55 protein-coding genes (2 of these 55 cut by a window edge) are annotated in these 55231 nt (G+C 66.7%); 31 read left to right on the forward strand and 24 right to left on the reverse strand.

The genetic code is table 11. From position 1 onward, the window contains the following. From wecB to AC6I6X_RS05555, 4 genes are all read left to right on the forward strand, one after another. Nucleotides 1–883: the 3' portion of a non-hydrolyzing UDP-N-acetylglucosamine 2-epimerase gene (gene wecB, locus AC6I6X_RS05540; RefSeq protein ID WP_497929496.1), read on the forward strand. It extends 233 nt beyond the left edge of the window; only the last 883 of its 1116 coding nucleotides appear in the window; the start codon falls outside the window, past its left edge; it ends in the stop codon at nt 881–883. 189 nt (nt 884–1072) lie between these two features. Beyond that, a complete protein-coding gene (locus tag AC6I6X_RS05545; protein ID WP_497929497.1) occupies nt 1073–2044 on the forward strand; it encodes a phosphoadenosine phosphosulfate reductase family protein in 972 nt (323 codons plus the stop codon). A 165-nt stretch (nt 2045–2209) separates the two neighbouring features. Next, nucleotides 2210–3427 carry an AGE family epimerase/isomerase gene (locus AC6I6X_RS05550; protein WP_497929498.1) on the forward strand — a complete coding sequence of 406 codons (1218 nt, stop codon included), beginning with the start codon at nt 2210–2212 and terminating at the stop codon, nt 3425–3427. A 180-nt stretch (nt 3428–3607) separates the two neighbouring features. After that, nucleotides 3608–5557, forward strand: a complete 1950-nt coding sequence (locus AC6I6X_RS05555; protein WP_497929499.1) for an MEDS domain-containing protein — start codon at nt 3608–3610, stop codon at nt 5555–5557. A gap of 65 nt (nt 5558–5622) precedes the next feature. Here AC6I6X_RS05555 and AC6I6X_RS05560 read toward each other — a convergent pair whose 3' ends face one another. From AC6I6X_RS05560 to AC6I6X_RS05575, 4 genes are all read right to left on the reverse strand, one after another. Beyond that, the gene (locus tag AC6I6X_RS05560; RefSeq protein WP_497929500.1) at nt 5623–5814 is read right to left on the reverse strand and encodes a DUF7333 family protein; all 192 of its coding nucleotides are present in this window, start codon (nt 5812–5814) and stop codon (nt 5623–5625) included. A gap of 90 nt (nt 5815–5904) precedes the next feature. Next, a complete protein-coding gene (locus tag AC6I6X_RS05565; protein ID WP_497929501.1) occupies nt 5905–6675 on the reverse strand; it encodes a hypothetical protein in 771 nt (256 codons plus the stop codon). Between the two features lie 71 nt (nt 6676–6746). Further along, nucleotides 6747–7577, reverse strand: a complete 831-nt coding sequence (locus tag AC6I6X_RS05570) for an aldo/keto reductase (protein ID WP_497929502.1) — start codon at nt 7575–7577, stop codon at nt 6747–6749. A 68-nt stretch (nt 7578–7645) separates the two neighbouring features. Further along, nucleotides 7646–8386 carry a proteasome assembly chaperone family protein gene (locus AC6I6X_RS05575; protein ID WP_497929503.1) on the reverse strand — a complete coding sequence of 247 codons (741 nt, stop codon included), beginning with the start codon at nt 8384–8386 and terminating at the stop codon, nt 7646–7648. A gap of 122 nt (nt 8387–8508) precedes the next feature. On the opposite strand from AC6I6X_RS05575, the gene AC6I6X_RS05580 reads away from it, so the two are divergent. Continuing rightward, the gene (locus tag AC6I6X_RS05580; protein WP_497929504.1) at nt 8509–9417 is read left to right on the forward strand and encodes an RsmB/NOP family class I SAM-dependent RNA methyltransferase; all 909 of its coding nucleotides are present in this window, start codon (nt 8509–8511) and stop codon (nt 9415–9417) included. After that, entirely contained in the window at nt 9417–10052 is a 636-nt protein-coding gene (locus AC6I6X_RS05585) for a DUF7122 family protein (protein WP_497929505.1), read from the forward strand. The genes AC6I6X_RS05580 and AC6I6X_RS05585 overlap by 1 nt, the downstream gene beginning before the upstream one ends. 35 nt (nt 10053–10087) lie before the next feature. On the opposite strand, the gene AC6I6X_RS05590 is transcribed toward AC6I6X_RS05585, so the two are convergent. The 4 genes from AC6I6X_RS05590 to AC6I6X_RS05605 form a co-directional block, all read right to left on the reverse strand. Next, nucleotides 10088–10564 (reverse strand): hypothetical protein, encoded by a 477-nt coding sequence (locus tag AC6I6X_RS05590; protein ID WP_497929506.1) that lies wholly within the window; start codon nt 10562–10564, stop codon nt 10088–10090. A 202-nt stretch (nt 10565–10766) separates the two neighbouring features. Continuing rightward, on the reverse strand, nt 10767–11978 hold the full coding sequence (locus tag AC6I6X_RS05595; protein ID WP_497929507.1) for a hypothetical protein: 1212 nt from the start codon (nt 11976–11978) through the stop codon (nt 10767–10769). A 156-nt stretch (nt 11979–12134) separates the two neighbouring features. Beyond that, nucleotides 12135–13655 (reverse strand): DUF790 family protein, encoded by a 1521-nt coding sequence (locus AC6I6X_RS05600; RefSeq protein WP_497929508.1) that lies wholly within the window; start codon nt 13653–13655, stop codon nt 12135–12137. A gap of 89 nt (nt 13656–13744) precedes the next feature. Further along, nucleotides 13745–15256: a DEAD/DEAH box helicase gene (locus AC6I6X_RS05605; RefSeq protein ID WP_497929509.1), complete on the reverse strand. Its 1512-nt coding sequence runs from the start codon at nt 15254–15256 to the stop codon at nt 13745–13747. Nucleotides 15257–15421: 165 nt separating this feature from the next. Here AC6I6X_RS05605 and AC6I6X_RS05610 point away from each other — a divergent pair, with 165 nt between their 5' ends. Beyond that, nucleotides 15422–16543 carry a nucleotide exchange factor GrpE gene (locus AC6I6X_RS05610; RefSeq protein WP_497929510.1) on the forward strand — a complete coding sequence of 374 codons (1122 nt, stop codon included), beginning with the start codon at nt 15422–15424 and terminating at the stop codon, nt 16541–16543. A 140-nt stretch (nt 16544–16683) separates the two neighbouring features. Here AC6I6X_RS05610 and AC6I6X_RS05615 read toward each other — a convergent pair whose 3' ends face one another. Together AC6I6X_RS05615 and AC6I6X_RS05620 are read right to left on the reverse strand one after the other, a co-directional pair. Then, nucleotides 16684–17010 (reverse strand): AzlD family protein, encoded by a 327-nt coding sequence (locus AC6I6X_RS05615; protein WP_497929511.1) that lies wholly within the window; start codon nt 17008–17010, stop codon nt 16684–16686. Next, nucleotides 17003–17764 carry an AzlC family ABC transporter permease gene (locus tag AC6I6X_RS05620; RefSeq protein WP_497929512.1) on the reverse strand — a complete coding sequence of 254 codons (762 nt, stop codon included), beginning with the start codon at nt 17762–17764 and terminating at the stop codon, nt 17003–17005. The genes AC6I6X_RS05615 and AC6I6X_RS05620 overlap by 8 nt, the downstream gene beginning before the upstream one ends. A gap of 151 nt (nt 17765–17915) precedes the next feature. Between AC6I6X_RS05620 and dnaK the strand changes: the two genes are divergently transcribed. From dnaK to AC6I6X_RS05650, 6 genes are all read left to right on the forward strand, one after another. After that, nucleotides 17916–19853 (forward strand): molecular chaperone DnaK, encoded by a 1938-nt coding sequence (gene dnaK / locus AC6I6X_RS05625; RefSeq protein ID WP_497929649.1) that lies wholly within the window; start codon nt 17916–17918, stop codon nt 19851–19853. Between the two features lie 281 nt (nt 19854–20134). Continuing rightward, the gene (gene dnaJ, locus AC6I6X_RS05630; protein WP_497929513.1) at nt 20135–21292 is read left to right on the forward strand and encodes a molecular chaperone DnaJ; all 1158 of its coding nucleotides are present in this window, start codon (nt 20135–20137) and stop codon (nt 21290–21292) included. A gap of 152 nt (nt 21293–21444) precedes the next feature. Then, nucleotides 21445–22626 carry a sugar-transfer associated ATP-grasp domain-containing protein gene (locus tag AC6I6X_RS05635; RefSeq protein ID WP_497929514.1) on the forward strand — a complete coding sequence of 394 codons (1182 nt, stop codon included), beginning with the start codon at nt 21445–21447 and terminating at the stop codon, nt 22624–22626. An 81-nt stretch (nt 22627–22707) separates the two neighbouring features. Next, a complete protein-coding gene (locus tag AC6I6X_RS05640) occupies nt 22708–23439 on the forward strand; it encodes a hypothetical protein (protein WP_497929515.1) in 732 nt (243 codons plus the stop codon). A gap of 77 nt (nt 23440–23516) precedes the next feature. Continuing rightward, complete coding sequence (locus AC6I6X_RS05645) at nt 23517–24074, forward strand: NAD(P)/FAD-dependent oxidoreductase (protein WP_497929516.1); 558 nt, start codon at nt 23517–23519, stop codon at nt 24072–24074. 179 nt (nt 24075–24253) lie between these two features. Continuing rightward, nucleotides 24254–24763 carry a YciE/YciF ferroxidase family protein gene (locus tag AC6I6X_RS05650; RefSeq protein ID WP_497929517.1) on the forward strand — a complete coding sequence of 170 codons (510 nt, stop codon included), beginning with the start codon at nt 24254–24256 and terminating at the stop codon, nt 24761–24763. Between the two features lie 56 nt (nt 24764–24819). Here the strand turns inward: AC6I6X_RS05650 and AC6I6X_RS05655 are convergent, their stop codons facing one another. Further along, nucleotides 24820–26124 carry a S8 family peptidase gene (locus AC6I6X_RS05655; RefSeq protein ID WP_497929518.1) on the reverse strand — a complete coding sequence of 435 codons (1305 nt, stop codon included), beginning with the start codon at nt 26122–26124 and terminating at the stop codon, nt 24820–24822. Nucleotides 26125–26313: 189 nt separating this feature from the next. On the opposite strand from AC6I6X_RS05655, the gene AC6I6X_RS05660 reads away from it, so the two are divergent. From AC6I6X_RS05660 to AC6I6X_RS05670, 3 genes are all read left to right on the forward strand, one after another. Continuing rightward, nucleotides 26314–26595 carry a ubiquitin-like small modifier protein 1 gene (locus AC6I6X_RS05660; RefSeq protein ID WP_497929519.1) on the forward strand — a complete coding sequence of 94 codons (282 nt, stop codon included), beginning with the start codon at nt 26314–26316 and terminating at the stop codon, nt 26593–26595. A 69-nt stretch (nt 26596–26664) separates the two neighbouring features. After that, a complete protein-coding gene (locus AC6I6X_RS05665) occupies nt 26665–27324 on the forward strand; it encodes an HAD family hydrolase (protein ID WP_497929520.1) in 660 nt (219 codons plus the stop codon). 62 nt (nt 27325–27386) lie between these two features. After that, nucleotides 27387–28319 carry a DUF7983 family protein gene (locus AC6I6X_RS05670; RefSeq protein WP_497929521.1) on the forward strand — a complete coding sequence of 311 codons (933 nt, stop codon included), beginning with the start codon at nt 27387–27389 and terminating at the stop codon, nt 28317–28319. Between the two features lie 109 nt (nt 28320–28428). Here the strand turns inward: AC6I6X_RS05670 and AC6I6X_RS05675 are convergent, their stop codons facing one another. After that, a complete protein-coding gene (locus tag AC6I6X_RS05675; protein ID WP_497929522.1) occupies nt 28429–30093 on the reverse strand; it encodes an aldehyde ferredoxin oxidoreductase C-terminal domain-containing protein in 1665 nt (554 codons plus the stop codon). A gap of 131 nt (nt 30094–30224) precedes the next feature. Continuing rightward, nucleotides 30225–32120, reverse strand: a complete 1896-nt coding sequence (locus tag AC6I6X_RS05680; protein ID WP_497929523.1) for a S9 family peptidase — start codon at nt 32118–32120, stop codon at nt 30225–30227. Nucleotides 32121–32271: 151 nt separating this feature from the next. Between AC6I6X_RS05680 and AC6I6X_RS05685 the strand changes: the two genes are divergently transcribed. After that, the gene (locus AC6I6X_RS05685; RefSeq protein WP_497929524.1) at nt 32272–32886 is read left to right on the forward strand and encodes a GNAT family N-acetyltransferase; all 615 of its coding nucleotides are present in this window, start codon (nt 32272–32274) and stop codon (nt 32884–32886) included. Between the two features lie 43 nt (nt 32887–32929). Here AC6I6X_RS05685 and AC6I6X_RS05690 read toward each other — a convergent pair whose 3' ends face one another. Continuing rightward, nucleotides 32930–33169, reverse strand: a complete 240-nt coding sequence (locus tag AC6I6X_RS05690) for a DUF8142 family protein (RefSeq protein WP_497929525.1) — start codon at nt 33167–33169, stop codon at nt 32930–32932. A gap of 171 nt (nt 33170–33340) precedes the next feature. Between AC6I6X_RS05690 and AC6I6X_RS05695 the strand changes: the two genes are divergently transcribed. Next, a complete protein-coding gene (locus AC6I6X_RS05695) occupies nt 33341–35023 on the forward strand; it encodes an acyl-CoA mutase large subunit family protein (RefSeq protein WP_497929526.1) in 1683 nt (560 codons plus the stop codon). A 49-nt stretch (nt 35024–35072) separates the two neighbouring features. Here AC6I6X_RS05695 and AC6I6X_RS05700 read toward each other — a convergent pair whose 3' ends face one another. Both AC6I6X_RS05700 and AC6I6X_RS05705 read right to left on the reverse strand, forming a co-directional pair. Beyond that, a complete protein-coding gene (locus AC6I6X_RS05700; protein ID WP_497929527.1) occupies nt 35073–35519 on the reverse strand; it encodes an NUDIX hydrolase in 447 nt (148 codons plus the stop codon). 64 nt (nt 35520–35583) lie between these two features. Further along, complete coding sequence (locus AC6I6X_RS05705) at nt 35584–36666, reverse strand: Vms1/Ankzf1 family peptidyl-tRNA hydrolase (protein ID WP_497929528.1); 1083 nt, start codon at nt 36664–36666, stop codon at nt 35584–35586. Nucleotides 36667–36895: 229 nt separating this feature from the next. Here AC6I6X_RS05705 and AC6I6X_RS05710 point away from each other — a divergent pair, with 229 nt between their 5' ends. Then, nucleotides 36896–37732 carry an aldo/keto reductase gene (locus tag AC6I6X_RS05710; RefSeq protein WP_497929529.1) on the forward strand — a complete coding sequence of 279 codons (837 nt, stop codon included), beginning with the start codon at nt 36896–36898 and terminating at the stop codon, nt 37730–37732. 78 nt (nt 37733–37810) lie between these two features. After that, nucleotides 37811–38194 (forward strand): methylmalonyl-CoA epimerase, encoded by a 384-nt coding sequence (gene mce, locus AC6I6X_RS05715; RefSeq protein WP_497929530.1) that lies wholly within the window; start codon nt 37811–37813, stop codon nt 38192–38194. Nucleotides 38195–38223: 29 nt separating this feature from the next. Here mce and AC6I6X_RS05720 read toward each other — a convergent pair whose 3' ends face one another. Beyond that, nucleotides 38224–38607: a hypothetical protein gene (locus AC6I6X_RS05720; RefSeq protein ID WP_497929531.1), complete on the reverse strand. Its 384-nt coding sequence runs from the start codon at nt 38605–38607 to the stop codon at nt 38224–38226. A 166-nt stretch (nt 38608–38773) separates the two neighbouring features. Next, nucleotides 38774–39439, reverse strand: a complete 666-nt coding sequence (locus AC6I6X_RS05725; RefSeq protein ID WP_497929532.1) for an FAD-dependent oxidoreductase — start codon at nt 39437–39439, stop codon at nt 38774–38776. 151 nt (nt 39440–39590) lie between these two features. Here AC6I6X_RS05725 and AC6I6X_RS05730 point away from each other — a divergent pair, with 151 nt between their 5' ends. After that, nucleotides 39591–41345: a 2-oxoacid:acceptor oxidoreductase subunit alpha gene (locus tag AC6I6X_RS05730; protein WP_497929533.1), complete on the forward strand. Its 1755-nt coding sequence runs from the start codon at nt 39591–39593 to the stop codon at nt 41343–41345. Then, entirely contained in the window at nt 41345–42208 is an 864-nt protein-coding gene (locus AC6I6X_RS05735) for a 2-oxoacid:ferredoxin oxidoreductase subunit beta (protein ID WP_497929534.1), read from the forward strand. The genes AC6I6X_RS05730 and AC6I6X_RS05735 overlap by 1 nt, the downstream gene beginning before the upstream one ends. Nucleotides 42209–42338: 130 nt before the next feature. On the opposite strand, the gene AC6I6X_RS05740 is transcribed toward AC6I6X_RS05735, so the two are convergent. Continuing rightward, nucleotides 42339–42626, reverse strand: coding sequence for a hypothetical protein (locus AC6I6X_RS05740; protein WP_497929535.1), 288 nt, complete (start codon nt 42624–42626; stop codon nt 42339–42341). Between the two features lie 16 nt (nt 42627–42642). Beyond that, entirely contained in the window at nt 42643–43179 is a 537-nt protein-coding gene (locus tag AC6I6X_RS05745; protein WP_497929537.1) for a DoxX family protein, read from the reverse strand. A gap of 473 nt (nt 43180–43652) precedes the next feature. Between AC6I6X_RS05745 and AC6I6X_RS05750 the strand changes: the two genes are divergently transcribed. Continuing rightward, the gene (locus tag AC6I6X_RS05750) at nt 43653–44024 is read left to right on the forward strand and encodes a helix-turn-helix domain-containing protein (protein WP_497929538.1); all 372 of its coding nucleotides are present in this window, start codon (nt 43653–43655) and stop codon (nt 44022–44024) included. 27 nt (nt 44025–44051) lie between these two features. Here the strand turns inward: AC6I6X_RS05750 and AC6I6X_RS05755 are convergent, their stop codons facing one another. Next, entirely contained in the window at nt 44052–44675 is a 624-nt protein-coding gene (locus tag AC6I6X_RS05755) for a helix-turn-helix domain-containing protein (protein ID WP_497929539.1), read from the reverse strand. 167 nt (nt 44676–44842) lie between these two features. Between AC6I6X_RS05755 and AC6I6X_RS05760 the strand changes: the two genes are divergently transcribed. The 6 genes from AC6I6X_RS05760 to AC6I6X_RS05785 all read left to right on the forward strand — a co-directional run bounded on the left by AC6I6X_RS05760 (nt 44843) and on the right by AC6I6X_RS05785 (nt 49853). Continuing rightward, nucleotides 44843–45877 carry a P-loop NTPase gene (locus AC6I6X_RS05760; protein WP_497929540.1) on the forward strand — a complete coding sequence of 345 codons (1035 nt, stop codon included), beginning with the start codon at nt 44843–44845 and terminating at the stop codon, nt 45875–45877. A gap of 92 nt (nt 45878–45969) precedes the next feature. Continuing rightward, entirely contained in the window at nt 45970–46746 is a 777-nt protein-coding gene (locus AC6I6X_RS05765) for an electron transfer flavoprotein subunit beta/FixA family protein (RefSeq protein WP_497929541.1), read from the forward strand. Next, nucleotides 46743–47780: an electron transfer flavoprotein subunit alpha/FixB family protein gene (locus AC6I6X_RS05770; protein ID WP_497929542.1), complete on the forward strand. Its 1038-nt coding sequence runs from the start codon at nt 46743–46745 to the stop codon at nt 47778–47780. Before AC6I6X_RS05765 ends, AC6I6X_RS05770 begins: the two co-directional genes overlap by 4 nt. Beyond that, complete coding sequence (locus AC6I6X_RS05775; protein WP_497929543.1) at nt 47777–49132, forward strand: FAD-dependent oxidoreductase; 1356 nt, start codon at nt 47777–47779, stop codon at nt 49130–49132. Before AC6I6X_RS05770 ends, AC6I6X_RS05775 begins: the two co-directional genes overlap by 4 nt. 1 nt (nt 49133) lies before the next feature. Then, a complete protein-coding gene (locus AC6I6X_RS05780; RefSeq protein ID WP_497929544.1) occupies nt 49134–49445 on the forward strand; it encodes a ferredoxin family protein in 312 nt (103 codons plus the stop codon). Between the two features lie 174 nt (nt 49446–49619). After that, nucleotides 49620–49853, forward strand: a complete 234-nt coding sequence (locus AC6I6X_RS05785) for a hypothetical protein (RefSeq protein WP_497929545.1) — start codon at nt 49620–49622, stop codon at nt 49851–49853. A 120-nt stretch (nt 49854–49973) separates the two neighbouring features. Here AC6I6X_RS05785 and AC6I6X_RS05790 read toward each other — a convergent pair whose 3' ends face one another. Then, on the reverse strand, nt 49974–50636 hold the full coding sequence (locus AC6I6X_RS05790; RefSeq protein ID WP_497929546.1) for a DUF6517 family protein: 663 nt from the start codon (nt 50634–50636) through the stop codon (nt 49974–49976). Nucleotides 50637–50831: 195 nt separating this feature from the next. Here AC6I6X_RS05790 and AC6I6X_RS05795 point away from each other — a divergent pair, with 195 nt between their 5' ends. Next, complete coding sequence (locus AC6I6X_RS05795) at nt 50832–51953, forward strand: pyridoxal phosphate-dependent aminotransferase (RefSeq protein WP_497929547.1); 1122 nt, start codon at nt 50832–50834, stop codon at nt 51951–51953. Between the two features lie 141 nt (nt 51954–52094). On the opposite strand, the gene AC6I6X_RS05800 is transcribed toward AC6I6X_RS05795, so the two are convergent. Next, nucleotides 52095–53072 carry a DMT family transporter gene (locus tag AC6I6X_RS05800; RefSeq protein WP_497929548.1) on the reverse strand — a complete coding sequence of 326 codons (978 nt, stop codon included), beginning with the start codon at nt 53070–53072 and terminating at the stop codon, nt 52095–52097. Between the two features lie 244 nt (nt 53073–53316). Between AC6I6X_RS05800 and AC6I6X_RS05805 the strand changes: the two genes are divergently transcribed. Then, nucleotides 53317–54123 (forward strand): helix-turn-helix transcriptional regulator, encoded by an 807-nt coding sequence (locus AC6I6X_RS05805; RefSeq protein WP_497929549.1) that lies wholly within the window; start codon nt 53317–53319, stop codon nt 54121–54123. A gap of 538 nt (nt 54124–54661) precedes the next feature. Here the strand turns inward: AC6I6X_RS05805 and AC6I6X_RS05810 are convergent. Further along, nucleotides 54662–55231 carry the 3' portion of a TIGR04024 family LLM class F420-dependent oxidoreductase gene (locus tag AC6I6X_RS05810; protein WP_497929650.1) on the reverse strand. 438 nt of this gene lie beyond the right edge of the window, so 570 of the gene's 1008 nt are visible here — the last part of the coding sequence; the start codon falls outside the window, past its right edge; its stop codon occupies nt 54662–54664.

The raw sequence follows: 55231 nt of genomic DNA on the forward strand, positions 1-55231 counted from the left end.
ACCCGTCGTTGAGGACCACGACCCCGACGTCCTGTTGCTCTACGGCGATACGAACTCGACCCTCGCGGGGGCGATCGTCGGCTCGAAGTGCGACGTCACCGTGGCCCACGTCGAGGCCGGGCTTCGAAGCGACAACCGGGACATGCCCGAGGAGATCAACCGGATCCTCACCGATCACGCCGCCGATTGCTGTTTCGCGCCGAGCAAGCGCGCCGTCTCGAACCTCGCCGCCGAGGGGGTCACGGAGAACGTCTACTGGACCGGTGACGTGATGTACGACGCGATTCTCGAGGCCCGGGATCGCGCGATCGAGAACGCGACGATCCTCGAGGACCTCGGCCTCGAGGACCGCGAGTTCGTCCTCGCGACCGTCCACCGGCAGGGAAACACCGACGTTCGATCGAACCTCGCGGCGATCCTCGACGGCCTCGCCGACGCGCCACACCCGATCGTGTTCCCGGCGCACCCGCGAACGGTGGACCGTCTCGAGCAGTACGGACTCCGCGAGCGCGCCGAACGCGAGTTCGAACTGATCGAACCGCTCGGCTACCTCGATTTCGTTCGCCTGCTCGACGCGGCCGAGCGCGTCGCGACGGACTCCGGCGGCGTCCAGAAGGAAGCGTTCTTCGTCGAGACGCCCTGTGTCACCCTGCGGAACGAAACCGAGTGGACCGAGACTGTCGACAGCGGGTGGAACGTCCTCGTGGGGCCGAACACCGATCGGATTCGCACGGCGCTATCGGCCGATCGGGACCCCGACTCGAACGCCCAGCCCTACGGCGACGGACTGGCCAGTCGCCGCATCGTCAGCGCGCTCGCACAGCAACTCGACGACGTCGACACGGAGACGGACGTCGAACCGGAACTCTCCCCGGTGACGTGATGACCGGACGGCCGAACCGCGTCGGTCCGAAACGATCGGTCTCGGTTTCGGCCGGAAAGACCCCGGAGCGGCGGCGACAGCGGGCGATCCCCGGCCGCGGAGTCGTCGGTTCCGGTCGACCGCGACCCCCGCAGAGGTTTCCGCTCCCACAAACGGTTTAACCCAGGTAATTATATCTAATTACACTCCATGACAGCGAACTTCCCAGAGTACATCAACGTCGACTACGACGACGGCGACGGTGAGGACCCCGCGGACTACCCGCACATCCAGGACAAGATCGAGAAGGCGATCGAGGTCACGCGCGAGGGCTTAGAGGAGTACGAGAACCCCGCGGTCATGTGGACCGGCGGCAAGGACTCGACGCTCACGCTGTACTTCATCAAGGAGGTCGCCGATCGGTTCGACCTCGAGGTACCCCCCGCGGTCTTCATCGACCACTACCAGCACTTCGACGAGATCCACGACTTCGTCGACCACTGGGCGGACGAGTGGGACCTCGACGTCATCTACGCGCGCAACGAGGACGTCGGCGCGTACGTCGACGAACACGGCCTCGAACCGGGCGACGAGATCGACATCACGGAACTCTCCGAGCACAACCAGCACCACGTCCGAGAGATCCTCGAGTACGAAGAGGACACGTTCCCGTTCCTGCTCGACACCTACGTCGGCAACCACCTGCTGAAGACGGTCGCGCTCAACGACGCCCTCGAGGAGTACGACATCGACGGCGTCATCTCCGGCGTCCGCTGGGACGAGCAGGAGGCCCGCGCCGACGAGACGTTCTTCTCGCCGCGCCACGATCCGGACATCTACCCGCCACACGACCGCATCCAGCCCATCCTGCAGTTCGACGAGGCCGCAGTGTGGGAGGCGTTCTGGAACTTCGTCGTGCCGGACACCGTCGAGGAGTTCCCCGAGGAGGGCTACGTCCCCGAAAGCGACGACGACCTCCCGGAGGGCGTCGAGCAGGAGGACGTCCCGATCTCGCCGAAGTACTTCGCCGGCTTCCGATCGCTCGGCAGCGAAGTCAGCACCGAGAAGAGCGACCAGGAACCCGCCTGGCTGCAGGACCTCGAGGGAACCACCGAGCGCGCGGGCCGCGCCCAGGACAAGGAGGACCTGATGGAGCGCCTGCGCGACCTCGGCTACATGTAGACCAGCGACGAGGCGACCTCCCCGACCGAGTTCGAAGGTATCGGCGACGATCGATCGGCGTTCTAAACGGCTTTTTGTTCGTCCTCTCCCGGTGACGGCGAGGCGTCGGTCGATCCGATCGGTCCCGAACCACTACGTCGGTGCGAGTGAACGGTCGAGATACCCATGACCATCTATCGAACCCGGGCGGGACTCCGTCACCAGTTCAGGGACGTGCTGAACTTCTACTACCCGGACTGTCTCGACACGGCGATCGGCGGCTACGTCGCACAACTGGACGAGCGCGACGGCCACGTCTACGACACCCGGACCAGACACCTCGTCGCGACCGCTCGCGGCGTCCACAACTTCAGCCTCGGCGTCCTCGCCGACGGGCCGGACTGGTGTCGGTTCGCCGCCGAGCACGGCCTGGGATTTCTCTCGACCGTCCACTGGGACGACGAGGACGACGGCTACGACTGGCTCCTCGACGGCCGGACGGCGACCGATCGGACGCGGTACTGCTACGGCCACGCCTTCGTCCTCCTCGCGGGGGCGCGGGCGTACCAGTCCGATATTCCGGGCGCTCGGGCGGAACTCGAGCGGGCGTTCGACGTCCTCGAAGAGCGGTTCTGGGAGCCCGATCACGGCCTGTACGCCGATCGGGCGACCCCGGACTGGGGAACCGTCTCGTCGTACCGCGGGGCGAACGCGAACATGCACGCCTGCGAGGCGGTACTCGCGGCCTACGAGGCCACCGGCGACGACCGGTATCTCGACCGGGCGTACACCGTCGCCGATCGATTCACCCGCGACGTGACGGGCGCGACCGACGGCCTGCTGTGGGAACACTACACCGAGGAGTGGGACCCCGAACTCTCGTACAACGAGGACCAGCCGCGCCACCAGTTCCGCCCACCGGGGTACCAGCCCGGCCACCACGCCGAGTGGGCGAAACTGCTCGCCGTGCTCGCCGAGCACCGTCCGGAGGAGTGGCTTCGCGAGCGCGCTCGCGACCTCTTCGATACCGCCGTGGACCTCGGCTGGGACGACGAACACGGCGGCCTCTACTACACGGTCGAGGCCGATGGGACACCGATCGTGCCCGACAAGTACGGCTGGGTCCACACAGAGGCGATCGGCGCGAGCGCGCTTCTGAGTCGGGACGACGGCGCGTACGCCGACTGGTACGATCGACTCTGGGCGTACGCGCGCGAGCACCTCATCAATCCTCGGTTCGGGAACTGGTACGAACGGGTGACTCGCGAGCACGCTCGCGCCGACTCCGATCACGGGCCGGCCGTGGAACCGGGCTATCACCCCCTGACGAACTGCTGGCTCGCGATGCGAGCGCTCGAGGACGATCCCGATCTGTTCGAGACCGATCGGGAGGACGGCCACTGAACGGGTCGCACCCGGAGCGCGATCGTTCCCACAACCGTCACGGATGTCGAACGGTATCTAACCGGGCCCCTTTTCCCTGTTCGAAGTATATGCGGCGTACCCGATTGCTGACGGCCGGCGGGAAGTCGGCCGGTGATCGGAATCGCTCGCTCGATCCGCGGCGCTGACCCCCTCCACACCATGAGCCAGCCACTATCTACCCCGAGAGACGAGGTCCTCGGACTCGAAACCGGTCTCGAAGCGCTCCAGAACAGTTCGGCGTTCGACGGACCCGTCGAACCGGTCGCCGACCACGAGTCCTACGACCACCTCGCGTTTATTTACGAATCGCAGGCCGAGCAGTTCGCGACGGCCGTCCCGTACATCGAGCACGGACTCGAGCGCGGAGAGCGATGCGTCTACATCGCCGACGAGAACGACACCGCAGAGGTACGTGCGGCCCTCCGTGAGGGCGGCGTCGACGTCGACGCCGCGCTCGACGCGGGGGCGCTGGTCATGTACACCGCACAGGACTCGTACCTTCGGAACGGGTCGTTCGACCCCGACGAGATGATCGCGTTCATCTCGGAGACGATCGAGGAGGGAACCGAGGCGTTCGAGGGCGTCCGGATCACCGGCGAAATGACGTGGGTGTTCGGCGACGATCCGCCGCTCGAGGAACTCATCGAGTACGAGGGCAAACTCAACACCCTCCTGCCGGACGCGAACGGAATCGCGCTCTGTCAGTACAACCGCGAGCAGTTCTCCGCCGAAATCGTCCGCGACATCATCAAGACCCACCCGCATCTGATCTACGACAACACGGTCTGTCAGAACTTCTACTACACGCCGCCCGAGGAGTTCTTCGGTCCCGACCAGCCCGATCGCGAGATCGATCGAATGCTGGGGACGTTGCTGGATCGCACGAAGGCGCGCCTCGAACTGCGGGACCATCAACAGCACCTGGAACGGCAGATCGAACTGGCGGCCGATTCCGAGCAGTCGTTCGACGAAAAGCTCCAGGCGCTCTTCGAGTTGGGGCAGAACCGATTCGACCTCGACCTGGGCGGACTGGCGAGGGTCGACCCGGCGAGCAATGCCTTCGAGATCGAAGCGGTCAGCGACGACCACGAGCACCTGACGCCGGGAGCGGCGGTGCCGCTGTCCGAGACGTACTGTCGGATGACCGTCGCGACCGACGAGGCGGCCGCGGTTACCGACCCCGAGAACCGCGGCTTCGAAGACACGATCGCGTACGACGAATACGGCTTCGAGACGTACCTCGGAACGCGGATCGTCCTCGAGAACGCGCCGGATCGAACGTTCTTCTTCGTGTCCTCCGAGCCGCGTCGGCGGGAGTTCTCGGACGCCGATCGGACGTTCCAGCACCTGATGGGCCAGTGGCTGAAGTACGAACTCGAACAGAAGCGCCACGAGCGGGAACTCGAGGCGTCGAACGAGCGACTCGAGCAGTTCGCCTACGCCGCCAGCCACGACCTGCAGGAACCGCTCCGGATGGTGACGAGCTACCTCCAGTTGCTCGAAAATCGGTACGCCGATTCCTTCGACGACGAGGGCGAGGAGTTCCTCGCGTACGCCGTCGACGGCGCCGATCGCATGCGCAGGATGATCGACGCGCTGCTCGAGTACTCCCGGGTCGATACGAACGGCGATCCGTTCGAACCGGTGGAACTGGATTTGGCCCTCGGAAACGTGCTCAACGACCTGCAGATACAGATCGAAGAGACCGACGCGACGATCACGACCGAGCAACTCCCTCGCGTGGAGGGAGACGCCAGTCAACTCCGGCAGGTCCTCCAGAACCTGATCACCAACGCGATCACCTACAGCGGCGACGATCCGCCGCAGATTCACGTCGACGCCGAACGGCGGGGCGACGACTGGGTCGTCTCGGTCCACGACAGCGGGATCGGCATCGATCCGGACGATCAGGATCGCGTGTTCGACGTCTTCGATCGACTGCACAGCCGCGAGGAGTACGAGGGGACGGGCATCGGCCTCGCGCTCTGCCAGCGGATCGTCGAACGCCACGACGGCGAGATCTGGGTCGAGTCGAAGCCGGGTGAGGGATCGACGTTTTCGATGGCGCTTCCGGCGGTCGACGGGCGCGATGGGGAGTGTTCTCAATAGCGACTACCGACGGATTGGGTCGCGCCGTCGCCAGTACTGACCGCCGAGAATGCGATCGAAACCGATCAGTGTAGCGCGCGGTACTCGCCGTGTTTGACGCCGATGGCGAGCATGATCAGTCCGAAGGCGATCATCGACGGGGCGACCATCGTCAGGACGGTGCCCGTGGTCATCATGGGTGCGGCGATCAGTCCGCCGACCCCGAGGCCGATCACGACGAGGAACACGATCGCGGTCTTGGGAAGGTCGAATTCCATATGCGACGGTTGGGAAGCGGGGACCTAATGGTCACGGGAATCGGCAGTCCGCTCACGTCGGGCGATCGAGCGCGAAACGCAGGTGGGTGGCTACTCCGAGGGGCGAACCAGGTTCGCCAGCGCGACGACGATCCCAAGGAACCAGCCGAGCGGGACCGAGATGCCGAACCACATCGCCGCGTAGGCGGCCCCCTCGAGCTGGAAGTTCGCCCGGAGGTACTCGTTGAGGCCGCCGACGAACAGGACGTTGTCGAGCGCCCAGGCGGCGAACTCGTAGCTGGGATCGAGGACGTACGGATGCAGCGACGGTGTTACGAGCGCGGCGACGACGGGTGGGAGAAACAGCGACGTCATCGCGAACGGGTACGCGAGGGCGACCGTCACGCCGCGCCCGCCGACCTTCGAGAACGTCGCGGCGAGCGCGGTCGAAAGCGTCGCGACGCCGCTGGCCGCCGCGACCGCGAGGACCGCGTCCAGGGGGATGTCGACCTGTTCCATGTACGACATCGCTCCCCAGATGACCGTCAGCAGGCCCCAGCCGAGCAGGGCGATGCCCGTGACGCCGACGATCCCCAGTCGAGTCCGGGTCGAGTCGAGTTTCGCCGCGTAGTAGCGGGTCGCGAGACCGACGACAGTGAGCGGGTAGAGAAGCACCAGACCGATCGTCCCGAGGACGCTCCAGCCGTGATAGCCGATCTTCTGTGGGAGGGTTTCGGGCTTCCACTTCCCCATGACGGAGTGGCCGCGGCCACGCTGGCGTGGAAAGACGAGTTCCATCCAGGCACCGTGTAACCGCTGGAGGTCGGCCCTGATCGCGCCGACCACGCCACCACCGCCACCGCGTCGTGAACGGGTGGACATACGCGAGCCAAAAAGCCGACGTACCGTAAACGTTCCTGATTGTTCTTCGCGACCGATAGGTTACCGGACCGTCAGTTCCACGGCCCGAAGTCCGGGTCCACCTTCCGACTCCGCTCCTCGATCGAATCGATCGCGTCGACGTCCTCGGCATCTAGCTCGACGGCCAGTGACTCCCAGTTATCACGAATGTGGGCCTCGCCGGTGGCTTTCGGGATCGCGGTGACGCCCTTCTCGCGGAGCCAGGCGAGGCTGACCCGGGCTTCGCTGACGTCGTGTTTGTCCGCGACGTCCTGGATGGTTGGCTGGTCGAAGACCGCGCCGCGGGCCAGCGGCGAGTAGGCGACGACGTCGACGTCGTGACGGTCGCAGGCCTCGCGGAGGTCGTGCTGGGGGAGCATCGGGTGGAGTTCGACCTGGTTCGCCACGATCGGTGCGTCGCAGACGTCGATCGCCTCCTCGAGTTGCTCGGGCAGGAAGTTGCTGACCCCGACGTTCCGGATCAACCCCTCGTCGTACAGTTTCGAGAAGGCCGAGAGGGTTTCTTCGGGCTCGTACGTCCTGGCGGGCCAGTGGACGTACAGCAGGTCGAGGGAGTCGACGCCGAGTCGATCGAGGCTCTCCCGGGCCGTCTCGAGGACGTCGTCGTGGGCGAGGTTCGAGATCCAGATCTTCGTCGCGAGGAAGACGTCCTCTCGATCGACGTCCGCGCGTGCGATGCCCTCGCCGACGTCGACCTCGTTCTCGTAGGCCTGGGCGGTGTCGACGTGTCGATACCCCATCTCGAGGGCCGTCCGGACGCTCTCGGCGCACTGGTCGGGATCGGTGTTTTGCCACGTGCCGAGACCGAGCATCGGCATTCCATCGGAGGTCGGACAGGTTTCCGGAGAGAGGTCCTGGCTCATGTCCGGAGAGTGGGCCACGACGCGAAAAGGGGTTGCGAAAGCGGAAGGGCGCTTCCGACGCGTGCGGGCTACTGGTACATCCGGAGCGGCTGGGCCTGCGAACTCTCGTCCCGACCGATCTGTTGCATCTGGCGGGCGAGTTGCTCGCGTTTCCGTCTGATCTCCTCGGCCCGATCGATCAGGTCCTGGACGTCGATCGAGAGGTCGGCGATCGGGGCGATCCCGTCCTTGAGCAGGACGCTCGCGGCCTCCGGGTCGGGGAACTGCGGGTTCGACTGGACGACGAGCCCGAAACTATCGGTGCCGCGCTGTGCGGACCGGTTGATGAGCGCCCCCGTCGGCCCGGTGACGACGCCGTCTTCCGGCGGGACGTCGATGTCCAGCCGATCGAGCGTCTCGCCGGCGTCGCCGGTCGCGATGCCGTACACCTTGGGTCGATCATCCCGCTCCGCGGGCAGGCCGCTGAGGTAGACCGGCGTCGCATCCCGCGAGTCGATCCAGCCGGTCACGCAGTCCGCGACCGTCCGGATCGCCTGTGCACTGATCGGCGTGTCGCTCTGGAGCGCGAGCAGATCGTGGGCCTCGCTGGCGTAGATCCGGACGGGCGGCCGGACCGTTCGATCGCCGCCGCGGTAGACGCCGACCTCCGGTAACCCTTCGCAGTCGACGTTCGCGTAGTGGCGCATGTCGAGTTCGCCGACGAGGTGGTCGGTCGCGATCTTGCCGACGAGGCCGAGCCCCGGAAAGCCCTCGACGAGGATCGGATCGTCGAGGTCGACTTCCGGTCCCTGTAGCTGGATGCCTGTCATATCGACACGATCGGGTGTCAGTGTAATAAAGGCTGAGGCGGCGTATTCGTGATCGACGGTCGCGTTCGCCGGGCGACCGCGGTTCGAAACCCACAAACGCCGGCCGGTCGAAACCGACGGTAATGGAGCCACTCGAGCGGTATCGACCCATCGTCGACGATTTCGAGGCGTTTCTCGCAGCTTGCGAGCGGCCGCTGGGCAACGCCGTTCGCGTGAACACGATCAAGGCCCCGGTCGATCGCACGCTCGAAGTCCTCGACGAGGACGGCGTCGCCTACGAGCAGGCCGACTGGAACCCGCGCGTGTTGCGACTCGAGACCGACTCCCCTGGATCGACGTGGACCTCCTTCCACGGCTTTACCCACGGTCAGGAGGAGGTCTCGGCCGTGCCGCCGGTGGTCCTCGACCCCCAGCCCGGCGACCGCGTCTGGGACTGCTGTGCCGCGCCCGGCGGCAAGGCGACCCAGATCGCGGCCCTGATGGACGATCGCGGGACCGTCGTCGCCAACGACAACAACCTCGGCCGGATATCGGCCCTGCGGTTCAACGCGGAACGACTGGGGGCGACTAGCCTCGCCGTGACGAACGCGGACGCCCGGAACTACTCGCTCTCCCGGTTCGACTTCGACGCGTTCGATCGGGCGCTCGTGGACGCGCCCTGTTCCTGCGAGGGGACGATCCGGAAGAACCCCGACGCGCTCGACAACTGGTCTCCGGACCACATCGCCTCCGTCGCGGGGATCCAGAAGGGCATCCTCCGCCGAGCGATCCAGGCGACCCGCGAGGGCGGCACGGTCGTCTACTCGACCTGTACCTTCGCCCCCGAGGAGAACGAGGCCGTCGTCCAGCACGCCCTGGACGAGGAGGACTGCCGCGTCGTCGACTTCGATCCCGGACTCGAGCACTCCCCTGGCCTCACCGAGTGGAAGGACGAGACGTACGACGAGCGCCTCGAACGGGCCGCCCGGATCTACCCGCACCAGAACGACACCGGCGGCTTCTTCGTCGCGAAACTGGAGGTGACCGCTTGATGGGGGACGAGTCGACGACCGGCGACGAACTCGCGGGGAACGACGGCCAGCGGTTCGATCGCCTCCCCGCCACGGACGCGGACCGAACCGTCGAGGGCCGGGTCAGCCGCGAGGCCGTCCTCGACTACTTCGCCGATCGGTTCGGGATCCCGCCCGAAACGTTCGACGACCACACGTTCTGGGAGAAAGGCGCGGGCAAGATCTGGATCTACGCCGGGGACGCCCCGACGCCGATCGAGATCGAGGCGCTCGGAATGACCTGCCTCCGGACCCGGCAGGAACACTGGAAGCCGACGACGGACTTCGCCCAGCGGTTCGGCCGCAACGCGACCGAGTGCGTGATCGACCTCGATCGCGAGGCGGCCCGCCGATTCGCCGCCGGCGAGGACCAGGACCTCGAGTGGGACGGCGACTGGGGGTACCTGATCGCCGCCCACGAGGTGGGGGTTGGGCCGGAGGGTCAACCAGAGCGAGACGGCGACGGCGCGGAGGAATGCTCCGCGAACCGTTCGAGCGGGCGAAACCCGCGAGAAGAAGCCGTCGAGCGAGGCGAACGCGAACCGCTCGGAATCGGCCTGTTCGTTCACGGCGAACTCCGATCGATGGTGCCGAAGGGGAGACAGCGGGACCTGTAACCCGCCGGAACGACGAGTTCGGATCCGGCGGCGGACTACGCGTCCAGCAGTGAGCGCGTAACACGCCCAGCGGCGTGTACGAGCACGCTCCCGAGAAGCACCAGTCCGCTGAGAAGGAGGGCAGCGAGCAGGGCGTTCGGTGGAGCGTCGCCGATAACCCCGAACCGGGACAGCGAGACGCCCGCGAGGATGGGCCCGACGAACGCGAGTGCCGCGACGGTCTGGACGGCGCGAATCATCGCGTACGCGAGGTCGGCCCCGTCACCGACGTCGGAGTCGGAATCGGTCCCGAGTACCGACCACACTTCGACTGCGCCGTGGACGAGCACGAAGACGCCGAGACCGATCGCAAGCAGGAGTATTCCGTTGATCAGCAGGGTACCGAACCCGAGGACGTCGCCCGATCCGCCGGCCCCGGTCCCGCCCTCCTCTGGCGGTGGTCCGGTCGGGAGCGCGGTAATGGCTCCGACGAAAACGACGACGACCGTTACGGCCGCGAGGGCGAGGAGCACCAGCGTGAGGAGGGTTTCGACGTGGAGGCCGTACGACAGGAGCCATCGGCGGCCACGGGTTCACCAGTCGGAAGCGTCTTCCGGCGGCCCAGACCCGGACGAGGAGCGGGAACCAGATCCCATATGTTCGAGAGTGTCGACCGCGAAAAAGTGTTTCCGGTGTGAAATTCAACTCGAATTATAGAACGGAGGCCAGCGATCGCTACCCGCAGGTCGGCGCCGGCGCGGTCTCGGACGGTTCCTCGCCGCCCACGAACGCCGTCTCGTACGTCGGTTCGTGCACGACGAAGTAGTAGCCGTCCCGATCGATCGACGCCGTCGCGGTGTTCGTCGCCGGATCGACGTTTCCGATCGTCGTGAAACTGCCCGAGCGAGCGTCGTAGCGGGTGAGCGCGAGGCCATCCTCGTCGCCACCGGGAACGTGTTCGGCCGCGTACTCCAGGGTCAGTTCCGCGCGGTCGTACGACTCGGGGAGGGACACCTGGACGAGACAGGAGACCTGCGCGGCCGCGAGTTCGTCGGCCGAGAACGTGCCGGCCGGGTCGAACGTCGGAGAGGGCCCGTAGTCGCTGGCGACGTCGCCCGCTTCGCCGGTGACCGCGAGCGTCGCGTTCGACTCGGGAATCTCGAGCGTCTCCGTGACCGTCTCGTGCGGGAGCGGCTCCGTCTCGGCGAGGGCCTCCTCGTACCAGTCGGGCCGGGCCACGTCGGTCTCGCCCACGTTCGCGTACCGGACCGATCGTGACTGCTCGACCCGGGTGTCGCCGTCGACGGAGATGAACGACTCGGTCGCGCTGACGACGACGCCGTCGCTGCGGAGGACGAGCGTCGCGGACGCGTTCTCGATCGTCGCCGAATCGTCCTCGAACGCGTCTTCGAAGGCCGGTTCGATACCGGTCGCGCGGTATCGATAGCGGGTCTCGCCGTCGCGATCGACGTCCGCCGGCCCGTCGAACGCGAGGAGGTCGATCGTGTCCGGATCGAGCCCGTCGACGAGGTCGAACGAGCCTGTCGTCCGCGAGTAGCCGCCGACCGCCCGTTTCGTCAGGTTCCGTTCCGGGCCGAACCACCGTTCCGTACCGTCCCCGTCGACCACCAGCCGTCGCGGCGGCGACGTGGTGTAATCGAGTTCGACCGTCCGGTTCGTTCGCTCGATCCGCTCGTCGTCCGGGCCGACGACCCGGAACTGCGACTCGACGTCGATCGTCACCGATCCGGCCGACCGAAGCCGGTCCCGATGGCGCTCGACGACCGTCTCGCCGTCCGGGAACGCGTCGTACGGCGCAGTCGGATCGGCGGCGGTCGACCCGGTTTCGTTCCCGGGACTGTCCGCATCCGACGGGACGAACCCCGCACACCCCGCGAGGGCGAGGCACAGACAGAGCCCGATCGTTCTCCAGCGTCCCACGCGCATAGGTGCGCGTTCGAACAGGTCGTACTAATTATATTTGGTAGTGCACGCGGCCGGCCGATCGGAATCGATCGAAATCGAACGAGATGGGGCGATCGAAACCGGATGAGGTGGGGCGAGCGAGGGTCGATCGATCCACGGTTACGGATCGCACCGGATTCATCGCTCGACGACCGTCCCGCCGGTCAGACCTTCCCACTCGACGCGGTAGCCGAGTCGCGAGAGCACCGCGCTCGCGTCCTCGAGGCCGTGGTTCTGGAGGACGGTCTCCGCGTCGGAGAGGGACATTTCCGCTCGGATCTCGTTCCCGATCGCCTCGAGCACCGCGGGCCGAACGAGCGTTCGGCCGACCCGCTCGTGATCCGGAAACGCGACGTCCGCGAGCGCGTCCTCGCTGACGCCGTGGCTCGCGGCCAGCGATTCGATCGTGACGACGTCCTCGTCCGGGCGAAGTTCGGCCGGCAGGTCGGCGGCGCTCTCGGCGACCAGTTGGCGCTCGTACTCCCCAAGCACGTCGACCACGTCCTTCACCCGGACGGTGCCGGAGTAGGGAATCGCCCGGAAGTCGCGGGCGGCGATTTCCTCGCCGACGCCGAGGGATTCGTCGACGGCGACGAGCAGTTCGACGTCCTCCAGGTCCTCGAGCTGGGAAAGCTTCTTCGCCACGTACTCGGGCGTCCAGAACCCCATGATCTCGAGGTAGACCCGGAAGTCGGCGTGAGCGTACTCGAACGCGAAGTCGGGGATCATCACCCGCGTGCCCGTCGCGAGCGGTTCGGGTTCCCGGACCAGCGTCCAGTCGAGGTCCAGGTTCGAGATCCGGCCGGCGAAGTCGGCCTCGACGCTGCTGTCGAACGAGACGTCCGCCACGGGGTCGGCGTCGGGCACCCGGACGGGGTCCGCGTCGGAGAGTTCGAGCGTCCGCTCGGTCCCCCGATCGTCGATCGTCGCCTCGAGCCGCCACCGGTCCGCATTCGCGATCGTCCGCAGGAGACGCGCGAACCGGGTGCCGTACCGCCGCGTGGCCCGGAAGAGGTGGGTCGGCCCGGTGACGACGACCTCGCGTTCGGTCGGGCCGGCTCCCTCGACGGCCGGCCTGTGGATCTCGTACATCAGTCGCAGCCGCTTGATCGCCGAGACGAGCGCCTTCGGGTCGCTCGAACGGACTCGGAGTTCGGTCGCGTCGAACAGGGCCGTCTGTGCCAGCGAGAAATTGTACTGGGCGAGCAGGCCGTCCGGTTCCCACCGCGGTTCCACAGCCGTGAGGACCTGTCGCTCCTCGAGATCGGCGTACAGCGATCGCTCGACGGCCTCCGCATCGGACCCGAGTGCGTCGCCCGCCCGATCGAGCGCGGTCGATCGCTCGTCGGCGGCGACGACGCCGACCGCTTCCGCCGCCTCGAAGGCGGTCCGTCGAGCGCGCTCGGGATCGATCGGGGCGTCGGTCTCGAACGTCGCGTCGCGATCGACGAGCGCCGAGAACCCGCGGACGAGTTTGAAGTCGTCGGCATCCCGTTCGAGATCCGTGAGAGCCGCCTCGAGGTCCCCGCGCGTCTCGCCGACGTGCCCCTGATACGTGCCGATGACGCGGGCGGCGAGCGGGCGGTGCTCGCGCGTGGCGAACTGGGGGTGGTAGCCGCCCCCGGCCCGCGAGACGCGGAGCAAGTCCTTCGTCAGCATCTACGTCGACGTCGGGGCGGCGCCGTCAAAAGTCACCCGCCGCGCACTCGTCGATCGGAGAGCGAACGATCGACGGAGACGGTGATGGCTCACCGCCGCCGACTCGAGACGCGCTCCTCGGAGGTATCCGCGGCGACGACCTCGTACAGCAGCGCCCGTCGTCCGTCCGCCGTGGGCCGCAGAATCCGGCCGAGGCGCTGAGTAAACTCCCGCTCGCTGCCGCTCCCCGAGAGAACGACCGCGACCGACGCGTCGGGGACGTCGACCCCCTCGTCCAGCACGTTCGAGGTCGCGATCCGGGTGTAGGTCCCCTCGCGGAAGCGATCGAGGATCTCCCGCCGTTCCGCGGCCCCGGTCTGGTGGGTGATCGTCGGGATCAGGAACCGCTCGCTGACGTCGTACGCGAGGTCGTTGTGCGCCGTGAAGACGATCGTGCGATCGCCGCGGTGATCCGCGAGGATTCCTTCGAGGGCGTCGATCTTGGCCGCGCTGCCGTAGACGATCTCGCGGGCCCGCTGGCGGGCGAGCAGGGCCTCGCGCGCCGCGGGATCCGAGCCCGATCGCTTCACGAGTTCCTGGTAGTCGGACCCGCTTTGCATGTCGATGTTCGAGCGGGCGAGGTAGTTCGTGAACACCTCCTGCTTGCGCTCGTACTCCTCGCGCTCGTCGGGCGTGAGCGAGACCTCGAGGCGCTTGATGTCGTACGGCGCCAGGTGGGTCCCGGCCAGGTCGTCGGGATCAACCCGGTGGACGAGCGGGCCGACGACGTCCTCGATCACGTCGTGGGCACCGTCGGGCCGTTCGAACGTGGCGGTGAGCCCGAGTCGGGCGGGTGCGGCGAGCAGGCGGGCGATCTCGCGGTAGCCCTCGCCGCCGAGGTGGTGGACCTCGTCGAAAACGACCAGGCCGAACCGATCGCCGATCGAGTCGGCCTTGAGGTAAGCCGAGTCGTACGTCGAGACGGTGAGCGGCCCGAGTCGCTGCTCCCCGCCGCCGAAGCGGCCGATTTCGACGCCGTCGGACGACTCCCGACGAACGGCCGAATCGGCGTTCGAGTGGGGAACGCCGAACTCCCGCTCGAGTTCTCGCTCCCACTGCTCTACGAGGTCGATCGTCGGGACGACGACGAGCGTCGGGACTGAGAGTTTCTCGATCGCCGCGATCGCGATCACGGTCTTGCCGCTGCCCGTCGGCAACTCGAGGACGCCCGCAGGTGCGCGGGGCGGGTCGCGCCCGGAGGTCGCCGCGGTACCGTCGCGATCGGCTGTGGGCGGGCCGCCGGCCCACCGATCGGTCTCGAGCCACGCGGAAAGCGCCGTCTCCTGGTACGAGCGAAGTTCGTACGCCGACCGGAGGGACGGGACGGGAGCGAGATCGAGCACGCGATCGGCGACCGCGGCGTCGACCGCCTCCAGTGCCGATCGGAGGGCGGCGTAGCGGAACGCGGGCACCCGCCAGCCGTCCGTTCGCGGGTCCGTCTCGAGGGCCGGCACCCGCTCGCGGATCGCCGATTCGAGCGCCGGGTCCAGTCCCTCGACCCGGACCGTCCCGTGTTCGTACCGGAGTTCGATCGTCGGGTCGTCGTCTCGTCCCGTCGTCACGGCCGGGGGTTGGGGACCGGGCGCCCAAATAGTGTCGGTCCAGCGCCCGATCGGGGACCGACTTCGACGGCCCGGGCGATCGGTGCGAGCGGACGGTGTGATCGGTGGCGGGTCGCGAACCGGCGTACCTCAACCCTTTTATTACCGCTGTTCCTTGACAGGCACATGAGCGAAGACGAGGGCACGAACGCTTCCGCCCAGGGTGTCCCGTCCGAGGAGGAATCCGACGACGGCGAGACGCAGGTCGCCGACCGGGAGGAAGCACCGGAGGAATCGGCCACGGAGGTGGACGCCGAGACCGAGGGAACCGGGTCGAACGGCTCGACCGGAGACGCGACCCCGGAGTCGGATTCGGACCTGGGATCCGAATCGGCCGCTGAGCGTCCCCGTGCGCCCGAGACGAGCGAAGACGTCCAGCAGATCCTGAACCGCGTGACCGAGTACGACGACGAACTCGCCCACCGGGTCAACTCGATCGTCGAGGAAGCACGCGACCTGAACGGGACCGTCAAACACCAGCGCGCGGAACTCGACGACCTCACCGAGCGCGTCGAGGCGCAGGCCGAGACGATCGGCGAACTTCAGGACGAACTCGAGGCCCACAGAGAGGCCCTCGCGGAGCGGGACGAGCAACTCGAGGAGTACGAGGAGCAAGTCGAGGACCTGAAGAGCCGCCTGAAGCGCAAGCAGGCCGACTTCCAGAACTACAAGAAGCGCGCGAAAAAGCGCCAGCAACAGATCAAAGATCGCGCCACCGAGGACCTCGTCGAGCGACTCATCGGCGTCCGCGACAACCTGAAACGCGCCCTGGAAGAGGAAAGCGGCGACGTCGAGGGACTCCGGGACGGCATCGAGATGACCCTCCGGGAGTTCGACCGCATCCTCGAAGACGAGAACGTCTCCGAGATCGATCCCGACCCCGGGACGGACACGGATCCGCAGCGCCACGAAGTGATGATGCGCGTCGACAGCGCCGAACCGGAAGGGACGATCGCCGACGTCTACACGCCCGGCTACGAGATGGGCGAGAAGGTCATCCAGAACGCACAGGTGACGGTCTCTAACGGCGAACTCGACGAACCGGCGGAAACGGACGACGGCGAGGAGGCCGAAGGGGCCGACGACACCGGAGACGACGCCGCGACAGAAGTAGACGACGACACCGACGCCGAAGACGCTGATGGTACGGAGGCCGACGACGAATCCGACGACACGATCGAACTCGGCGGCGAGATCGCCGACGAGTCCGACGCATCGGACGACGGGTCGACCGACCAGGGACAGTAACGCTGTCGATCCCGGGCTCCGGCGAGCGACGGGACCGCCGCGTGGAGCGAGGATCCGCGGGATTCGATCGGGCGGGTCTGGGGTACATCGAGCGCGACGAAGCGACTCTTTTCGTTCGGAAGAAATCGGCCCGTGCCGATTCAGATCGGGAGGAGCGAACGAAGCACCACGAGCGTCGCGAGTCCGCCACAGAGGGCCGCCAGGATGCTTCCCGTCCGCCACATGATCAGCCCGGTCGCGCCCGCCGCGGTCCACTCTACGGGACCGCCAGCGGCGAGTTCGGGGCCGAGTATCGCGACGACGATCGCGCCCGGAAGCACCGCGATCCCCGCCTCGAGACGATCGCTCACCTCGATCTGGCTCAGTAGCCAGAGTCCGCCGACTTTCGCGACGACAGTCACGATCGCCATGCCGATGACGACGCCGACGACGAGCGGATCGAGCGAGAGGATCGAGACGTCACTCATACCGGAGCACCTCGCTGACGCCGGCGGCGACGCCGCCGAGGAGGATGTACCACTGTCCGGGGAGGAATCGTGCGGCGACCAGGGCGGTCACGAGAGCGACGCTCCAGGGGACGAGCGACGAGTCACCGTCCCACAGTTCCACCGCGAGCGCGACGAAGACCGCCGCGAGGACGAAGTCGATCCCGTACGCGGTCGGATCGGCGATCGCTCCACCGGCGAGCGTCCCGACGACGGTCGAGAGCACCCACGCCGACCAGACCGCGAGTCCGCTGCCGAGCAGAAACGCGCCCCGGCCGTTCCCCGCCTCGAGGTCCCGGAGCGTCAGCGCCCAGTTCTCGTCGGCCATGAAGAACAGGCTGCCGTAGGCCTGCGCCGGGGAGAGGTGTCGAAACCACGGCTGCAACGCCGCCCCCATCAACGAGTACCGGAGGTTGACCGCGAACGTCGTGAGGAGGATCGTCGACACCGGGATCGGGTTCGTCCACAGTTCGACGGCGACGATCTGCGAGGCGCCCGCGACGACGGTCGCACTCATCACGGTCGCTTCCGCGACGCTGAGACCGGCCTGGGTCGCCAGGATCCCGAACGCGATGCCGTAGCCCCCGACGCCGAGCGCGATCGGGAGCGCGACAACGAATCCGGCCCGAATTCCCTGGGATCCGAACGCGAGAGACGATTCGTCGGGAGGGGAGTCTCCGGACGACGGCCCGGGCCTTGCTCGATGCTTCGAGTCGGAGGGCGAGGAGTTCGACATACTGCTGTCCGGTCCTCTCGAAGCCACCGACAGTGAAAACCGTCACGAAGCGCCCGTAACGGTGCCCGCACTCGGCCGAGATCTATAATACCAAGTGCTACCGAGTTTCGGTGGCAAGCTTTAAACCAAAGTGACCGCAAGGAATTTCATGATGGCGAGCAACAAGATTCTCGGAGTCGACCTGGGCACGACGAACAGTGCGTTCGCGGTGATGGAGGGTGGAGACCCGGAAATCATCGTCAACGCGGAAGGTGAGCGGACGACACCCTCCGTCGTCGCCTTCACCGACGACGAGGAGCGCCTCGTCGGCAAACCGGCGAAGAACCAGGCGGTTCAGAACCCCGAGAAGACGATCCAGTCGATCAAGCGCCACATCGGCGAAGAGGACTACACCGTCGAGATCGAGGACGAGGAGTACACCCCCGAGCAGATCTCGGCGATGATCCTCCAGAAGATCAAGCGCGACGCCGAGGACTACCTCGGCGACGAGGTCGAGAAGGCCGTCATCACGGTCCCGGCGTACTTCTCGGACCGACAGCGCCAGGCGACCAAAGACGCCGGCGAGATCGCCGGCTTCGAGGTCGAACGCATCATCAACGAGCCGACGGCCGCTTCCATGGCCTACGGCCTCGACGACGACGAGGACCAGACGGTGCTCGTCTACGACCTCGGTGGCGGGACGTTCGACGTTTCGATCCTCGATCTGGGCGGCGGCGTCTACGAGGTCGTCGCGACCAACGGTGACAACGACCTCGGCGGCGACGATTGGGACCAGGCGATCATCGACTGGCTCGCGGACGGATTCGAAGCGGAACACGACATCGACCTGCGCGACGATCGGCAGGCGCTCCAGCGGCTGAAAGACGCCGCCGAGGAGGCCAAGATCGAACTCTCCTCGCGCAAGGAGACCGAGATCAACCTCCCGTTCATCACGGCGACCGACGACGGCCCGATCCACCTCGAAGAGAGCCTGACCCGGGCGAAGTTCGAGTCGCTCACGTCGGACCTGATCGATCGCACCGTCGAACCGACCGAGCAGGCCCTCGAGGACGCCGGCTACGAGAAGGACGACATCGACGAAGTCCTGCTCGTCGGTGGCTCGACTCGGATGCCCCAGGTCGCCGAGAAAGTCGAGGAACTCACGGGCAAAGAGCCCCAGAAGAACGTCAACCCCGACGAGGCGGTCGCGCTCGGTGCCGCGATCCAGGGCGGCGTCCTCGGCGGCGAGGTCGACGACATCGTCCTACTGGACGTCACCCCGCTCTCGCTCGGGATCGAGGTCAAGGGCGGCCTCTTCGAGCGACTCATCGAGAAGAACACGACGATTCCGACCGAGGAGTCGAAGATCTTCACCACCGCGGCGGACAACCAGACCTCGGTGCAGGTGCGGGTCTTCCAGGGTGAGCGCGAACTGGCCGAAAAGAACGAACTGCTCGGCGAGTTCCACCTGACCGGCATCCCGCCGGCCCCCGCCGGCACGCCCCAGATCGAGGTCACCTTCTCGATCGACGAGAACGGCATCGTCAACGTCTCTGCCGAGGACAAGGGCACCGGCGAGAGCGAGGAGATCACGATCGAAGGCGGCGCCGGGCTCTCGGACTCCGAGATCGAGCGCATGCAGCGCGAGGCCGAGAAACACGCCGAGGAGGACAAGCAAAAGCGCGAACGGATCGAGGCACGCAATACCGCCGAGGCGACGATCCAGCGCGCCGAGACGCTCTTAGAGGAGAACGAGCAGGTCGACGACGACCTCCGGGCCGACATCGAGGCCGCGATCGAGGACGTCGAGGAGACGATCGACGACTCCGACGCCGAGGCCGAGGACATCGAGGCCGCGACCGAGGATCTGAGCCAGGAACTCCAGGAGATCGGCAAGCAGGTCTACCAGCAGGCCGGCGCCGCCGACGCCGGTGCCGCGGGCGGCGCCGGAGGCGCTGCAGGCGGCGCTGCCGGTGCCGGCATGGGCGGCGGCCCGAACCCCGGCCCGGGCAGCGCGGCCGGTGGTGCCGCGGGCGGCGCTGCCGCCGACGAGGGTGAAGAGTTCGTCGACGCCGACTTCGAAGACGTCGAAGAAGACGACGACGAGTAACGCGAGGCGCCGTCTTCTTCCGTAGTTTCGAAAAATCACGGTGTTCGTTTTCGAATTTGACGACGAGGACGAGCGTAGCGAGTCTATCAAAGGAGTATACTGCGGCCAGCATCCGCGAGCAAAGCGAACGGTTGACCGCCGACGCAGACTTCGTCTGCGGAGGCGGCCTTTTTCATCGAAGTTTTTGTACGAGCGGTTCGCCGCAGGCGAACCCGACGTAGAAAACGTTCGTTGGCGAACGTTCGTTTCAAGTGGTTCTACCGAGTACCGTGGGGCAACGAATGAGCGAGGATTTCTACGACGTTCTCGGCGTGAGTCCCGACGCCTCGACCGAGGACATCAAACAGGCCTATCGGAAGAAGGCCACGGAGTACCATCCGGACGTCAGCGACGATCCGGACGCAGAAGAGAAGTTCAAGAAGATCCAGAAGGCGAAACAGGTGTTGACGGACGAGGAGAAACGCCAGGCCTACGATCGGATGGGACACGATCGGTACGAGCAGGCCGAAAAACACGGGTTCGACGCCAGCGAGGGCGGTGCCGGCGGCATGGGCGGCGACCCGTTCGGCGGCATGGGCGGTGGCGGCATGGGCGGCGGCCTCGGCGACATCTTCGAGCAGGTGTTCGGCGGTGGCGGCGGTCGCGGCCGTCGTCGACCCCGCAAGGGTCGCGACCTCCGGACCGAACTCGAGATCGACCTCGAAGAGGCCTACGAGGGCGTCGAGAAGCAGTTTACCGTCGAGCGGCCGGAGGCCTGCAACGTCTGCGACGGCGAGGGCCACCCGCCGGACGCGGACGCCCGGACCTGTCCCGAGTGCCAGGGTCGCGGGCAGGTGACCCAGGTCCAGCAGACGCCGCTCGGGCGCGTCCAGCAGACGACGACCTGTCCCCGCTGTGAGGGCGAGGGAACGCTTTACTCCGAGACCTGCGGCGAGTGCCGCGGCGAGGGCTACGTCCGCAACGAAGCTACGCTGACGGTCGAGGTGCCGGCGGGTATCCAGGACGGCCAGACGCTCCGGATGGAGCGCGAAGGTGCGCCGAGTCCCGAGGGCGGCCCGCACGGCGACCTCCTGATCGACGTGACGATCACCGAACACGAGGAGTTCGAGCGCGAGGGCGACGACCTCCGCTACCGCCTGCCGATCTCGTTCCCGCAGGCGACGTTCGGCGACACCGTCGAGGTGCCGACGGTGTCCGGGACCGTCGAGTTCGAAATTCCACAGGGCACCCAGAGCGGCGAAACCTTCCGCCTGGAGGGGAAGGGGATGCCCCGGCTTCGGGGTCGCGGACACGGGGACCTCTACGTCAAGGTGCAGGTCGTCACGCCGGAGTCGCTCAACGAGGACCAGCGGGAGGCCCTCGAGGCGTTCGCCGAGGCCGGCGGCGACGAGATCGAGGTGAACGAAGGCTTCTTCGAGAAGATCAAGCGCGCGTTCTGACTGCGGGTTTTCGAGCCCACTGGAGATTCCATACGCGACGAAAAACGGGTCCCGGGGGCGGCTGCAGCGATCGGCGACGGGACCGTTGTACGCTCGCGGACGATCGTTACATCGAGTATAAGTATCGGGCTCACGGCCGCCAGTCGTGATCGATGGACGTCAAACGAGCGTACCAGACGGTCGCGCAAGCACGAAAACTCGTTCGGACAGAGCGACGGTCCGGTTCGTCGTTCGACCTGTCGCTTCGCCAGCGGTGCTGGTGTTATCGCTGCGGCTTCCTGAGCAAGTCCCACGCGATCTGCGACTTCGAAGCTCACGATTCCGGGGCGTACCTCTCCGATTACCAGCGGTTTCTCGGAACGAAACGAATCAACGGTCACTGGAACGCCCTGATAGACAACAAACTCGCCTTTCACCGGGTTCTCGGCGAGTTCCCCGCACACAGACCGACCGTGTACGGGATGCTCGTCGACGGCCGGTTCCACGCGTTCGATCCCGACGGGGAGGCGCCCGGTGACGAGGGGACTGCCGACGGGGCGCCTGTCGAGGGGGCCGACGGCCACGGGCCAGTGTTGAACGACGGCGGGGTCGAACTCGAGCACCCGTCCCCGTCGTCGAAGCCGACTGCCGACCCTCTCGACTGGGTTGACGACCACCTCTCGAACGGGGACCGGCTCGTCCTGAAGTGGTTCAGCGGTGGCGGCGGGAACAACGTCCACTTCCTCGAGCGACGGGACGACGAATACTACTACGACGGCAGCCCGACGATCGAGGCCGACCTCGACGAAACGCTCGCCTCCCTCGAGGACTACCTCGTTTGCGAGTTCGTCGAGCAGGCCGACTACGCGAACGACCTGTTTCCCGGTACGACGAACACGATCCGCGTGCTCACGATGTTCGACGAACGCAACCAGGAGGCGTTCGTTCCGATCGCGATCCATCGGCTGGGAACGCGAGAGTCCGTCCCCGTGGACAACTTCTCGAACGGCGGACTGAGCGCCGAGATCGATCGCGAGACCGGTCGCCTCGGGAGAGCGGCCGCGTATCCGGACGACGGCACCGTCGAGTGGCACGAGACCCATCCCGACACAGGCACCCGAATCGAGGGGGCCGAAGTGCCCGGCTGGCCGGCCGTGCGCGATCGACTGCTCGAGATCGCGGAGACGCTCTCGCACGTGCCGTACGTCGGCTGGGATCTCGTCGTCACCGGCGAGGGAGAGTTCTCGATCATCGAAGCCAACAGCTACCCCGGCGTGGCGTCGCTGCAGGTTCATGGACCGTTGCTCGCCGAGGGACGAACCCGACGGTTCTACCGGAATCACGGGGTCATCTGAGAAGGGTGGCTGTGGGCGAGCACGGCCGCGAGGTGACGCCGAACACGGCGGACTTTTCATGCAGTGCCCGAAATATCGTGTATGGAAACCGTCGACGCCTTGCTCACGCGTGACCGGCGCGACGATCGGCCGGCGCTCGTCGACGCGACCGGGCGCGAGTTCGACGTCCACTGGCTGTGTACGACCGCCTGGAAGTCGGGCAACTTCCTGCGACACGCGGGGATTCGCGAGGGGGTCACCGTCGGCGTCGTCGGCGACGGTCCGCTCGCGCTCGAGGCGTTCTTCGGCACGACGCTGCTCGAGGGCCGAACGCAGTTCGAGCCCCCGACGGACCTCGCTGGCGCGGACGACGTCCGGGCGCTGGTCGCCCCGGTCGACGCGCTCGATCGGTACGAACTCCCGCGGGGTGCCCAGCGGGTCGGCTACGGCGACAAGCCCGACCAGCCCGACGTCCACCACTTCGACGCGGGCATCTGGAGCGAGAACCCGTCGTTCCCGCCGCTTTCCGTCGCTCCGGAGACCGACATCCTGACCGACGGAGACCGGACCTACACCCACGAGGACGTCCTCGCGACGGCGCGTGACGTGATCGACGAGCACGGCTTCGAATCCGGCGATCGCGTCGTCGTCCGGGCCCCGCTGTCGGATCCGCGGACGGTCGTCGCGGGCGTGATCGCGCCGTTGCTCGCCGAGGCCGTGATCGTTCTCACCGGCGACGAGGACGCGGCGACCGATCGGGGCGACTACGCCGTCTCGACCGACGAGGGGCCGGAGCCGCGGCGGGTCGATCCCGCATCGGTGACGCTCCCCTGAGCGGGCCCGTCTGGAGGAGGGCACTGTTCGAATAGCTGATAAAATCGTTTATTCCCCCGTTCGTGGTCACACCGGGTATGCCAGACGTTGCCATCGTCGGCGGCGGCCCCGCCGGGCTGAGTGCAGCCCTGTTCACCGCGAAGAACGGCCTCGAGACGATCGTCTTCGACACCGACGAGACGTGGATGCACAAGGCTCACCTGTTCAACTATCCGGGTATCAGGAGTATCGGCGGCGACGAGTTCATGACGCTCACTCGCGGCCAGGTCCGGGACCGCGGTGCCGACGTGCGCGTCGGCGAAGCGGTGACGGACGTCGAGCGGGCGGACGACGGGTTCCGGGTCGAGACCGACGACGACGCGTACGAGGCCGACTACGTCGTGCTCGCGACGGGTGCGGACCGATCGATCGCCGAGAACGTCGGCTGCGACTTCGACGACGAGGATACCGTCGACGTCACCCTGAGCATGGAGACCAGCATCGACGGCCTGTACGCGACGGGTGCGATGGTCAGGGCCGAGGAGTGGCAGGCCGTGATCGCCGCCGGCGACGGCGCTGCCGCGGCGCTTCACATTCTCAGTGCAGAGAAGGGAGAACACTACCACGACTTCGACGTTCCCGACGACGTCGCCTGATTCGAGTTCGAAGAGGCGATCGGCGGCGTCTCTCGGGGCGTCGGTACGGCCTCGATACAGCCGCCGTCCGTCTCGTTACACGTCTCGCACAGGCCCAGGATCGGCCCTCTTCGTCAGCGCCCGCCGACCCTGCGCACTCGGGCCTGGCGACTATTCGATCGAGTGACATCGTGTCTCACATGGCGATCGAGACCATCTATCAGTTGTTCGTGCACAAACTCGGCCAGCAGTACTACGTCGAACAGGAACTCGTCGACGCGCTCGACGAGATGGCGCTCAACGCGAGCAACGATCGGCTGAGCAGGGGCTTTGCCGACCACCGCGACGAGACCCGAACGCAGGTCGAACGCATCGAGGACGCCTTCGACGCGCTCGGGGAACCGCCGGAAGCCCGTGAGGATCCGGTGCTCGACGCCCTCGATAGCGAGCGGCGGTCGCTCGAGGACGAGATCAGCGACGGCGACCTGCTCGATATGGTTTACCTCAATGCGGGGATGATGACCGAACGGGTCGAAATGACGGCCTACGAGGGGCTGTCGATGCTGGCGACCGAACTCGAACTCGGCGACGACGTGCAGGCGCCGCTCGAATCGAACTACGACGAGGAGCAGTCGGCCTACCGGGAACTCGACACGCTCTCGACGGCTTCCGAGATGAAGTCGCTGTGGGATCGGTTGACGCCGTCCTGAGACGTCCGAGAAACGTTCGACGCGACGGTGCGATCGGTTCTCGATCGTCCGAGTCGCTATTCGACGTCCAGTGCGTCTTTCGCGTTGAGACGGCCGGCACCCAAGTCGGGATCGCTGTCGCCGCTTACGAGATCGGCACCCCGTTTGATGTACTTCTCGACCTGGTTTGCGTTCGTCTCCGGATACAGTTCGCGGACGAGACCCACGGTTCCGGTGACCTGTGGGGCGGCCATCGACGTCCCGGCCAACCAGTCGTATCCGTCTCCGGGGACCGTCGAGAGCACGAGGTTCGTCGGATAGGGCCACTCCACTTCGTTCTCGTCCTCAGAGAGGGTCTTTTCGAGCGTCTCGTACCCGCCGCCGGGGGCACCCACGTCGATCTCGTTGGTGCCGTAGTTGGAGTAGAACGTCCGCTCGTCGTTCGGACCGGTCGCGCTGATGCTCGTCACGCCCGAGAGGCTATTCGGGAGCGTGAAGAAGCCGCCCTGCTGGAGGTTCGCGTCGCTGTTGCCGGCGCTGCCGACGAGCAGGGTACCCCGCGAGGTGACAGCCTGCGCGACGGGTTCCATCACGCGCCGGTACTGCTCGGCGTTGCCCTGCGGCGGGATCGGCGGCGTTCCGATGCTCATGTTCGCCGCGTCCGCGCCGACGTCGGCGGCGTACTCCATCGCGAGGAGGATATCGGTAAAGGTGGCGCCGCCTTCTTCTTCGAACACGCGCACGGAGACGAGTTCGGCGTCCGGTGCCGTGCCGATTACGCCGACCGCACCGGTCGCCGCCGTGATTCCGGCGACGTGGGTCCCGTGGTAGCCCGCGTCCCCGGTGTGGTCGCCGATCTCGCCCCCGATGATGGAGACGCTCGCGTCGGTGTTCACGTTCCCGAGGTCCTGGTGGGTGTGGTCGATACCGGTGTCGATGATCGCCAGCCGGCGGCCGTCTCCGCTCGCCCACTCCTGGGCCTCGTCGGCAGCCGTGACGCGTTTGTCCCACTGCTGGTCGAACAGCGCCGGCCAGTCGTCCTCGTCCGTGTCGTCGTCACCCCCGTCGACGTCGGCCGACGCGGACAGTTCCGGTTCCTCGAGCTCGAACGCGAAGTCCGGAACTGCAGTCGAAACGTCGTCGATCCCTTCGAGGTCGTCGCTGGCCTCCGGTTCACCGTCGACGACGAGCACCGTCCCGTCGGCGAGGCTGTGTTCGACGGAATACCCGCGACGGCGAACCTGCCGCGCGATACCGGTACTTCCCCGGACGAGATACCGCTGCTCGCCGTCCGCGGATACGAGGCCCGCAAACGTGAGCGTGAGTCCGCCTGCACCGATCGCTTTCAGTACCGTCCGTCGAGTCCGCGTGTTGTTCAGCATGAATTACACGCCGAGTGATGTTATAGGAGGTAATAACTGTTTTTGTGATTTGTACCGGATATGCGAGAAAAAGACGGACACCGATCCGCGCGATTCGTGAACGGAACAACAGTCTGCGTTGGGTTCGAGTACCCGGATGAGTGTGAGTAAACCGTCGGTTACAAGACGTATTGCGCGCTATTTCGACGTGTGCAAGTCGAATGTGTCTTTTTCGGTCCGTTCCGCGAGGCCGTCGGTGAGAAGACGGTCCAGTTCGAGACGGAGGCCGAGACCGTCGGCGACCTGCTGTCCGATCTCGAGACGGCGTACCCGTCGCTCGCCGGGCGACTCGTCGCACCCGACGGCGAAGGACTGGTCGGCGAGACCGTCGTGACCAGGGACAAGAAGAACGTCACCCACCTGGACGGACTCGAGACGCCCATCGAGAGCGAGTCCGTCATTCGGCTGGTTCCGTCGGTGTACGGCGGTTAGCCGGCCACCGTAGCCGCCGAGAGCAAATCGCCTATTGTTAAGACTGTTGGCCGACGAGGACGAGCCACCATGCAGTACGACGCGGTCCTGTTCGACTTCGATGGGGTCGTCGTCGAGACCCCCTCGCGAGAGCGACTCTCCGACGCGGTCGGACGCACCTACGACGCACTCGGCGCGTCGGGGCCGTCGCGCGAGACCCTGCTGGCGCTCGTCGCCGGCGACTTCGACTCGCTCACCGAACGGTGTCGCAGCCTCGGGATCGACACCGACGCGTTCTGTTCGCGGGCCGCGCGGGAACTCGTCCGAACGCAGCGGGAGGCGATCGAGCGCGGCCTGCGATCGGTGTACGACGACGTCGCGGCCGTGCGATCGCTCGACCACCCGCTCGGGATCGTCAGCGACAACCACCCCAGCGTCGTCTCGACGGTCCTCGATCGGTTCGGGCTCCGATCGCTGTTCGAGACCGTCTACGGCTGTCCCCTGACGCCGGACGGCCTCGCTCGCCGCAAACCCGATCCCCGGAACATCCACGCCGCGATGGACTCGCTGGAGGCCGACGACGCACTGTACGTCGGCGATCGAGCGGTCGACGTGCGGGCGGCCCACAACGCGGGGATCGATTCGGCACTGCTCGTACGAGCGGAGGAGACCGCCCCGGACGGCACGGAGGCGACGTATCGACTGGACTCGCTCGCCGAGTTGCCGCCGATCGTCGCGGCGGGCGAGTAGCGTCACGTCGGCGTGGCAGGTTCGGGGGACCGCTTTTTGACGGCGCTCGGCGAACGACCGGTATGGACGAGACGCGCTGGACCGATCTGCGATCGGCCGTCGAGGATCTCGATACGGAGGCGGAACTGGTCACGCCGATCTCCGAACGCCGGTTCGAGGTCGACGCGGTCGACGCGGACCGGATGACCGTTCGATTCACCGACAGCGGCGAACGACAGCCCCTCTGGCGGGAGCAGTTCGGCGTCCTGGTCGATCGCCTCCCCGACGAGGCGATTCCCGTGGCCGACCTGCCGCCGCGGGTCGAGCCGTACGCGGCCGTCCTGACGCTGTCGGCGGCGTACACCGTCGCGGACGACGCGATCGTCCGCGATCCGGAGCGGGCCGTCGCCGGCGAGAGCCCGTACCTGCTCTCGGCGATCGAGGCGCGAACTGCGCCCGAGCGGGTCCACGACGACGCGCTGTTGCTGGCCGACTTCGTCGACCGTCTCGAGGGTGACGTGGAGAAGCCGGAGACGCTCGATACCGACTCCCTGACCGACCTCTACGTGTTGCTCTCGGACGTCCAGCGCGGCGCGGACCGGGTGCGATCGACGGCGCGCGACGCCTTGCTCGATCGACTCGGGCCGGACCAGCGACTCGCGGGCCGGTTCGGTGCCGTTCGGCGGACCACCCGCGAACGCCGCCGCCCGAAGGACGAGGAGACCGTCCTCGACGCGCTCGACGAGCACGGCATTCCCCGCGAGTGGGTCCTCGGGATCGATCGCGACAAACTGGACGTCGTCCTGACCGTCACCGACCTCTCGACCGCCGACGTCTACGACGTTACGGAGGACGTCTACGTCCAGAAAGTCGAGAGCGACGAGACCGAGAAAGGGACCCGACTCGAGGGGCTCGCGACGCGGATCGACGACCTCCAGGACGAGGCGAGCGACGAACTGTACGCGGAACTGTCGGCGATCGAAGATCGGCTCGAGGAGGCGCTCTCTGCGGGCTAGCGTGCCGGACCGGCCGATTCGATCGCGTCATACGGATTGCTGCAACTATCTACCGCCGATCACCAGAACGGGGTCGGTGATCGGCGGTAATCGACTACAGCAGTCCGTATCAGTCGGCCGTCGGCACGGCCACGTCGACCGTTTCGTCGGGCACGATCCCGTCGTCCCAGCCCCGGGCGTCGTAGTACTCCTTGATCGCGTCCTCGAGGTCCGGAATCCCGTAGGGGAGTCGATCGTCGGCGCGATCGAAGCCGCGCTGGTTGTTGAAGTGGCGCTCGAGGCGGACGGTCGCCGCGCCGACAGCCATGAGGTCGTCGTAGTCGGCGTCGAAGAGCGTCTCGAGGCGCTCGTCGGTGACGTAGTCGCTCCCGAACGCGCAGACGATGCCGGTGTCCCGGAACGCCGACGCGTTCTCCTCCGCGACGAGGGTCTCGGCCTTCCCGAGGGTGCCCTCCGGATCGAGTTCGCCGCTGTACTCGAGGCTCAACATCCCGGCGTACATGTGATCTCCGCCGCGGTTCGCCACCGCGTAGGACAGCCCCTGGCCGTGGAGCACGCGGCCGTCGTGGGCCGCGAACTCCATCCCCTTGACGGTGTAGTTGTCGACGCCGAGGTCCTCGTGACACCGATCGACGCCCTCCGCGAGGGTGTCGCCGATCCCCTCTCGATAGGCGATCTTCTCGGTCACCTCCTGGGCGAGGGCCGCGTTGCCGAACTCGTCCTCGCTGTCGAGGTAGGCCGCGACGGTGACGCCGGCCGAGATGGTGTCCATCCCGAGCGTGTCACAGAGTTCGTTCCCTCTCATCACGTCGACGATGTCCCCCACACCCTGGCAGGAGCCGAACGAATAGACGGTCTCGAACTCGGGCCCTTCGGTCTCGACTCCGGTCTCCTCGTCCCGCGTCGGCAGTTTGCAGGCGTACGCGCAGGCCGAGCACGCCCCTTTCTTGTACTTCTTCTCCTCGACGGCGTCGCCGCCGATGTCCGCGACGTGCTCGAACTCGTACTCCCGGAAGTAGCGGGTGGGCAACGAGAAGTTGTCGTTGATGAACTCCGTGCCGCCCGTCGTCCCCTGCCGGCGCATCAGGTCGTCCGACTGGGCCGCTTCCCGGTGGATGTCCGACTCTGGCGGGTCCGGAATCTCGACCGGCGGTGCCGCGTCGCCCTCGAACGTGACGCACTTGACGTTCTTCGCGCCCAGCACCGCTCCCAGGCCGCCGCGGCCGAACGCGCGCGAGTCGAACGTCATCACCGAGGCGAAGCGGACGCGGTTCTCCCCCGCGGGCCCGATCGCGATGCAGTGTTCGGGTCCGAGGCCGTGCCGGTCGGCCATATAGTCGGACGTCTCGGGCACCGTCGCCCCCTCGAGTTCCGGCACGTCCTCGAAGCTCACGCCGTCGTCGCGAACGTGCACCGCGAGCAACTCGTCGCTCTCGCCGACCAGTTCGAGGACGCTGATCCCGGTGCCGACGAAGTTTCGCGAGAGGTAGCCCCCGGCGTTGGTCGAGACGAGGCCGTCGGTCAGCGGCGACAGCCCCGTCATGTTCATCCGGCCCGTGAAGGACATCTGCGATTGCTGGAGCGGCCCCGTCGACAGGTACGCGCGATTGTCTGGGCCGAACGGGTCGGCGTCGAACGGGATCCGCTCGTGTGCGAGCGCCGTCGCGGCCGCTCGCCCGCCCACGTACGTTTCGAGCAACTCGTCGATCGTCGTCTCGGTCGCCGTCCGCTCACCGACGTCGACGGTGAGCAGTGGTCCCTTCGCGTGACGCATTTCGTCCCACAGATGGGTCTCCCGTCTCTTAGCTCTGTGCGTCGGCGACGGTGGATCGTCCCGGACTCGTCCCACGGGACGCTCGCGGTCCGTCGAACGCGTGAACGGGACGGCCCCGACCGCGCTCGCGCTTACTCGCCCTCAGGACGGGCCGGCACGCGTCGATCGAGGAAGTCCTCGAGTTGCCGGAACATGCGGAGCTTCTGGTCCTGGTCGGTGGAGGCGTGGCCTTCCTCGCCGAGTTCCTGGTACTCGAAGTCGCCGTTCACGCCCGCCTCGTAGCCCGCGTCCTCGAGCGCGTCGCGAAAGAGTCGGGCCTGCGAGACCGGGACGCGGCGATCGGTGACGCCGTGAACGATCAGTAGCGGGGCCGAGAGGTTCTCGACGTGCGTGATCGGCGATCGGTCCGCGTAGAGATCGGGGTTCTCGTCGGGCGTCCCGAGGTACTTTTCCATGAGTTCGGTGCGGAAGTGCGGCATCGTGTTCTCGTACATGTCCTCGAGGTCGGTGACGCCGATCCAGGCGATGCCCGCGTCGTAGAGGTCCGGGTACTGCACGAGTTGCCAGTACGCCGAGTAGCCGCCGTAGGACCCGCCGAAGACGACCACGCGATCGTCGTCGAGCCAGTCGCGGGTCTCGAGGACGTGTTCGACGGCGGTCGCCACGTCGCCCTGTTCCGCACCGCCCCAGTCGTCGATCAGTCGTTCGACGAACTCGCGGCCGCGCCCCGTCGAACCGCGGTAGTTGACCTGCAGGACCGAGAAGCCCTGCGAGACGAGGACCTGCGTGTAGAGGTCGAACGACTTGTCGTCGCGAGCGCGGGGGCCGCCGTGGGGATTCACGACGAGCGGCGAGGGTCGCTCGCCCGAGTCGTACAGGAGCGCGCCGATCTCGAGTTCGTCCGCCGGGTCGTGGTCGACGGCCCTGGCCGGCGTCTCCGGGACGCCGTCGGACCGGAACCGGACGTACTCCGCGTCGGCGAAGTCCGCGGGTTCGAACGGGCCGTACTCCGCTTCGAGCAGCGTCTCGTACTCGTCCGTCTCGAGGTCGTAGAGGAGCAGTTCCGGTCGCCGCGTCGGCGTCGTGTGCTGCAGGAGCAGCCGATCGCCGGCGACGGCGTACTCGGACGGCCCCATCGGCGGAAACGACGTGACCCCTTCGGGGAGGTCCAGTTCGCGTTCCTCGCCGGTCGCCACGTCGTAGACGATCGGCACTGCGAGGGGGCCGCGGGTTCGGACCGCGAGAATCTCCTCGCCGCCCGAGAGAAACGAAACCGGCCGTTCCTCGTACTCGTCCCCGCCGTACCAGGTAATCGCCCCGGAATCCTCGGCTGCGGTGTCGTACACGCCGACTCGCCCGAGGTCCTCGGTGTTGTCCGCGACCAGCAATCGCGAGCCCTCGGAACCCCAGTCGACGGGGACTGCCTCGGCCCCGACCGCACCGATCTCGAGGTTCCGGGGGTCGGAACCGTCCGCGTTCGCGACGTAGACGTCGCGGTTGTCGAAGTCGTCGGTCTCGTTGGTGGCGTAGGCGATCCGATCGCCAGTCGGTGCCCCGATCGCCCCCCAGACGGCCCGATCGTAGTCGGTGAGTTTCGTCGTGTCGCCGCCGAAGGCGTGACGGTAGACGTTCATTTGGCCGTCGCGGGTCGAACCGAACAGGAGCGACTCGCCGTCGGGAGCGACGTCGTACACGACGTTCTGGCCGTCCATCTCGACGATCGGTTCGGCCGCACCGTCGCGGGAGAGCGCGTAGATGTCGTTCTGTTCGTCGCCGGCCTCGTCGCGGTGGAAGAACACGCGGTCCCCGTCGTGGTCCCACTGGACGAACCAGCGGGCGTTTCGCGGCACCTCGCCGTCGGACCACTGCGTCCGCTCGCCGGTCTCGACGTCTATCACGTGCAGTTCGTTGCGCCCGGTGACGTCGTAGTAGCAGGCGACTTCCTCGCCGGCCGGCGAGACGGTCGGGTGTGCGATCGTCGGGAGATTCGCCAGCGCCTCGAGCGGATCGTTGACCGATCTGGGCATAACGGCCACTCTGGCCATACACATGTAAACTTTTCTACCACAGAGTCGCAATCGGCGACGATTCCTGTCCCGGGGACTTTCCGCCCGATCGAAATAGCTCGATCGGTGGACCCCACAAATGCTTTTGGCCACACGTCCCCTACATCGAATCATGTACGTGCGGGACGCGAAAAACAGAGAAGAAGTGTGGCTTCTCGATCACATCGAGTCGATGGGGCTCGACGACACGGCGTTCCGCTCGCGAGACTACGTCATCGCCGTCGACGAAACCTCCGGCGAGAAGGCCGGGTTCGGCCGCATCCGCATCCACAAACTCGACGACTCGTCGGCGGAGCGCGATCGAGAGGACCGTCAAGACGCGGTCTGTGAACTGACCAGCATCGGCGTCCTCGAAGGCTGGCGAAACCAGGGCGTCGGCGCCCACGTCGTCGAACGTCTCCTCGAGTACGCGGGTGACGAGGGGTTCGAGCGGGTCTACGCGCTGACCGGCGAGAGCGCCTACCTCGCGCAGTTCGGTTTCCGGCGGATCGAGGAGTCGCAGTTGCCCGCCCCGCTCCGGGATCGCCTGTCGGCAAAACGCGATCGGACGGATCCCGAGGCGGTCCCGCTCGCGATCGAGATCGATCGGTTCCGGATGCCCGATCGACTGCGGGAGGCGTTCAAACGCGCCCCCGAGCAACGCGAGGAGGGATCGGACGAGGAGACCGCCGAAGACTTCGGGATCGATCCGGAGAGCGCGACGTACAAGTACGATACGGGTCGATAACTGACGAGACGGCCCCGGCACGGACGACGATCGGACCCCGGTATCAGGTGTTCGGCCCGGGTGGTCCCTCGTGGAAGCCGTGCCGAACGGCGACCCAGCCGATCGCCGTGATAGCCAGGATCGGGGGCAGGATCATGAACGCCCAGAGGGGATCGAGCCCCCACCACAGGAGCACCAGGACGTTCGCCAGTCCGAGCGCCAGGAACGGGGCGACGGAGGCGGCGGCCCGACGGCGGCTTCCCCCTCGCTCGCCGTCGCCGGGCCGCGGCACGGACGACTCCATGGGCGACCATCGACGGGTCGGGACAAAAACGCCAGTATCGATCGCGGTGAGTGTCCGGTGTGAGCGGAGTTCGGCCGCAGACGACGGTCGCCGATCGACGACGGACAACGGTGGGACCGACCCACACGAGTTCATGAAGCTTGAAGCCCCACCCGAACCACGTTATTCATAATGTTCGATTCCGACGAACTCGAGGAGATCCGTGCCAGCAAGGAGGAATGGCACGAGGAGGAGGTCAAGCCGGTGCTCGATCGGTTCGGCGAGCGCAAGGAGACGTTCACCACGGACACGGGGGGACAGGAGGTCGATCGGCTCTACACGCCGGCCGATATCGCCGACATCGACTACCGGCTGGACCTGGGTAATCCGGGCGAACCGCCGTACACGCGCGGGGTCTACTCGACCGGCTACCGCGGACGGCTCTGGACGATGCGACAGTACGCCGGGTTCTCGACCCCCGAGGACACCAACGAGCGCTACCACTACCTGCTCGACCAAGGCCAGACCGGGCTCTCGATGGCGTTCGACCTGCCGACCCAGATGGGGTACGACTCGGACGACGAGATGGCCGCCGGCGAGATCGGAAAGGCCGGCGTGGCGATCGACTCGCTCTCCGACATGGAGATCGTCTTCGACGGCATCCCGCTGGACGAGGTCTCGACCTCGATGACGATCAACGCACCCGCCTCCGTTCTGCTGGCGATGTACATCGCGGTGGGCGACCAGCAGGGCGTCGATCGCGAGGAACTTCGCGGCACGATCCAGAACGACCTCCTGAAGGAGTACATCGCTCGCAACACCTACATCTACCCGCCCGGGCCGTCGATGCGGATCATCACGGATATCTTCGAGTTCTGCGCCGAGGAGACGCCGAAGTTCAACACGATCTCGATCTCCGGCTACCACATCCGCGAGGCCGGGTCGACGGCCGCCCAGGAACTCGCGTTCACGCTCGGCAACGGCATCGAGTACGTCCAGGCGGCGATCGACGCCGGCCTCGACGTCGACGAGTTCGCGCCGCAGCTCTCCTTCTTCTTCAACGGCCACAACAACATCTTCGAGGAGGTCGCCAAGTTCCGCGCGGCCCGGCGGATGTGGCACGACATCATGGAGGAGCGCTTCGACGCCCAGAACCCGAAGTCGAAGCAACTCAAGTTCCACACCCAGACCGCGGGCTCGATGCTCACCGCCCAGCAGATCGAGAACAACGTCGTCCGCGTCGCCTACCAGGCGCTGGCGGCGGTGCTTGGCGGCACCCAGAGCCTCCACACCAACGGCAAGGACGAGGCCCTCGCCCTCCCGACCGAGGAGTCAGTCCGAACCGCGCTCCGCACCCAGCAGATTCTGGCTCACGAGTCCGGCGCGGCCGACACGATCGATCCCCTCGCCGGCAGTTACTACGTCGAGTCGCTCACCGACGAGGTCGAGGCCGAGGCCTACGACATTCTCGACGAGGTCGAGGAGCGCGGCGGGATGCTCGACGCCGTCGAACAGCAGTGGGTCCAGCGCCAGATCCAGGACACCGCCTTCGATCGCCAGCGAGAGATCGAGGCGAAAGAACGCATCATCGTCGGCGTCAACGAGTTCGAGGTCGACGAGGATCCCGAGATGGACGTCGAAGAAGTGACCGAGGAGGACCAACAGCGCCAGATCGACAGCCTCGAGTCGACCCGCGAGAGCCGGGACGACGAGGCCGTCGACGCGTCACTCGAGGCCCTGCGCGAGGCCGCACGGGGCGAGGAGAACCTGATGCCGTACATCATCGACGCGGTGAAGGTCTACGCCACCGTCGGCGAGATCTGTAACGTCCTGCGCGACGAGTTCGGGGAGTACCAGCCCGGCAGCGCAGTGTAGGCCGTCCGGTCCCGTCGGGGACGCTCTCGGCCGATCGATCACGAATCGCTCACGCGGGTGACGTCGATCGTTCGACGAGATGGAGATAGTCGTCGAGCGCCAGCGCGAACTCGTGGCTCGACCGCAGATCGATCCACGAGTACTCGAAGGTCGATCCTCGTTCCTCGCCGTCGCCGGTGACGAGATGGGTCCAGCCGTCCCGGTCGTCGTCCACCCTCGCGTGAAAGAAGTGCCGGTTGTATCTCTTCGGCGGCCGGTGCCGGCGCGTCCAGACGTCGCTCATCACGTGGCGAATCGATCGAAGCGTGCTGAGTCCGCTCTCCTCCTCGACCTCACGTTCCAGTGCCGCCCGCGGGACCTCGCCGGTCTCGATCGTCCCCTTCGGAACCTGCAGATCGTCGTGTCCGGGGCCGTCGAACACGAGCAACTCGCCCCGGCCACGGGTGATGTACGCACAGACTTTGTCGACGTACGTGACGTCGGATTCGCTTCTCATACTCACTAGCCGTCGTTCGGTTGGAAAACACTTGGCCCAAATCGGGAGGGGGAACCGATCGTCCTCACTCGATCGGGAACCGCAACAGTGCCCCGATCCCGTCGAACGCGTCTGTGAACCGGTCGCCGTCGGCGAAGTCGTCCGGAACGACCACCGTTTCGCCGCCCTGTTCGTCGGCGCGGTCGCCGAGTTCGCGAAGCAACTGCCCGTCCAGCGTGGTCGAGAGCAGGAGCGTCTCGACGGCGTCGTACTCGAGCGCGTCCTCGACCGCCTCGCGGCCGTAGGCGATCGGTTCCTCGGCGTCGCGAATCCCCGCGAAGAACCGATCGAGGTGCTCGCGCGGTTCGTCGCGTTCCCGATCGTCGAGGCGTTCTCGGCCCTTTTCGGCGAGTTCTCGCAGCCCCTGTTCGGTCGCGTACTCGATCGCGAATTCGGCGTCGACGAGTCGGTCTGCAAGACGATGATCGAGATCGGCTTCGTCGCGGAACGTCTGGATCGTGCCGGTGGTCCCGCCGAGCAGGACGCTGTCGACGGGATCGTCGCCGAGGAACGACTGCGCGGCGCGCTCGGCGACGGTGTCGAAGAAGTCGCGTTTCTGCCGTTCGCGATCGCGTTCGAACCGCTCGGCCGACTGGCCGCCCGCGCTCGATTTGCCGGGGACGTCGCTGTCGAAAGTGTCGATCACCTCGACGCCCTCGTCGTCCAGTCGACCGAGCGCCGCGCCGCCGCGCTCGACGACGAGCAGGCCGTGCGTCGAGGACGGCTCCGTCACCTCGGCCAGCGGGTCGAAGTCGAACTCGTTGGCGTGTTCGTAAGTTTCGGTGGCGATCGGTTCCGGGGGATCGTCGAAGACGGCCGTGACGAGGTCGTCGTCGTGGACGCCGGCGTAGATCGCGAGCCCGTTCTCGGGGAGTTCGTCGTACTCGTCGAGTTCGCTCCGGACGGTCTCGAGGGCGTCGACGAGCGGTCTGGGGACGGATCGTTCGTCAAGGTGGGTCGCCTCGGCGTAGTCGGTTTCGACCGGCCGGCGCGCCTCGCCGATCGACGCCTCGGGCGTGACGGCCCTGCTGACGAGGACGTCGCGGTCCGCCGTGACGTCGGCCAGTCGATCGATTCGATCGTGGAGTTCGTAGTCGTCGGTTGCCATTGTCTGAGAGATGCGCCGCGGGAATCGGGAACCCGCAAGAATGACGGTCAGAGGGGCCGAATCCCGCCAGTTCGATCGGACGGTGTGACTCGATCGTAGCGGCGTCGCGGTGGTGAGTCCCCTGTCGGCGCGAGCAGGGCAGCCGGCGACCGGACCGTCGGGACCGGATTCGGATCCGGCCTCAGAATGCGGGCCCGGTGTTGAATATCGCCTTCCACGAATGGTCGGTATGGAGTCCGATCGCGACGTCTCGACAGCCACGATCGACGCGGGAGGCGCGACGGTTCCGGCGCTCGGCTTCGGGACCGCACGGATGACCGGCGAGGAGTGCCAGCGAGCCGTCGAAATCGCGCTCGAGGTCGGCTATCGCCACGTCGACACCGCCCAGATGTACGACAACGAGGAAGCCGTTGGTCGCGCGGTCGCGGCGAGCGACATCGATTGGGACGACGTCTTCGTCACGACGAAGGTGGACACCGGCAACCTCGCGTTCGAGGACGTCCACCGGTCGACGCGGGCGAGCCGCGATCGGCTCGGATTCGAGACGATCGATCTCCTCCTGATTCACGCGCCGCGATCGCACGTGCCCCTGGGAGAGACGCTTCAGGCGATGAACGAACTCCAGGACGAGGGCGTCGTCGACCACATCGGAGTGAGCAACTTTTCCGTGGACCAACTCGAGGAGGCCCGACGGCTCTCGGAGACGCCGATCGTCACGAACCAGGTGAAGTACCACCCCTACCACCACCAGGACGACCTGCTCGAGTACTGCGTCGACCACGAGATCTGCCTGACGGCCTACAGCCCGCTCGCCCAGGGCGCGGTGCCGGGCGACGATCGGCTCGCGACGATCGGCGAGTCGTACGGCAAGTCCGCCGCGCAGGTCGCGTTGCGGTGGCTCGTCCAGCAGCCGTTCGTCGCGCCGATTCCGAAAGCCGCGAGCCGCGAGCACATCGCGGCGAACGCCGACGTCTTCGACTTCGAACTGACCGACGAGGAGATGCGGACCGTCGCGGAGATGGGCGGCGTCTGGGATCGGCTGGCCGCCGCGATCGGCCTGCGCTGAGCGCGCCTTCGACGCCGGATCCGTGTATCGCACGAAAAATCACAACAGTAACACGCGCCCCGCGTCGAGTACGACACGATGCGCTTCGATCACGCCGGTATCGCGACCGACGACGCACAGGCACTCGCCGGACTGTACGCCGACCTCTTCGGCCTCGAGGTCGCCTACGAGGAGGAGTTCGACGGCATGCGCGTCGTCTTCCTCGACTGCGACGACGGCTACCTCGAACTGCTCGAACCGATCGAGGACGGCACCATCTCGAGCTATCTCGAGACCAACGGCCCGGGGATTCACCACCTGGCGCTCGCGACGGACGACGTCGCGGGCGCGCTCGAGACCGCGCGCAAGCACGGCGTGCGACTGATCGACGAGGAACCCCGCCCCGGCGCGTGGGGCCACGAGGTCGCGTTCCTGCATCCCAAGGACACGGGCGGGATCCTGATCGAATTCGTCGAACACTGACTGCCGAGTCTCCGACTCGAGTCGACGGCTCAGCCCTCGTCGTCGCCCTCCCGTTCGACGTCGATCCGGTGCGGTTCGACGGGTTCGCGCTCGTCACTTCCGCCACCGACCGGAATCTTCGTCCCGAGTTCGCTGGCGAACGACTGGACCCGATCGATCAGCGTCTCGACTTCCTCTTCGAACTGTTCGACGGATCGTTCGACGTAGTGGACTCGCCGCGAGGGGATCCGTCGGACGATGTCGTGACCTTCCTCGTCCTCGTCGGTCTTGATGATCCAGTGGTCCTGGAAGTAGGCGATGTGTTCGTTCGGGACCGTCTTCCGGACGGTCCCCTCGTCCGGTTCCTCGTAGACGATCGTCGCTTCGCCCAGATCGCGCTGGATTTCGAGGTCGTCGTCGACGACGTCAGTCATGACTGGACCCACCACGCGAGGGGGCGTAGAGACTGTGCTTGCGACGGAACAGTGACACGTCTTGCGACAGGACAGTGACCGTGCGACAGGACAGTGACCGCGCCACAAGCCAGTGCCTGACGGCCGCCGCTCTCAGGCTGTATCGCGACGAGGGCGGTTTCGGAGCCTAGCCGAAGTTCTCGATCAGCGCGTCGTCCGAATCGCCGCCCGCATCGTCGATCGCGTCCGCGACGGCCTTGACGAAGTCCTCGAAGCCGAAGGCGTAGACCTGGCCCTCCTCGTGATACGTTGCGATCGCGTCCGCGAGTTCGTCGGCGGCGTCCTCGTCGACGAATCGGACGTCGACGCCCTCCGCTTCGATCGCCTCGAGTCGATCGACGTGGGCGGGTTCGTCGTCCTGATAGATGACGGCCGCGTCGTGGCCCGACTCGTGGGCCGCTTCGGCGATCGCGACCGCGGGACCCACGCCCGGGCCGCCCGCGATCGCGACGACGTCGCAGTCGCGCTCGTAGGTGATCGTCCCGAACGGGCCCTCGATGTGCACGGTTTCGCCGCCGTCCAGATCGGCGAGCCACGGTGAAAGATCGCCCTCCGGATCGATCCCGACGGTGATCTCGAACGTGTCCCCGACAGACGGCGACGAGAGCGTGTAGTGGCGCATGACGACGTCGTCCTCGTCGACGTCCTGCTGGTCGTGGCTCCCGGGGACCGCACGGAGCAACACGAACTGCCCGGGCACGGCGTCGAACTCGGCGGGCGTCTCGAGTTCGAGTGCGACGGTATCCGGGCCGACCTCGCGGACCGATTCGACGGAAACTGGCGTCCCCTTCATGTCGAACCAGTTCGCCAGGAGCGTCAAAAGGGATTCCGTTCGATCCGAGCGGAGTTTTTCGGCGGCGAGTGAACATATCCGCCGCTAATGCGGTCGTGAGGCTGGGGTTTCAGAAGCCTTTTCATAGGTGGCGGGCAAGTTTCGCCCTAACATGGCTGAGGATCTCAACTGGGCGATCGGAGGCGAAGCCGGGGATGGAATCGACTCCACCGGAAAAATCTTTGCCCAGGCACTTTCCAGAGCCGGACGGCACGTATTCACGTCGAAAGACTTCGCGTCGCGAATCCGTGGGGGGTACACGGCGTACAAGATCCGGACCGCGGTCGACGACGTCCAGAGCGTCGTCGATCGACTGGACATTCTCGTCGCGCTGACACAGCGAACGATCGACGAGAACCTGGACGAACTCCACGAGGGAAGCGCCATCATCTACGACGGCGAACGCTCGTGGGAGGCCGAGATTCCCGACGAGATGACGGCCGTCGACGTCCCCCTGAAGTCGCTCGCCGAGGAGGCCGGCGGGGCGATCATGCGCAACATCGTCGCGCTCGGCGCCGCGTGTGAGATCACCGGCTTCGACGTCGAATACCTCGACGAGTCCCTCGAGAAGCGCTTCGGCGGCAAGGGATCGAAGATCGTCGAGAACAACAAGGAAGCGGCGCGCCTCGGCCAGGAGCACGTCCAGGAGAACTACGACCTGGACCACCTCGGATACAGTCTCGAGACGACCGACGAGGACTACATCCTGCTGAACGGCAACGAAGCGATCGGCATGGGTGCGATCGCCGCCGGCTGTCGGTTCTACGCGGGCTACCCGATCACGCCCGCGACGTCGATCATGGAGTACCTGACGGGCCGGATCGAGGACTACGGCGGCCACGTCGTCCAGGCCGAGGACGAACTGTCGGCGATCAACATGGCGCTCGGGGCCGCCCGCGGCGGTGCCCGATCGATGACCGCGACGTCCGGGGCCGGGATCGACCTCATGACCGAGACCTTCGGCCTTGTCGCGACCAGCGAGACGCCGCTGGTCATCACCGACGTCCAGCGCTCCGGTCCCTCGACCGGGATGCCGACGAAACAGGAGCAGGGCGACCTCAACATGGCCCTGTACGGCGGCCACGGCGAGGTGCCGCGGTTCGTCGTCGCGCCGACGTCGATCACCGAGTGCTTCTGGAAGACGATCGAGGCGTTCAACCTCGCCGAGAAGTACCAGACGCCAGTGTTCCTCGTCTCCGACCTCGCGATGTCGGTCACCGAGCAGACGTTCCCGCCCGAGGCGTTCGACATGGACGAGGTCGAGATCGATCGCGGCAAACTCGTCGACGAGGACGAGGTCGACGAGTGGCTCGACGCCCAGGGCCGGTTCCGTGCCCACGCCGTCACCGACGACGGCGTCAGCCCGCGTGCCATCCCCGGCGCGACCGACGGCGCTCACATGAGCACGGGGCTCGAACACGACGAACTCGGTCGCCGGACCGAAGACGAGGACGAGCGCGTCCAGCAGGTCGACAAGCGCAGTCGGAAGGTCGAGACGGCCAAGGAACAGGAAGACTGGGACTACCGCGAGTTCGGCGACCCCGACGCCGACAACCTCGTCATCTCGTGGGGCTCGAACGAGGGCGCGCTCGTCGAGGCGCTCGAGTACCTCGAGGAGGACGGCATCGACGTCCGCGTGCTCTCGGTCCCCTACATCTTCCCGCGTCCCGACCTGAGCGACGAGATCGAGGCCGCCGACGAGACGATCGTCGTCGAGTGTAACGCGACCGGCCAGTTCGCCGACGTGATCGAACACGACGTGCTTACCCGCGTGAAGCGCATCAACAAGTACACGGGCGTTCGCTTCAAGGCGGACGAACTCGCCGAAGAGATTACCCAGAAACTCACCGAGGAGGTGCCCGCATAATGAGCTCCGACGTCAGATTCACCGACTTCAAGTCCGACAAACAGCCAACGTGGTGTCCCGGCTGCGGCGACTTCGGGACGATGAACGGCATGATGAAAGCACTCGCGAACACCGGCAACGATCCCGACAACACCTTCGTGGTGGCCGGGATCGGCTGTTCCGGCAAGATCGGGACCTACATGCACAGCTACGCCCTCCACGGGGTCCACGGCCGTGCGCTCCCGGTCGGCACCGGCGTCAAGATGGCCCGACCCGACATCGAGGTCATGGTCGCCGGCGGGGACGGCGACGGCTACTCGATCGGCGCCGGCCACTTCGTCCACGCCGTCCGCCGGAACGTCGACATGACCTACGTCGTCATGGACAACCGCATCTACGGGCTGACCAAGGGCCAGGCCTCGCCGACCTCGCGATCGGACTTCGAGACCTCGACGACCCCCGAGGGGCCGAAACAGCCCCCGGTCAACCCGCTCGCGCTCGCGCTCGCCTCCGGAGCCAGCTTCATCGCCCAGTCGTTCGCCTCCGACGCCCTCCGCCACCAGGAGATCGTTCAGGAAGCGATCGAGCACGACGGCTTCGGCTTCGTCAACGTCTTCAGCCCCTGCGTCACGTTCAACGACGTCGACACCTACGACTACTTCCGCGACACCCTCGTCGACCTCGAGGAGGAGGGCCACGACCCGACCGACTACGAGGCCGCGAAGGAAGTCATCCTCGACGGCGAGAAGGAGTTCCAGGGCGTGATGTACAAGGACGAGAGTTCGGTCCCGTACCACGAACAGCACGGCGTCACCGAGAACATGTCCGAGATTCCGGACGGCGCGCCCGACGACGCGATGGACCTCGTCCGCGAGTTCTACTGAAAGCGTCCGTCCACGATTTTTGCCGACGCCTCGCTTGTGAGATCGTGTCCGTTCTGCCTGCGTCCCCGTCGAGCGGCGCTACTGTGCGCGAGACCTGGGGCGGGCGATCCGGATGACCGACGTCCCGCGGTCAGTCGGCCACGGGAGTTCCCTGCGTGTCGGTGACGTTGACGGCGGGAGGGCGCGTCAGTTTGTATCCCGCGTAGCCCAGCCAGATCAGCAGCCCGAGCGCGATGAGGGCCGCCCGGAGATTCGGCGAGACGACGGGCGTCGCGACGATCGCGCCTTCCTCCTCGACGGGCACGTGCGGTGCGTTCGCGATGACGTTCACGAACCCGAGAACGATGGTCCCGAGCAGGACCAGGCCGCCCCCGAGCAGCATGGCGATGCGATCGGCCGTCGTGGTGGTGTCTGTCATTCGTGGTCACCTCGTGTTAGCCCAGCAGGTAGCGTAGCCATGGGCGATTCGTCACGGCGTCAGTTCGTTCGAGATAGGCGTCGATCCCCCAGACGCGGCCGGCGGCGAAGACGATGATCGTCAGGAACAACAGCAGCCCCATCAGGTCGCCGTTGACGAACCCGTGGCCCCAGTCAGCGTTCCCGAAGTAGAAAAAGCCCATCAGGAGCGCGCCGTTGGCGGCGGCCAGTCGGGTCAGACAGCCCAGGATGAGCCCGAGCCCGATCGCGAGTTCGCCCCACGGGACCAGGAGGTTCGGAACGATCACCGCGTTCGTCGCGAACCACGCGGTGATCGGGTGGACGATCGTTCCCTCGGTTCCGAACAGGAGCCACCCCTCGGCGTCGTAGAGAAGGCCGTGTTCGACGATTTTTCCGAGCCCGGACGACAGGAACCACCACCCCGTGATCAGCCGCAGGAAGACCAGCCAGTAGCTGGCCCAGGGGCCGTCGAGCCCGTACGATACCTCCCGCCCGAACAGCCGGGTGTCCATCCGTAGCGTGTTCGTAGACATGATCATCACCTCGCACGTGAAGCTGCGACCGGGAGCGAAAACGATCCATCGCTACATATTGCAGGCGTTCATACGGCGCGGATCGATCGCCGCAACGAGCGTCCCCCGGTCGATCGAGCGTGACGCGTACGCGGGGTCGAACCGGGGTCGGTTCGATTCGAGGGCGATCGCCGAGAACGAGAACGATCGTCGATGTCAGTCGACTCGCCCTGCGACCTCCCCGAGTGATATAAACGACTGTATTATTCAGCCGGAGGGCCACGACGAACGCGGACGAAGTGTTCGTATGAACGATTACGTGGCCATCACTCCGACGGCGCACCGTCCGGAGCGCTCTCGTGCGGCCCTCGGTCGATCGATCCCACGGGCGATCGGTGCGCGCCGCGAGAAGCGCACGCTTCCGTCCGGCGGGGTCCACGAGACGGGGAACCGGATCGACCCACGACCGTCGGCCACGAGGAGGTGCGATCGCCATGACTGACCGGGACGACGTCGACCGACTGCGCCTCTCGATACTCGCCACGGAAATCGAGCCGATCCAGCAGGTCCTGACCTGCATCGACGACGTCGGTCCGGCGGTCCGGTTAGAGTCGATGTCGATCGAGTCGCCGGGACAGTCGAGCGTCGAGATCGATACCGACGAAATCACGCCGAAGCAGTGGGAGGCGCTCGTCCTGGCGTTCGAGCGAGGGTATTACGATCGGCCGCGGACCGTCGAACTCGAAGCGCTCGCGGACGAGCTCTCGATATCGAAGTCGGCCGTCTCCCAGCGGCTCCGGGGTGCGGAAGCCACGCTCATCGAATCGATCGTGAGGGAGAGTCGGCCCGCGATGGCGGATCAGTGAGCCCGACAGCGGGGTCGACTGCGTCGGTCAGTCCGTCACGAACGACCGTATCAGCGTGAGTTCCACGGCGTTGAGTCGCTGGGAGACGGCCGACTTCGAGACGCCGAGGCGATCGGCCAGTTCGGAGAGCGTCGCCGTTCGCGGCCGATCGTAGTAGCCGAGTTCGACCGCGAGTTCGACGGCTTCGCGCTGTTTGGCCGTGACGTCCGTCGCGTCGATTTCGAGGGTGGCGTCCCCGTCGTCCGCTCCGTGTGCGAGTCGCTGGAGTCGAACGGTCGCACCGGTCTCCTCGAGCGCGGAGATGATCCGGCTGAGCAACGGCCGGTTCTCGACGACCAGCGAAATCACGAGTGAGCCGTCGGTCACCGCTTCGACGTCGAACACGCAGTCGAACTGGCTGATCGCGCCGCAGACGCAGTCGCCCGTCGTGGCTGAGGACACGTAGGATCGCTCACAGGATCCGTCGTCGATCACCGTGATCTCGCTGTGACAGCGGCCACCACCGGAGACGCTCCGGGTGACCGCCGCCGCGTTCGGGGCCGCCGAAACGACCGGGCAGTTGACGTTCGGGCCAGGGTCGACCTCGAGCCTCGCCCGGAGCATCGGCGTTTCCGGACCCCCAGTCGATGACTGGACGGACGTGGCGGGCATACGAAGTGCTGGTCTCGCCGGGGCCGTATAAGCGGCGGCCGGTTCTTGCCGAGTGGGGATGACCTGTACGTGTTTATCTACAGGATCAGTGTCCGGGAACTGGACCCGCGGTTTTGGGGCCAGCGTCTCCATCGCTCCCGTATGGGATAGCGGTCCCGGGTGAGACCATGATACCGGAAGATCAGCTATGGGATCGGCTCCGCGCGGTCGACGATCCGGAACTGGGCGTCGACATCGTTTCGCTTGGACTCGTGACGGATGTCCAGGTTGAGGAGGACGTCGCAGTCGTCTCCCTCGCGTTCAACGCGCCGCTGTCGCCGGCGGAGTGGACGATGTGCGACGAGATCCGTGCGCTCTGTCGCGGCGTCGGACTCGAGCCACGACTGTACGCCGATAGCGACGGCCAGCGAGACTCCCTCCCGAGCGTCAGGAACGCGATCGCGATCGGCACGACCGACCCCGACGCCGGAACGGGGCTCGTGACCGCGAACCTGACGATGGGCCTCGCGTCGCTCGGCGCTCGCGTCGGCGTGCTGGACTGCCGACTCGACGGGGACGGCGAGACGTGGGTCGAGACGGCCGATCCGCCGGACCTCTCGGCCGATCCGATCGTCCCCTCGATCGTCCGGGAGGTTCCGGTCGTCCGCCTCGGCCCGGCGATCCCGGCCGGCGACGACCCGCCGGCCGGGGCGACCGTCTTCGAACTCATCTTCCCGCCCGTCCTGGAGGCACTCGAGTGGGGGCCGCTGGATTACCTGCTGGTGGCGCTCCCGGCGGGGACCGGGCGGATTCCGCAGGTCGTCGTCGAAGCAATGGCGATCGACGGGACGATCGCCGTCGCGTCGGCCGACGCGGAGCGGGCGGCCGTTCGAACGACGATCGAGGCGTTCGAGACCCTCGAGACGTCTCTGCTGGGCGTACTGGAGACCGTCGCCGATCGATCGAGCGGACGCCGCGTCCGGACGGATGGACACGAGTGGGAGGGCTGTCGGTCCGGATCAGGGGTCCCGACGCTCGGACTCGTCCCGTGCGATCGGAGCACGCTCGCCAGACCGGCGGAACCGCCCAGGTTCGGTGACCACGACCCGGTGAGTGCGAGCGGGGCGGACGGCGCGCCGTTCCGTCGACTCGCCGTATCGGTCGCGGACCGCGTCGGGGCGGTCAACCGCCGAGCCGTCGCTCGTGGGCAACTCGCCATATAAGTACACGCACCCGTGAAGGGGGTTCCCACACGACTGGAACTGCCGTAGTAGACCTCACGATTCGGGGACCTACGTTCGCACGTGGTGATACAATGACATGGACGATCGTCGTCGGGATCAAACAGGTACCCGACGCGGACGAGGTCGGCATCGATCCCGACACGGGCCGGCTCGACAGGGCGAGCGCGCCCGCGGTCATGAACGGGCCCGATCGGCACGCGCTCGAGGCGGCCCTGCGGATCCGGGACGTGGCCGGCGGCGAGGTGATCGCGATGACGATGGGACCGCCGAACGCGACGAGCATCCTCGAGGAGGCCGTCGCGATGGGGTGTGACGACGCGGTCCTGATCTCCGATCGGGCGTTCGCGGGCAGCGACACGTGGCCGACGAGCCTCACGCTGGCGCGGGCGGCCGAGGAACTCGGGGCCGACGTGGTCGTCGCCGGCGAGGAGACCACGGACTCCTCGACCGGACAGGTCCCGCCGGGGATCGCGGCGCACAACGGCTGGGCGCAGTTGACCTACGCGGAGGCGGTCGATCCCCGGCCCGAGGACGACAGGCTCGTCGCCAGGCGCGACGTCGAGGGCGGGTACGAACTCGTCGCCGCCGAGTTGCCGGTCGTCGTCGCCGTCGCGTTCGGCGAGTTCGATCCCCGACCGGCCCCGCTGCATCGCAAGATCTACGGCGAGAACGACTTCGAGCCGACCGTCTGGGACGCCGAGGACCTCGGGATCAAAGACGAGGTCGGTCTCGACGTCTCCCCGACGTCCGTCGGTCGGATGGAGACGGTCGATCCGGTCGAGCGGAAGACCGAGGTGGTCGACGACGTCGACGACCTCGCCGCGGCCATCACGGAGGTGAGGGCATGACCGACGACGGTCCCGCGATCGATCCGGACGAGTACGAGGACGTCTGGGTGTTCGTCGAGGAACACGGCGGCGACGTGATGCCCGTCTCCTGGGAACTGCTCGCGGAGGCGAAGGCGCTCGCCGAGACGACCGGCGACGACCTGGTCGCGCTGACGATCGGCGAAGACCTCGACGACGTGGCCGAAGCGGCGCTGGCCCGTGGCGCCGATCGGGTCCTGGTCGCCGACGATCCGGTCTTCGAGCCGTATCGCGCCGATCCGTACGGCGAACAGTTCCGCGCGATGGTCGAAGCCCGCAAGCCCTCGATCGTCCTGATCGGCGGCACGCACACGGGTCGGGACTTCGCGGGTCGGGTCGCCGTCCCCGCTCACGCCGGCCTCACCGCCGACGTCACCGAGATCGACGTCGACGACGAGGGGGTCCTGCAGGCCCGTCGACCGGCGTTCGGCGGCGACATCCTGGCGACGATCCTCTGCGAAGAGCACCGGCCGCAGATGGCGACGATTCGGCCGGGGGTCTTCGAGGGGGCCGAACCGGATCCCGATCGGGTCGACAGCGACGCCGGCGAGATCGTCGCGGTCGAGGTCGTCGTCGACGAGGACGACGCTATCAGCGAGGTCCTCGAACGGGAGGTCGGCGAAACCGCCGACATCACGGAGGCCGATCGGATCGTGGCGGTCGGCCACGGCGTCGAGGGCGACCTCGACCCGGCGCGGGAACTGGCCGAGGCCATAGACGCCGAACTCGCGGCGAGTCGCGCCGCGGTCGACGAGGGCTGGATCGACGGCGCGCGACAGGTCGGCCAGACGGGCAAGACCGTTCGGCCCGACCTGTACGTCGCAGTCGGGATCAGCGGCGCGATCCAGCACGTCGAGGGGATGAACAAGAGCGACACCGTCGTCGCGATCAACGACGATCCGAACGCACCGATCTTCGACCACGCCGACTACGGCATCGTGGGCGATCTCTTCGAGGTCTGTCCCGCGCTGGTCGAGCGACTCGAATCCGAGTCGATCGGGGAGGTGGTACAATGAGTCCTGCACTCGAAACCGACACGCCGGACGAACCGAACTACGACGACGCCTTCGACGCGATCGTCGTCGGGGCCGGTCTCGCGGGCAGCGCCGCGGCCCTAACGATGGCCGATCGCGGCCTCGAGGTACTCGTGATCGAGCGCGGTTCGTCGCCGGGCGCGAAGAACGTCTTCGGCGGCGTCCTGTACACCCCGACGATCCGCGAACTGACCGACTTCGAGGACGCCCCGCTGGAGCGGTACGTCGCGGAACGGCGGTTCAGCATGTTGAGCGACGAGGACGAGACCGCCGTCTCCCTTCGCCCCGGCGAGTGGCACCGGGAACCCCACAACGACTCCTACACCGTCTTGCGCGGCGAGTTCGACGAGTGGTTCGCCGAACAGGCCGTCGACGCGGGAGCGACGCTGGTGACCGAAACGACCGTCACCGGCCTCGTCCGGGAACGGGGACGCGTCGTGGGCGTCGAGACCGATCGGCCCGACGGAACGATCAGGGCACCCTACGTCGTCCTCGCGGAGGGCGGTAACTCGCTGGTCAGCGAGGGGGCGAATCTCAAGGAAACCGAGCGCCGGGAGAACGTCGCCGTCGCGGCCAAGGAGGTGCTCGAGTTCCCCGAACGCGACGGAGTCATCGAGGACCGGTTCCGTCTGGTCGACGACGCGGGGGCCGCCTACCACTACTTCGGCGAGGGAGCGGTCGGCGACGCCTTCGGCGGCGGCTTCGTCTACACCAACGAGGACACGGTCAGCGTCGGCGTCGCCTACCGCATCGAGGACGCCGTCGTTGCCGACCAGTCGCCCGAGGAGACGCTGAACGCGTTCAAGAGCCACCCCGCCGTCGCGCCGCTGGTGCGAAACGCCCGGACCGTCGAGTACAGCGCCAAGACCATCCCCGAGGGCGGCGCGGAGCGCATCCCAGACCTCGTCCACGACGGCGCGGCGATCGTCGGCGACGCCGCCGGCCTGGTGCTCAACAACGGCGTCCACCTCGAGGGGACGAACATGGCCGTCGAGAGCGGCTACCACGCCGGCAACGCGATCGCTCGCGCGGCCGATCGGGATCGCACGGACGCCGACGCCCTGCGGGCCTATCCCGACGCGCTCGAAGAGTCGTTCGTCGTGACGAATCTGGAGCACTACGCCTGGATGATGAACGCGGTCGAAGAGGACCGCGACCTGCTGTTCGAGGACCTGCCGCGCGCGTTCGCCGACGCCGGCACGGAGTACTTCCGGATCGATCGCGACCCGAAGGAGGTCCACGCCGAGAACGCGAAACGGACCGTGCTCGACGCGCTCGGCGGCTGGTCCGGGGCCGCGAAACTGGCCTTCAGATATCGAAAGATGGTGACCTGAGATGAGTGTCCAACCCAAGACGCCCGACGTGACCAACGACTCGATGGAGGATCGCCTCTACACCGTCAAGTACGACGATCCCGGCGACTCCCATCTCGACGTGAAGGTGCCGGACATCTGCGCCGACTGCGAGACGAACGACTGCGTGAAGGTCTGCCCCGCGAACGTCTGGCGCGAGGGCGACGACGGCGTCCCCCACATCGCCTACGAGAACTGCCTCGAGTGCTCGAGCTGTCGGTTCGCCTGCCCGTACGACAACGTCGTCTGGGAGTATCCCGAGACCGGGAGCGGCGTGACGTTCAAACACGGGTGACGGATGCCTCGCGCCCGCGGCGGGCACGATCGGCGCGGAGCGGCAGGACGACCGGGCCCGTACCGAACCACCGCGGATATAAAGGTCCCTGTACCGGTCCACCCACGTCCCAACCCGCTGGGAACTGAATCGGCGTTTCTTGAGTGTGAACGACAACCGTACACGTGGAGGACCATGATCGATCCGCACACCGACCACGACGACACGACCGGAATCACGACCAGCGAAGAAGCCGCCGTACTCGCGTACGACACGTTGACCGACGCAGGCTGCGAGTCAGTCGTCACGTCGCTGCCCCACCGCACGCGATCGACATGGATCGTGCCCGCGACGAGCGAGTCCGGGGCGTGGCGAGTCCACATCGATCCCCGATCGGGAGCGACGCGCGTCGTCCGGAGCGAGGGGTAACTGTCGATCGGGTCGGTCGGTGTCGAGTGCGGTGCTCCCGGCGTGAGAGCGGCGAGTACCGCCGGGCAGATTATTCTACAGGGGTACGCCGACGATCGAACGAGTCGAAGCCGGTCTCCGTCAGTCCTCGGCCGGGTGTTCGACCGATTTCATCAGGTTGTCGATCGTCGATCCCTCGTCGTCGAACAGCGTGGGGTAGCTACCCAGCACCAGCAGGATGTCGCCCTCGTGATCGAACGTCGCCATCCTGAGTTCGACCTCGACGCGCTCACCGTGGAACTCGGTCTCGCCGCGGAAGACGTCGACGTCGCGCGTCCCGTCGAGTACCTCCAGCGTGTACGTCTCCTCGTGTTCGATCTCCTCGACCTGCCCGTGTTCGCCGTCCGTCTGGTCGAGAAACTCGTCGAGGAGTTCCTCGTTCGTCATGTCGTCGATCGGGTTGATCGATCGGCCGGCGACCTCCATAGCCGGGATCGAGATCGCCGCGAACAGGCTCGCCTCTCGCTCTACGTCCTGGTATGCCATCGCCTTCGTGTACGACGAGAGCCAGACTGTCGCGTGGACTTCCCGTTCGACGCCCGCCTCGACGCTCTCCTCGATGGTCTCTTTCTCGACCGCTCGTTCCTCGTACTCGGTGTCCTCGATCGCCGACGCGGTCGGTGCGGCCCGGTCCGCGTGAAATTCGAGCGGTTCGTTCCCCTGCACGAAGTCGAGGCACCCGGCAGTCGCTGCGAGGCCGAGAGCGCCCCCCGAAGCGAGAAACGTGCGTCGAGATGTCGTCATCAGATCGGGAATGCGCGACCCTAAATATAATAGTTGTGGCCTATCCGTCCACACGACGGACGGGACGGTCCTGCGAGAGCGTCGATCGGAATCGCCGGCGGAACGACGAACGGGATGGGCGGCGCGATCGACTCCGACGGACTGCCGGCCACCGGTACATCAAGAGTTATCGGGGTTCACGTCACCCGTCTAGGCATGACGGAATTTGCAGCCCGGGTCGAACAGGTGTCGATCAGCGGTATCCGGGAGGTCTTCGAGGCCGCAGGCGAGGACGCGATCAACCTCGGCATCGGCCAACCGGACTTTCCCACGCCCGAACACGCCCGCCGCGGGGCGATCGAGGCGATCGAAAACGAACTGACCGACGCCTACACCTCGAACAAGGGGACCCGATCGCTCCGGGAGGCGATCGCCGAGAAGTACGACCGCGACTACGACCTGGCGATCGATCCCGGGGACGTCATCGCCACCTCGGGCGGGAGCGAGGCGCTGCACCTCGTGCTCGAGGCCCACGTCGACGTGGGCCAGGAAGTGATCTTCCCCGACCCCGGGTTCGTCTCCTACGACGCCCTGACCCGGATCGCAGGCGGGACGCCCAGGCCGGTCGGTCTCCGCGAGGATCTCACCCTCGATCCGGCGACCGTCGAGGAAGCCATCACCGAGGACACCGCGGCGTTCGTCGTCAACAGCCCCGCCAACCCGACCGGAGCCGTCCAGAGCGAGGCCGACATGCGCGAGTTCGCGCGCATCGCCGACGAACACGACGTGCTCTGTCTCTCCGACGAGGTCTACGAGCACATCGTCTTCGAGGGCGAGCACCACTCGCCGTACGAGTTCGCCCGGACGGACAACGTCGTCGTCGTCAGCGCCTGCTCGAAGACCTACTCGATGACCGGGTGGCGACTCGGCTGGGTGCTCGGATCGAACCGGCGGATCGAACGCATGCTCCGGGTCCACCAGTACGCCCAGGCCTGTGCCTCCGCGCCGGCACAGTACGCCGCCGAGGCGGCGCTGACGGGACCACAGGACCCCGTCGAGGAGATGGTCGAGGCCTTCGAACGGCGACGCGACGTCGTCCTCGACGGACTCGAGGACGCCGGCCTCGAGGTGCCGAAACCGGAAGGGGCGTTCTACGTCATGCCGAAGGTGCCCGAGGGCTGGTGTGACGCGGTGCTCGATCGGGACGTCGTCGTCGTTCCCGGCGACGCCTTCGGCGCGAACGGCGAGGGGTACGCCCGCCTCTCGTACGCGACGGGGATGGAGGAACTGAAAGCGGCCCTCGAGATCATCGACGACGCGACGCGAGCGGTTCGGTAGGGTCGCGATCGCAGGGCTCACTCGATTCGGGTCGTCCTGGCGTCGCCGGTTCCCGCGATCGGGACGGCGGAATCGAGTGCTCTCCGGGCGGACGTCGATTGAGAGGGGCTGGCGTGCGTATCGATCCGATCCCCTCGACGTTCAGTCCGACCTGAATCCGCGCGGTTCCTCCTGCGGGGCCCCCTCTTTGATCGCGGCCGGCCCCGAAGCCACGTCCGGAAGCCGCGATCGGACGTCGATCGATTCGCTGCCGAGTACCGCGAATCCGGCGAAGATCGTCAGGAAGCCGACCACCGCGAGCGGGGCGATCGACTCGCCCAGCAGGGCCCAGCCACCGACCGTCGAGACGGCCGGGACGACGTAGAAGACGAGATTCGATCGGATCGCGCCGGCCGCGTCGAGGAGGGCGAAGTAAGCGATGTACGCGAGCACGCCCGCGACGATGGCGACGTAGCCGAGCGAGAGGACGGCCGCCGGCGTCCACGCGATCGACGCCGTCGATTCGCCGGCCCCCCAGGCGAAGCCGTGGGTGAGCACGGCCGCGAGGGGCAGGCCCCACGCGATGCGGACCGTACTGGAGAGCGTCGCGTCGGCCCGGCGGATGAGCACGGCCCCGATCGCGGCGCTGACCGCACCAGCGAACAGGATCGCCTTACCGAGGGCGTCGCCGCCGGCCAGGGACGCGGGATCGGGACTGACCACGAGCGCGACGCCGAGGAGGCCGAGGCCGATCCCGATCGCGCCGCGGGCCGAGAGCCGTTCGTCAGAGAGGAGGACGGCCGCGAACACCGGCGTCAGGATGGGGTTGAGACTGAAGACGATCGCGGCGACGGCACTTGTGGCGTACTGCTGGCCGACGAACAGCAGGGCGTTCGTCAGGCCGATCACGAGGACACCGGTCGCGAGAATGCCCGTCACGTCGCCCCGGGTCGACGGAAGCAGGTCCGCCCGGTCGGACGTGGCGAGAACGTAGGTAAGCAGGACGACGGCCGCGATGTCGAACCGGAGCGCGACGAACAGCAGGGGCGGAAAGTACGCCAGGCCGGCCTTCGCGGCGACGAACGTCCCGCCGAAGAACAGGCTCGACAGGGCGAAAAACAGGATCGTCCGACGGTTCACTGGCGGGCCAACACCTCCGGGAGCGAACGCGCCCACGATCCGTTCGCGTGGACGTTCGTTCGACGTTCGTGAGTCATTGTTACGAGATACGAGGGGATGACGCCACATAAGTTAATTCAGAAAATATTTCGCGGGAAGAAATGTCTGCTCCCCGTGCCGGGATTTCTCCCGTCGCTGCCCGTTCACGGAGTGAAAGGTTTTCACTACTCGAAAGCGCTTTTTCCCGTCGGCGAGACGGGTCGCTATGGACGAGGTTCTCGAAGAAATCGAGTTTCTCGCGCTGTCGGAGAACCGAATCGACGTGTTGAACGCGGTCTGTGACGGGCCCCGGACGCGACGGGAACTCGAGGAGATCACGGGCGCGTCACAGCCGACCCTCGGCCGGGTGCTCCGGGACTTCGACGATCGGAACTGGATCGGTCGGGGCGGCGACGGGTACGAGGCGACTGCGACCGGCCGTCTCGTCGCCGACGGGATCACCGACCTCTACGAAATCCTCGAGACGGAGTTGAAACTCCGCGACATCGTCGCGTGGCTCCCGACCGAGGCGATGGCCTTCGATCTCCGCCGGCTCCGGGACGCGACGATCGTGGTGCCGAGCCAGACGCGACCGAGCGCCCCCGTCCGGCGGGTGACCGACCTCGTCGGGCGCGCCGATCGGGTCCGCGTCGTCTCCCACGCGTTCAACGAGCGCATGATCGAGGTCGTCCGCGAGCACGCGGTCGAGGAGGACGGAACCTTCGTCGGCGTCCTGTCGGCGAGCGCGATCGACGCCGTTGCCGAGGACGCGGCGTTGCGACGGCCGCTCCGGGACCTCGTCGAGACGGAAAACGCGGAGATCCGGATCTACGACGGCGAGATTCCGTTCGCCGTGTCCATCGCCGACGACGTGGTGAACATGCTCGTCCGCGACGAGGCCGGCATGCTGCAGGCGTCGCTCGAGACCGACGACGAGACGGTCCGGGACTGGGCGCTCGACCTGCACGAGGAGTACCGGGACGACGCGCGGCCGCTCGACGCGAGCGATCTCGAAGTCGATCGGAGCCGCTGAACGTCGATGGTCGCCCGATCGCAGGACGGGAGCGGGGTTCGGAGCGAGCGAGAATCGCGGACAGTGCGATCGGTGTGGTGCTGTTGAAAATCCTATAAGTTGACACAAACAGCGTGCTGGGTACAAAGCGCGAAGTACTGTGGATAAATTCCACGTAACGTCGTCATGTGGTGTGCTGTCTGGGTTCGCAGGTACTCAAAAAATCAGTTATCGCAGGAATTATTTCTCTCATTATTACATTGGTTATAACATATGTTGCTTCTCTGATCTGGCCGACACCGTCGAAACTGTTTATTGCTGTCGGATTAGCCTCGTTCTTTTCAGCGTTCGGTGGCGCGTGCGGCGCACACAGGGGATATCGTGATCGAAATTAAGAGGATAGCACACATCGTGAATACCCCACTATCCTGGAGTTGTCACCGTGCGGGGTAGAACCGCTGCGTTCAGCACGGCTTCGAAAAACCGTCATAGATTGAATACTTCAACAGAACCGTCGGCGGGTAACTCGTGTCAGTTAGTACGATAGCGACGGCGCTGGCTACGCCAGGTCGGCGAGCGCCTCCATCGTCGTCTGCTTGTCCGCCTCGGTCATCCCGTCGACGAACCCGACGCGAACGGCGTCGACCCCGTCGGTCGCGGCGTACGCTTCGACCCACTCGCGAACGTCGTCGGGCGTCCCGGCCGGCGCGAGTTCGTCGAGGACCTCGTCGGGCAGCCGCGCGGCCATCTCCTCGGTGTCCCGGTCCTGCCAGGCCTCCCGGATATCCGCGACGACGTCGGGATACCCCTGTTCGGCGACCGAATCGCCGTAGTATGGCCCGTAGGCTCCGAGCATGAACGCGATCGTTCCGCGGGCCAGTTCGCGGGCGCGTTCGCGGTCCTCGGCGGCGATTCCGCGCACGATCGGGCTCACCCGCAGGTCCGAGAGCCCCTTGCCGGCGAGTTCGGCACCGCGCTCCAGATCCTCCAGTCGATCCGCGAGGCCGTCTTTCGTGAACATCTGGGGTGCCCAGCCGTCGCCGAACCGGCCCGCCATCTCGGTGGCTTTCGGGCCGAGCGTCCCGAGGTCGATCGGCGGCGGGGAGTCGGGAAGCTCGCGCTCGTAGTT

The organism is Halosolutus sp. YCN4, assembly GCF_059736495.1.

What these genes read in the sequence shown, in the direction of transcription:
- AC6I6X_RS05645 (WP_497929516.1), top strand. Translation starts at nt 23,517, where the DNA reads ATGCCAGACGTTGCCATCGTCGGCGGCGGCCCCGCCGGGCTGAGTGCA.
- AC6I6X_RS05745 (WP_497929537.1), bottom strand. Translation starts at nt 43,179, where the DNA reads ATGTCTACGAACACGCTACGGATGGACACCCGGCTGTTCGGGCGGGAG.
- AC6I6X_RS05600 (WP_497929508.1), bottom strand. Translation starts at nt 13,655, where the DNA reads ATGCTGACGAAGGACTTGCTCCGCGTCTCGCGGGCCGGGGGCGGCTAC.
- AC6I6X_RS05790 (WP_497929546.1), bottom strand. Translation starts at nt 50,636, where the DNA reads ATGACGACATCTCGACGCACGTTTCTCGCTTCGGGGGGCGCTCTCGGC.
- AC6I6X_RS05565 (WP_497929501.1), bottom strand. Translation starts at nt 6,675, where the DNA reads ATGTCCACCCGTTCACGACGCGGTGGCGGTGGTGGCGTGGTCGGCGCG.
- AC6I6X_RS05655 (WP_497929518.1), bottom strand. Translation starts at nt 26,124, where the DNA reads ATGCTGAACAACACGCGGACTCGACGGACGGTACTGAAAGCGATCGGT.
- AC6I6X_RS05740 (WP_497929535.1), bottom strand. Translation starts at nt 42,626, where the DNA reads ATGACAGACACCACCACGACGGCCGATCGCATCGCCATGCTGCTCGGG.
- AC6I6X_RS05795 (WP_497929547.1), top strand. Translation starts at nt 50,832, where the DNA reads ATGACGGAATTTGCAGCCCGGGTCGAACAGGTGTCGATCAGCGGTATC.
- AC6I6X_RS05695 (WP_497929526.1), top strand. Translation starts at nt 33,341, where the DNA reads ATGTTCGATTCCGACGAACTCGAGGAGATCCGTGCCAGCAAGGAGGAA.
- AC6I6X_RS05725 (WP_497929532.1), bottom strand. Translation starts at nt 39,439, where the DNA reads ATGAAGGGGACGCCAGTTTCCGTCGAATCGGTCCGCGAGGTCGGCCCG.
- AC6I6X_RS05635 (WP_497929514.1), top strand. Translation starts at nt 21,445, where the DNA reads ATGGACGTCAAACGAGCGTACCAGACGGTCGCGCAAGCACGAAAACTC.
- AC6I6X_RS05670 (WP_497929521.1), top strand. Translation starts at nt 27,387, where the DNA reads ATGGACGAGACGCGCTGGACCGATCTGCGATCGGCCGTCGAGGATCTC.
- AC6I6X_RS05770 (WP_497929542.1), top strand. Translation starts at nt 46,743, where the DNA reads ATGACCGACGACGGTCCCGCGATCGATCCGGACGAGTACGAGGACGTC.
- AC6I6X_RS05640 (WP_497929515.1), top strand. Translation starts at nt 22,708, where the DNA reads ATGGAAACCGTCGACGCCTTGCTCACGCGTGACCGGCGCGACGATCGG.
- AC6I6X_RS05720 (WP_497929531.1), bottom strand. Translation starts at nt 38,607, where the DNA reads ATGACTGACGTCGTCGACGACGACCTCGAAATCCAGCGCGATCTGGGC.
- AC6I6X_RS05675 (WP_497929522.1), bottom strand. Translation starts at nt 30,093, where the DNA reads ATGCGTCACGCGAAGGGACCACTGCTCACCGTCGACGTCGGTGAGCGG.
- dnaK (WP_497929649.1), top strand. Translation starts at nt 17,916, where the DNA reads ATGGCGAGCAACAAGATTCTCGGAGTCGACCTGGGCACGACGAACAGT.
- AC6I6X_RS05730 (WP_497929533.1), top strand. Translation starts at nt 39,591, where the DNA reads ATGGCTGAGGATCTCAACTGGGCGATCGGAGGCGAAGCCGGGGATGGA.
- AC6I6X_RS05615 (WP_497929511.1), bottom strand. Translation starts at nt 17,010, where the DNA reads ATGAGTGACGTCTCGATCCTCTCGCTCGATCCGCTCGTCGTCGGCGTC.
- AC6I6X_RS05580 (WP_497929504.1), top strand. Translation starts at nt 8,509, where the DNA reads ATGGAGCCACTCGAGCGGTATCGACCCATCGTCGACGATTTCGAGGCG.
- AC6I6X_RS05585 (WP_497929505.1), top strand. Translation starts at nt 9,417, where the DNA reads ATGGGGGACGAGTCGACGACCGGCGACGAACTCGCGGGGAACGACGGC.
- AC6I6X_RS05805 (WP_497929549.1), top strand. Translation starts at nt 53,317, where the DNA reads ATGGACGAGGTTCTCGAAGAAATCGAGTTTCTCGCGCTGTCGGAGAAC.
- AC6I6X_RS05705 (WP_497929528.1), bottom strand. Translation starts at nt 36,666, where the DNA reads ATGGCAACCGACGACTACGAACTCCACGATCGAATCGATCGACTGGCC.
- AC6I6X_RS05710 (WP_497929529.1), top strand. Translation starts at nt 36,896, where the DNA reads ATGGAGTCCGATCGCGACGTCTCGACAGCCACGATCGACGCGGGAGGC.
- dnaJ (WP_497929513.1), top strand. Translation starts at nt 20,135, where the DNA reads ATGAGCGAGGATTTCTACGACGTTCTCGGCGTGAGTCCCGACGCCTCG.
- AC6I6X_RS05595 (WP_497929507.1), bottom strand. Translation starts at nt 11,978, where the DNA reads ATGCGCGTGGGACGCTGGAGAACGATCGGGCTCTGTCTGTGCCTCGCC.
- AC6I6X_RS05610 (WP_497929510.1), top strand. Translation starts at nt 15,422, where the DNA reads ATGAGCGAAGACGAGGGCACGAACGCTTCCGCCCAGGGTGTCCCGTCC.
- AC6I6X_RS05700 (WP_497929527.1), bottom strand. Translation starts at nt 35,519, where the DNA reads ATGAGAAGCGAATCCGACGTCACGTACGTCGACAAAGTCTGTGCGTAC.
- AC6I6X_RS05755 (WP_497929539.1), bottom strand. Translation starts at nt 44,675, where the DNA reads ATGCCCGCCACGTCCGTCCAGTCATCGACTGGGGGTCCGGAAACGCCG.
- AC6I6X_RS05575 (WP_497929503.1), bottom strand. Translation starts at nt 8,386, where the DNA reads ATGACAGGCATCCAGCTACAGGGACCGGAAGTCGACCTCGACGATCCG.
- AC6I6X_RS05545 (WP_497929497.1), top strand. Translation starts at nt 1,073, where the DNA reads ATGACAGCGAACTTCCCAGAGTACATCAACGTCGACTACGACGACGGC.
- AC6I6X_RS05570 (WP_497929502.1), bottom strand. Translation starts at nt 7,577, where the DNA reads ATGAGCCAGGACCTCTCTCCGGAAACCTGTCCGACCTCCGATGGAATG.
- AC6I6X_RS05560 (WP_497929500.1), bottom strand. Translation starts at nt 5,814, where the DNA reads ATGGAATTCGACCTTCCCAAGACCGCGATCGTGTTCCTCGTCGTGATC.
- AC6I6X_RS05785 (WP_497929545.1), top strand. Translation starts at nt 49,620, where the DNA reads ATGATCGATCCGCACACCGACCACGACGACACGACCGGAATCACGACC.
- AC6I6X_RS05650 (WP_497929517.1), top strand. Translation starts at nt 24,254, where the DNA reads ATGGCGATCGAGACCATCTATCAGTTGTTCGTGCACAAACTCGGCCAG.
- AC6I6X_RS05685 (WP_497929524.1), top strand. Translation starts at nt 32,272, where the DNA reads ATGTACGTGCGGGACGCGAAAAACAGAGAAGAAGTGTGGCTTCTCGAT.
- AC6I6X_RS05550 (WP_497929498.1), top strand. Translation starts at nt 2,210, where the DNA reads ATGACCATCTATCGAACCCGGGCGGGACTCCGTCACCAGTTCAGGGAC.
- AC6I6X_RS05665 (WP_497929520.1), top strand. Translation starts at nt 26,665, where the DNA reads ATGCAGTACGACGCGGTCCTGTTCGACTTCGATGGGGTCGTCGTCGAG.
- AC6I6X_RS05620 (WP_497929512.1), bottom strand. Translation starts at nt 17,764, where the DNA reads ATGTCGAACTCCTCGCCCTCCGACTCGAAGCATCGAGCAAGGCCCGGG.
- AC6I6X_RS05555 (WP_497929499.1), top strand. Translation starts at nt 3,608, where the DNA reads ATGAGCCAGCCACTATCTACCCCGAGAGACGAGGTCCTCGGACTCGAA.
- AC6I6X_RS05690 (WP_497929525.1), bottom strand. Translation starts at nt 33,169, where the DNA reads ATGGAGTCGTCCGTGCCGCGGCCCGGCGACGGCGAGCGAGGGGGAAGC.
- AC6I6X_RS05680 (WP_497929523.1), bottom strand. Translation starts at nt 32,120, where the DNA reads ATGCCCAGATCGGTCAACGATCCGCTCGAGGCGCTGGCGAATCTCCCG.
- AC6I6X_RS05735 (WP_497929534.1), top strand. Translation starts at nt 41,345, where the DNA reads ATGAGCTCCGACGTCAGATTCACCGACTTCAAGTCCGACAAACAGCCA.
- AC6I6X_RS05760 (WP_497929540.1), top strand. Translation starts at nt 44,843, where the DNA reads ATGATACCGGAAGATCAGCTATGGGATCGGCTCCGCGCGGTCGACGAT.
- AC6I6X_RS05780 (WP_497929544.1), top strand. Translation starts at nt 49,134, where the DNA reads ATGAGTGTCCAACCCAAGACGCCCGACGTGACCAACGACTCGATGGAG.
- AC6I6X_RS05775 (WP_497929543.1), top strand. Translation starts at nt 47,777, where the DNA reads ATGAGTCCTGCACTCGAAACCGACACGCCGGACGAACCGAACTACGAC.
- AC6I6X_RS05750 (WP_497929538.1), top strand. Translation starts at nt 43,653, where the DNA reads ATGACTGACCGGGACGACGTCGACCGACTGCGCCTCTCGATACTCGCC.
- mce (WP_497929530.1), top strand. Translation starts at nt 37,811, where the DNA reads ATGCGCTTCGATCACGCCGGTATCGCGACCGACGACGCACAGGCACTC.
- AC6I6X_RS05765 (WP_497929541.1), top strand. Translation starts at nt 45,970, where the DNA reads ATGACATGGACGATCGTCGTCGGGATCAAACAGGTACCCGACGCGGAC.